This is a genomic window from Bacillus sp. FMQ74, from assembly GCF_001875785.1.
In the GTDB taxonomy this organism is placed as follows: Bacteria; Bacillota; Bacilli; order Bacillales; family Bacillaceae; genus Bacillus; species Bacillus stercoris.
On record NZ_MOEO01000015.1, the window covers coordinates 1 to 57,671 of the forward strand.

The following is a 57,671-nucleotide window of genomic DNA, read 5'->3' on the forward strand; positions in this document are numbered from 1 at the left end:
GTTATTATGTGTGAAATATTGTTTATAGAAATGTAAGGAAAGGTATGGCGTTAAATGGATAAAGTATACAAAAAACGACCGTTATATAAAAGAAGTTGGTTTCAAACGTTTTTGGCATTTTTAGTTACGCAGCTTTATTTTAATTTTGTAGAATTAACGGGATGGGGTCCTAAGTATAGAGAAATGAATGGATTCCCAGCAAACATAGCTGAACTAGATTTCTTTCAAACATATCTTTCATTCTATGATAATCCATGGTTTAATATTATTACGGTTTTCTTGGGGATTTTCACTATTATACAAATAATCACAGGGATAACAAAGGATATTCGAAATTAAAGCAATAACTTCTGATGCCTTATTAATGATGAAAGAAATGAACACTTTCTTATTAATCTTATGAGTGAAGACTGCGACACTTAGTCAGCAGTCTATTTTATTGGTTCTGGATCGGGATTACCGTTCTCATCCTCTTTACTCCATGTGGTTCACAAGTAGTAGCAAGCGGTAGGTTAAGGCTTTTTCATTCTCTTGAGTACTCAGATATACCACCCCCAACTCAATTTACTTAATCAAGTTATCTCTTGAAATTAGTTTTTCCACAAATGATATTGAGATACGGATATGGTGTAGCGTTAAATATCCTATCTCGATAACAGGACAATTATTTTGCTTTTGTAATAGGGAGAACTCATATGATATTCTATTTAGGTTGGAATACTTTTTATCCAAAAAGTTCAAAAGTAAGGCCACTAAGAAAGATGAAGGTCAGCGCTAGTATTAATAAACCACAATATAGATATAAAAAATAGGTGTAGATAATCATCACACTTTTTTCTCTTTCGAACCGATTAAAAGGTTCAGGAGTTGACTGAATTGATCGGAAATGAACTATATGGGGATAATTATAGCGAAACTCCATTACGTTAACTCAATTAAGGTGTTCTATCTTATCTATTCTATTTCAGTTTGCTGTTTCACTTTTTATCGTGTGAAAAGTGAAATGTTCAAAATTTACTATAGTTTGATAAGAAATGCTTTCGCATGCTATAAGTGTAAAAAGAAGCATGGCCAGTTTTTAATTTTGGGACAAAGGTGCAGCAGTATCCCATAATGAAAGGATTTGAATGTATGATGACAGAAAATTTCTGGCGTGAATTACCACGGCCATTTTTTGTATTGGCACCAATGGAAGATGTGACAGATGTTGTTTTCCGGCATGTAGTAAGTGAAGCAGGCAGACCGGATGTGTTTTTTACAGAGTTCACAAACTCAGAGAGCTATTGCCACCCGGATGGGAAGGATAGCGTGCGCGGCCGTTTGACTTTTACAGAGGATGAACAGCCAATTGTGGCCCATATATGGGGAGATAAGCCTGAAAACTTCCGTAAAATGAGTATTGGCATGGCAGAGTTAGGATTTAAAGGACTAGATATCAATATGGGCTGCCCTGTGCCTAATGTTGCGGGGAATGGAAAGGGAAGCGGCCTTATTTGCCGTCCTGCAGTTGCGGCAGAATTAATACAAGCTGCAAAAGCAGGTGGATTGCCTGTAAGCGTGAAGACAAGACTTGGATACACGGATGTGGATGAATGGCGCGAGTGGCTAACACACATTTTGAAACAGGATATTGCCAATCTTTCTATTCATTTGCGTACAAGAGCGGAAATGAGCAAAGTGGATGCGCATTGGGAACTCATCCCAGAGATTAAGAAACTTCGTGATGAGGTGGCAGCTGATACACTGTTGACGATCAATGGTGATATTCCTGACCGTCAAACTGGCTTAAGACTTGCTGAACAATACGGCGTCGATGGAATTATGATAGGGCGTGGTGTTTTTACAAATCCATTTGCCTTTGAAAAGGAGCCGAAAGAGCATAGCAGCAAGGAATTGCTTAATCTCTTAAGGCTGCATCTGGATCTCCATGATAAGTATTCGGCATTAGAAGCGCGTCCGTACAAACCTCTTCCTCGCTTTTTCAAGATTTATCTCCGCGGATTCCGAGGGGCAAGTGAATTAAGAAATCAATGCATGAACACAAAGTCAACAGATGAAGTGCGTGCATTGCTCGACGACTTTGAGAGAAAGTATCTTGATGGAGTAGAGTAACAGCAGTGCTTGATTCAAAAAAGCCTAACAAAATAAAGGGATTTTCACACCATTCTTGACTAAAATAAACCTGGATGTTCGGTAAAATAAACAATTCCGATTTCCAGGTCTTTTTTGTACGCAGCTTTTACTCAGCCTGTCTTTTCTCTAATTTATTGTAAGAAAATAATGGTATATTTAGTGGAGATATCTTATAAAGGGGGAGAGGAAAATGAAACGACTATGCATCATCCCCTGCGGCAAGAAAAAAATCTGGGACGTCCAGCCCGATGCCGGGCCGGTAAGGGCAGAGGACGCTTATCTCAGCCCGTTTCATCAAGCGTGCGAGCGGTATGCGAAAGCATTTTTCGATGAGTGGGTGATTTTGTCTGCGAAGCACGGGTTCCTCCGCCCTGATGATCTCGTTTCGGGAAATTACGATGTCACTTTTGGCACCGGTCATCCGGAAATCATGACAGCGGACGAGCTGAGCCGCCAATTTCACGAAAAAGGCTTTTCTGATATCGAAGAGCTAGTCATGCTTGGCGGAAAAAAATATCGAAACGTTCTAAACGCCGTCATCGGAGAACACCAGCATATCAGCTGGCCGCTGTCATCATACAAAGGCATAGGCTACATGCTTCGGGCACTGAACCGGGCTGTTGAAGAAAAGCATGAACTGTAGCACGTACATATGAAGAAAAGAGTGGGAACATGAAAAAACTTGTGTGCCAGCGGGTTATCAAAAACAGATGCCGCAAAGATGGCGGTATCGGATATGTCAAATATTCAATTGATTTTCTTTCAAAAGCAGCTATTCAATCGAACGATGCAGAGGAACTAGGAAGTTAAAATCATTTCCAAGGAAATAAATACGTCGATCATTGTCAAAGGCCGGGTGATATCCGGTCTTTTTTTGTATGCTGTAGAACGAGACAAATGGATCAGTTTGAGACAAAACGAGACACCCGTCTCAAACTGTCTCCAGTGTAAAAATGAAAAGGTTGATTTTACGGGCTTCAAATACTGGCACACTTCTTGCTTTTATAATCGTGAACCCTAAATAGAAGGAGGCGCACAAAATGGAATTGTTAAAACGAGAAGGCTTGTCATTAACTGAGGAAAAAGCGCTGTGGATGTACCAAAAGATGCTGGAAATCAGAGGCTTTGAAGACAAAGTGCATGAACTGTTCGCCCAGGGAGTGCTTCCCGGATTCGTTCATTTATATGCCGGTGAGGAAGCCGTGGCTGTAGGGGTGTGCGCTCATTTACATGATGGCGACAGCATTACAAGCACACACAGGGGACATGGACATTGTATCGCCAAAGGCTGTGATCTGGATGGCATGATGGCGGAAATTTTCGGGAAAGCGACCGGATTGTGCAAAGGCAAGGGCGGTTCTATGCACATTGCGGATCTTGATAAAGGCATGTTAGGGGCAAATGGAATCGTCGGAGGCGGATTTACGCTCGCATGCGGATCAGCGCTCACGGCTAAATATAAACAGACTAAAAATGTAAGCGTTTGCTTTTTTGGAGACGGGGCAAATAACCAAGGCACCTTCCACGAAGGGCTGAATCTAGCGGCTGTATGGAACCTTCCTGTCGTATTTGTTGCTGAAAACAACGGCTATGGTGAAGCTACCCCATTTGAGTACGCATCAGCCTGTGATTCAATCGCCGATCGGGCGGCTGCTTATAACATGCCGGGGGTTACAGTTGACGGGAAAGATATTTTAGCAGTTTACCAGGCAGCCGAGGAAGCGATAGATAGAGCAAGAAACGGCGGAGGCCCGTCTTTAATTGAATGTATGACCTACAGAAACTACGGACATTTCGAAGGGGATGCCCAGACCTATAAAACGAAGGATGAAAGAGTTGAGCACCTTGAAGAAAAAGATGCCATTCAAGGCTTTAAAAACTACCTTTTAAAAGAAACAGATGCTAATAAGCTGTCAGACATTGAACAGCGTGTCAGTGAATCGATTGAAAAAGCCGTCTCGTTCAGCGAAGACAGCCCATATCCAAAAGATTCGGAGCTGCTGACAGATGTGTACGTGTCATATGAAAAAGGAGGAATGTAAGAGATGGCGAGAGTCATAAGCATGTCAGACGCGATCAATGAAGCAATGAAGCTTGCGATGAGAAGAGATGAAAATGTGCTTTTGATCGGTGAGGATGTCGCCGGGGGAGCGGCTGTCGATCATTTGCAGGATGATGAAGCATGGGGCGGTGTATTAGGGGTCACAAAGGGGCTCGTACAGGAATTCGGGCGCACAAGAGTGCTGGACACACCGATTTCTGAAGCGGGCTACATGGGTGCGGCTATGGCTGCGGCATCAACCGGGCTGAGACCGATTGCGGAATTAATGTTTAATGACTTTATCGGCACATGCTTTGACCAGGTGATCAACCAAGGGGCGAAATTCCGCTATATGTTCGGCGGTAAAGCGCAAGTGCCGATTACCGTCCGCACCACATACGGGGCAGGATTTCGGGCCGCTGCCCAGCATTCACAAGCGCTGTATGGCCTTTTCACCAGCATCCCGGGGCTGAAGACGGTTGTTCCATCCAGTCCGTATGATGCCAAAGGTTTGCTGCTTGCAGCAATAGAAGACAATGATCCGGTGTTCTTCTTTGAAGACAAGACGTCCTACAACATGAAGGGCGAGGTGCCGGAAGATTATTATACAATTCCGCTCGGAAAGGCGGACATCAAACGCGAAGGCAATGATGTCACGTTATTTGCAGTCGGCAAGCAGGTCAATATCGCGCTTGAAGCAGCTGCACAGCTTTCAGAGAGAGGAATCGAAGCTGAGGTGCTTGATCCCCGCAGTCTGTCCCCTCTGGATGAGGATGCGATTTTCACATCGTTGGAAAAAACAAACCGGCTGATCATCATTGATGAAGCCAATCCGAGATGCAGCATTGCCACGGATATTGCAGCGATTGTCGCAGACAAGGGTTTTGATTTGCTTGATGCGCCGATTAAACGGATTACAGCACCGCATACACCAGTGCCGTTTTCACCGGTGCTTGAAGATCAATATTTACCGACACCAGATAAAATTGTCAGCGTCACGCTTGAATTGCTTGGCGAGCCGGCAATGAATTAAAGGGGGGACACAAATGGCGGTAAAAGTAGTGATGCCAAAATTGGGAATGGCGATGAAGCAAGGGGAAGTATCGATATGGAATAAAAAAGTAGGCGACCCGGTTGAAAAGGGAGAAAGCATTGCCAGCATTCAATCGGAGAAAATTGAAATGGAAATCGAGGCGCCTGAAAAAGGTACGCTGATCGACATCAAAGTGAAAGAGGGAGAAGAGGTTCCGCCCGGCACTGCAATCTGCTACATCGGGGACGCTAATGAATCAGTGCAGGAAGAGGCAAGCGCGCCTGCTGCTGAAGACAGCGAGCCGCAAGCCGTCCAGCCCATCAAACAAGAAAGCAAACCCGCAGCCTCCAAAAAAGATCGATTGAAAATATCTCCAGTTGCTAAAAAAATAGCGGAAAAAGCGGGGTTAGACCTGAAACAGCTGAAAGGTACTGGACCAGGCGGAAGAATCGTGAAGGATGACGTAACGAAGGCGCTGGCTGAACAGAAAAAAGCTCAGGCAAAACCTGTTTCTGATCAGAAAGCGCAGGAAACCCCGGTGACAGGCATGAGAAAAGTCATCGCTGCCCGAATGCAGGAAAGCTTAGCAAACAGCGCGCAGCTGACGATTACGATGAAGGCTGATATCACTAAGCTTGCCACTCTTCAAAAACAGCTTTCACCAGCTGCGGAAGAACGGTACGGCACAAAACTGACAATCACTCATTTTGTCTCAAGAGCCGCCGTTCTCGCTCTGCAAGCTCACCCTGTGCTGAACAGCTTATATCAAAACGAGCGCATCATCACACATCCTCATGTGCACCTTGGTATGGCTGTAGCCTTGGAAAATGGCTTAGTGGTGCCTGTCATCCGCCATGCTGAAAAGCAATCGCTGATTGAACTAGCTCAATCCATCTCAGAAAATGCCAAAAAAGCACGCGAGGGACGTGCGGGAAGCGACGAGCTGCAAGGCTCAACCTTCTCCATTACAAATCTTGGCGCTTTTGACGTTGAGCATTTCACACCGATATTAAATCCGCCGGAAACAGGCATTCTTGGCATCGGAGCAAGCTATGACACACCGGTGTACCAAGGGGAAGAGATCGTCAGAAGCACGATCCTGCCGCTCAGCCTGACATTTGATCACAGAGCGTGTGACGGCGCCCCTGCCGCTGCATTCCTGAAGGCGATTAAAACATATTTGGAAGAACCCGCGGCATTAATTTTATAGAAAAAGCAGGTGATTATGACATGACACTAGCCATTATCGGCGGCGGACCTGCAGGCTATGCGGCGGCGGTCTCCGCGGCTCAGCAGGGCAGAAACGTGCTGCTCATTGACAAAGGCCAGCTTGGGGGAACCTGTCTGAATGAAGGCTGCATTCCCACGAAGTCTTTGCTAGAAAGCGCAAACGTTCTTGACAAAATCAAGCATGCCGGCAGCTTTGGAATCGAACTCCCCGCAGGTGCGATATCAGTCGATTGGAGTAAAATGCAAAACCGAAAACAGCAGGTTGTCAGACAGCTTGTTCAAGGCGTTCAGTACCTAATGAAGAAAAATCAAATACAGGTTGTAAAGGGAACAGCCTCCTTTCTTTCTGAAAGAAAGCTCTTGATCGAAGGACAAAACGGAAAAGAAATCAGAGAGGCGGACCAAGTATTGATTGCCTCAGGATCAGAGCCGATCGAGCTGCCGTTCGCTCCTTTTGACGGCGAATGGATCATCGACAGCAAAGACGCGCTTTCTCTTTCCGAGATTCCGTCTTCACTTGTCATTGTCGGCGGCGGTGTCATCGGGTGTGAGTATGCAGGGCTGTTTGCCAGATTGGGATCGAAGGTGACCATCATTGAAACAGCGGGACAGGTGGTCCCTGCTGAAGATGAAGATATCGCCCGTCTCTTTCAAGAAAAGCTCGAGGAAGACGGTGTTGAAGTGCATATCTCATCCAGATTAGAGCGGGTGGATCAAACAGCGAAAACGGCAATATGGAAAAGCGGTCAGCGTGAGTTTAAAACGAAGGCCGATTATATACTGGTGGCGATCGGCAGAAAACCCCGTCTTGACGGATTACAGCTGGAGCAGGCAGGAGTTGATTTTTCTCCAAAAGGCATTCCGGTGAATGGGCACATGCAGACGAACGTGCCTCATATTTACGCGTGCGGAGATGCAATAGGAGGCATTCAGCTGGCGCATGCCGCATTCCATGAGGGCATCATCGCTGCTTCTCATGCTTCTGGAAGGGATGTCAAAATCAATGAGAAACATGTGCCGCGCTGCATCTACACGTCCCCGGAAATCGCGTGTATCGGAATGACAGAACGACAGGCAAGAAGCGTATACGGGGATGTGAAGATTGGCGAATTTCCTTTCTCCGCAAACGGAAAGGCGCTCATTAAACAGCAAGCGGAAGGAAAGGTCAAAATCATAGCTGAACCGGAATTCGGCGAAATCGTAGGTGTTTCGATGATTGGTCCGGATGTAACCGAGCTCATCGGCCAGGCGGCAGCGATCATGAATGGTGAGATGACGGCAGATATGGCGGAGCATTTTATCGCCGCCCATCCGACTTTATCGGAAACATTGCACGAGGCGCTGCTAAGCACGATCGGGCTTGCGGTTCATGCATAATAAAGGTAAAAGCAGGCGAATGGATATAAAGCGCCTGCTTTTTTATTGTTGAAAGCGCTTTATTTTTCCCCTACAATAGATGAAAACGGCGTGTAAGGGAGGAGCGATCAAGGAAATGAATTCGGTCCCAAACGATTTGCAAACCTGGAAACGTTTTGTGAAAGACGGTGTGCTTGACGAAGCCCGAATAAGAAAACGGATCGCCGAGTCATGGCATCGCTGCAAAAAAGCTGAGGTCAATCCTTATTTAGAAAAAGGCCCGAGGGTTTTACAGCAAACGGAGCTGGATCAGCAGTCAATAAAGCATTCATTCTTCCTGACGACCGCAAAGCCTTACCTCGAAAAACTGCTGCCTGCCATAAAAGAAATGGAAATGATGGCGCTGTTAATTGATTCAGATGGTGTTGTACTGGCATTGGACGGCCATCCCCGCGCGCTCTATGAAGCCAAACGCATCAATTTCGTCGAAGGGGCATGCTGGACAGAAACGGCTGTCGGAACAAATGCGATTGGCACGGCGCTCCACATCAGTGAGCCTGTTGCAATACAAGGATCAGAGCATTATTCTATCGCTTCCCATCTTTGGAACTGTTCAGCCGCTCCGATTCACCATGAGGATGGCAGCCTTGCGGGTGTAATTGACATATCATGCCCGACGGCAGGCGCGCATCCTCATATGCTTGGTATTGCCACGGCGATTGCCTATGCCGCTGAACGGGAACTCGCAGCTAAAAGCCGTGAGAAAGAGCTGGAGCTGATCAGCCGTTTTGGGGAGAGAGCTGCATCCAGTGTGCCAATGGTGCTCTGTAATACCAAGCAGCACATCATCAGTGCGAGCATACCGATTCGAACCTCAATGCCGGATTGGCAGGGCCGGCACCTGTATGAGTTGAAGGAACGTGGCTATTCAATCGAAAAAGCTGTCACCGTAGGAGATGGCGGCACTTGTTTTTATCTTTCGGAACAAAAGAAAAAGAAGGCGTTTCGATTTAATGGAGTGATCGGGCAAAGCGGCCGATCGCAAGCGATGCTGATGAACCTTGAACGAGCAGCTGCGACGGATGCAACGGTCTGTTTGTCGGGTGAAACGGGTACGGGGAAGGAGGTCGCGGCTCGCGCGCTTCATGAGAACAGTGAGAGACGGCACGGTCCGTTTGTTGCTGTTAATTGCGGAGCGATTCCGTCTGATTTGATTGAAAGCGAACTCTTCGGCTATGCAGAGGGCGCTTTTACGGGAGCAAAGCGAAATGGCTATAAAGGCGCCTTTCAAAAAGCCAATCAAGGCACCTTATTTTTAGATGAGATCGGAGAAATCTCCCACTCGATGCAGGTTGCGCTTTTACGCGTGCTTCAGGAACGCAAGATTACACCAATCGGCGGGGCGAAAGAAATTCCGGTTGATATCAGAGTCATTGCCGCCACACATTGTGATTTGCGCGAGCTTGCCGAAAGCGGAAAAATCAGAGAGGACTTGTTTTACCGCCTTCATGTCTATCCAATTGAACTTCCTCCATTGCGCGATCGCCCCGAGGATATTCCGGACCTCTTCGAGTACTACAAACAGAAGAATCATTGGCCAGGCGAACTTCCTTCTGATTTTTGTGATGTGCTGAAGCATTGGAAGTGGCCGGGAAATATCCGTGAGCTATTTAATGTGTTTGAACGTCTTTCCATCAGATTTCCGGACGGCCGGCTTGGAGATGAGCCGCTATCAGCTTTGCTGGAAGCCGCTGGACTGCCGATCAGCACTGCAGAAAAACAGCCCGCTGCTGCCGGCGTGCTCAAACTTCGTGAGCAAATTCAAAAGGATATGATGATCAAAGCGCTTGAATCCGCAAAAGGAAACGTCTCTCAAGCCGCCAAAATCAGCGGTATCCCGCGAAGCACTTTCTACAAACGCCTGAAGAAATTCAACTTGTCCGCTGAATCATAAAGCATACTTCCTTCAGGAAATGGAAACATTACGTATTGAAGGAGGGTGTTACGATGAATATCCAAAGGGCGAAAGAAATTGTAGAATCTCCCGATATGAAAAAAGTAACGTACAACGGTGTTCCTATTTACATTCAGCACGTGAATGAAGAAAATGGAACAGCAAGAATTTATCCGCTTGACGAACCGCAGCAGGAGCATGAAGTGCAGCTGACAAGCTTAAAAGAGGATTAAACAAAAATGGCCCGCTTCATAAGCAGGCCATTTTGTTATCCGCGCGGCGCAAATAAAATGACACATACACCGATGAGACAAATGCATGCGCCGATCCAATCATACAGATCAGGTGTTTTCCGGTCAATAAGCCATCCCCACAGGACCGCAAGCACGATGAATACCCCGCCATAAGCGGCATATACACGACCGAAGGAAGGAAAGGACTGGAATGTCGGAAGAATGCCGTAGACAATCAAGATCAATGCTCCGGTGATCCCATAGCCGACTGGCTTTGCCTCTCTCAGCCACAGCCAAACCAAATACCCGCCGCCAATTTCGGCAAGCCCCGCCGCGAGAAATAAAAGAATGGTAATCAGCATCACGCGCACTCCTCAAGTTGCTTTTCTCTTTCATTATAAAGGAGGAGAGCTGTTAAAGTTTTGGATGATTCTCAAATTCCTTTAAATACGCGCTGCGCTGAATCTCCGTAAATTGGCTGATCCAGTTGCTTTTCGCCTCTTCATTCAGATGAGGGAGGATATAGCGTTCCACCGCTTCAAAAAACAATGGATTCGCGATAATGTTCCAAGTAGGGATGCGAACGATTTTGCCGTCTGTTTTCTCGATGATAATATCCTCAAAAAAGATCCCTTTTAAACTGTATTGATGGCGTCCCATATACAGCCGCTTCACCTCGGAAAACAGCACGCTGCGTTTTCTCGAAAAGATCTCGCCACTAGGTCCGGTCTTTATGCTGAAAATGACATTTCCCCGGCTTGTGAACGCAGGAAAAGCCATAAAGAATGTGATCAATCCATAAATTATCGCCAGTAATCCGCCGCCCAAATAAAGCAGGGCATATTTAGATTCAAATGTGAGAGCTTCAGACACCAGCCAGACTCCCACAATAAAGGCGCCCCCTGTAGCGAGGAACAGCCAAGCCCTTAGAAACATCATGCTTTTTACTTCAACCATGTGTGCTGCCCCTAAAGCTTCGGATGATTCTCAAATTCCTTCAAATACGCACTGCGTTGGATGTCTGTAAACTGGCCGATCCAATTGCTTGTTGCCTCTTCATTCAGATGGGGGAGGATATAGCGTTCAACCGCTTCGAAAAACAACGGATTCGGAATGATGTTCCAAGTGGGAATGCGAATGGTCTTCTGATCAACGGTTTGGATCAATATATCTTCCTGGAAAATTCCTTTTAGACTAAATTTATGGCGGCTCATCTCAATTTTCTTGATATCAGTAAACGTAACAGACACTTTGTCAGTGAACACTTCTCCATCTTTTCCTGTCTTGATGCGGAAAATGGTATTTCCCCGCGGGGTGAAAGCCGGAAAGAAGATGATAAATAAATATAAACAAAACAAGGTGAACAGAAAGCCGGCAGGAATGGCTAATAGGTAATATTTCGTTTGAAACGTAATACCCATATAAAAGAGCCACAAACATGCTAATCCCATACCGGCAGATCCGACAAAAGCCCATATTCTCAGGAACATTTTGCTTTTGACTTCAATGATTTCTTGGTTTTTCAATGCTTTTCTCCTTTTGTTAATTCAATTCTTATCATTTTGAAATGATTTGATTTACAACATCCTTATGAGCAGGGAGGATAGAAAATTCATTCTGGGTGATGCCTGTGACAAGCCAAGTATGGTGGGCTCCCGGCAGGACAAATGCCATGTCAGCCACTTCAGGAGTGTTATCTTTGCCATATGCCAGACGCATAAGTGTATCCATTTTCCCTTTCCGCAAAGCCAGGTCATTTACAAATCGGGTAACGTCCTCTTGGTGGTCATGTTTTTCAAGGAACTCTTTTAGATATGAAGGGTTGTCTGAAGCGCCCTCCAAGAGCTTTTCAAATTCATTTGATGTCAATGTCACAATCGATTCTCTTTTATCCTCTGTATCTATTATATGTAAAAACTCATCTGTCTTAGCAAGTAACCCTTCACTTGATTCCATTTTTGTAATGCGATGGACTTGTTCATCAAAAAGGAGTTCGTGAGAGTAGGTGCCGAATTTTGATACATGGCAGGACACATTCTGTTCGGCGCCTTGCCCGTTAAATTTAGAAAGCTTCACTGTATAGTCAGCGTCGTTTAATACATGGATAAACGGACAGTACTCGTCCTTTAACCGATATTGATGGTTCCGATATTCCGCTGCATCCTTAGCTAAGAGTGAGCGGCACGCAGCTTCAAATAAGGAGCCGAGCTGTTCATCTTCTATTTCGGGAAAATAAGCTTGTTTTAAGGCCATTCCCTGTTCAAAAAACCCTTCGCTGTAAAAACAAAACAAGAGTTCTTCTATGCTGATTGTAAACTGCTTCATTGTTTATTCTCCTATCCAAATGAAAATTTCCCTTTAAGGAAATGGGTTGCGCCGTGTATAAGTGAATCCGCTGTTTTCTTTGCTTTTTCTATTCCTTTTTTCGCGCTGTCTATCCCTTTATGTATCGATTTATTCGCCGCATCTATGCCGTCATTCACTGATTTGACGACTTTGCCGGCTGATTCCAGCCCTTTTTTGGCTGTATCAACGACAGCATGGATCGGTTCTTTAAGCTTTAAGGCTGCTTTTTCGGCAAAACCGGCTGTATATTTGGCGATTTGTTCTCCGACGACTCCGCCAATGTATGAACCTGCTGCCCCAAGAAGGACAGTACCCACAGGTCCTGCAAAGCTTCCGATTGCACCGCCGATGACAGCACCAGCTGTCGCACCGCCCGCAATAAAAATGGTGTTATTCACAGCATTTCCGACAGCCTTGGCGTTTTCACGCTTGAGAACTTCAGGTTTGTCCTGGTATTTCGCATAATTTTCAGCAATTTTCACGCCTGCTCCGAATGTTTCGGTCGCACCGGTAATCAGTGTGGCGGTAATGGCATTTCCTTTGGCGAATTTTAAGCCCGTTTTTCCCACATCCTTTAAAGTGGAGCGTACGCCGGCTTCATTAAGAAATCCTTTTGTGTAGCTTCTGACGCTGTTTGAAAAATCCACTGTGTCCTGAGGGAAGTATTTTGTAAACTTTTTATGTACCAAATCTGAAAATGGCCGGTTTGTCTTTTTTAACAAATATTTAGGGTTCAAAAGCACTCTGGCCGCTTTTTGATAACGGGAGCTGTCAACGGCCCTGGAAATATCCAATAGAAGTTTTGAGTGCTGGGCGGTATGCAAGCCGCTTGGCTGTTTCACAAATTTCGTAAGCCCTAATCCGTAATATTTTCCCTGCGTCAGCATAAGGGCGGTTAAGCTTGTCATCGTACCGTATTTGTCGTAGGCATTGTAGAGCTTTCGCAAAATATCATCTTGTTCCACAAATTTATCGCCCGTTTTTCTGATGAAAATCTCATTGTCACTCAGCTTGCTGACGAGCGCTTTTCCTGAGCTCCACGCATCGCCTACTCCGGAAAAACAGCTGCTGTAGCGGGGATCGCATTGCAAAATCATCTGCCCCAGCTCCACATGCAGATCCTTATATTTGTTTTCCATATCAGTTAATTCAGTGACTACATCATTTGCAAGCTGTTCTAGCTTATCCGGATCAACTGCAATGTTTCCTGACACACCGTTCACCTCCCGAGTTTATGTCTTTCCTCTCTTGCTTTACGTTCCAGTTCTTCCATTCTGGCAATTTCAGCTTTTCGTTCTTCTATTTTGACAGCGGCTGCCTTCAGCTCTTGGCTTGTTTCAAGCAGCTCTTGTTCAAATTGGTCGTAGGCGGCTTTCGTTTCCTCGAAATCCTGGTCAAACGAATCTCTTGCTTTTCCCTGCCAAGCATCTCCCATTGCAGATAACCGGGATTCAAGCAGCATTTTGGAGCTTCTGACCTCTTCTGCGGCCGCGCTGTACTTGTTTGCCAGCTCAATGACTTTATATGAGTCCAACTTTTGTCCCCTGCCTTTTCTAAATTCACGCACAATTGGATGATTTATATAAATGATTATAAATAATTCGGCATGTATCCGAATCGTACAAAAGAACCTTTTCATAAGAACTGGAAGGGCGTATATTCACTTAAAATTCACAGTTGATGAGACTTTAAGATTACAAAAAAGGAAAAAAAACCAAATCTCACAGGCGGAAGGTGAATGAGAAATTTCCCGCTCTATGGGAAAAAACACTAAAATTGATCAAATGATCTAAGTGCGCCAAACGTGTTACGGGACGGGCTCTTCCATGGTATAAATGAAAATGTAAACGTTATCAAGGAGGTCGTCATATGAAGAAAAAATCATTCTCAATCGTAATAGCGGGCGGAGGAAGCACTTTCACTCCAGGGATCGTACTCATGCTCTTGGACCATTTGGAGGAGTTTCCGATCAGAAAGCTGAAGCTGTATGATAATGATAAGGAGAGACAGGATCGCATTGCAGGCGCCTGTGACGTTTTTATCAGAGAAAAAGCGCCGGATATTGAATTTGCAGCGACGACTGACCCGGAAGAAGCTTTTACAGATGTTGATTTTGTTATGGCGCACATCCGGGTAGGGAAATACGCGATGCGCGCGCTGGATGAACAAATTCCATTGAAGTACGGAGTTGTCGGCCAGGAGACATGCGGGCCGGGCGGGATCGCATACGGAATGCGTTCGATCGGCGGTGTGCTTGAAATATTAGATTACATGGAAAAATACTCGCCAGATGCGTGGATGCTCAATTATTCCAACCCGGCGGCGATTGTAGCTGAAGCAACGAGACGCCTTAGACCGAATTCTAAAATTCTCAATATCTGTGATATGCCGGTTGGAATCGAAGACCGGATGGCGCAAATTCTTGGCTTGTCCTCAAGAAAAGAGATGAAGGTCCGCTATTACGGATTAAATCATTTCGGCTGGTGGACATCGATTCAGGATCAAGAGGGCAACGATTTAATGCCGAAGCTGAAGGAGCATGTATCTCAATACGGTTATATTCCAAAAACAGAGGCTGAAGCTGTGGAGGCAAGCTGGAATGACACGTTCGCCAAAGCGCGTGATGTGCAGGCCGCTGATCCTGACACACTGCCAAATACGTATTTGCAATATTATTTGTTCCCAGATGATATGGTGAAAAAATCAAATCCAAATCATACGCGGGCGAATGAAGTCATGGAAGGGCGCGAAGCTTTTATTTTCAGCCAATGTGACATGATCACACGTGAGCAGTCCTCGGAAAACAGCGAAATCAAAATCGATGACCACGCATCGTATATCGTTGATCTTGCCCGGGCGATTGCTTACAACACGGGTGAAAGAATGCTGCTGATTGTTGAAAATAATGGTGCAATTGCGAACTTTGACCCGACTGCGATGGTTGAGGTGCCATGCATCGTCGGCTCAAATGGGCCAGAACCGATTACCGTCGGCACCATTCCGCAATTCCAGAAAGGGCTCATGGAACAGCAGGTATCCGTTGAGAAGCTGACAGTTGAAGCGTGGGCGGAGAAATCGTTCCAAAAGCTGTGGCAGGCGCTGATCCTGTCAAAAACAGTGCCGAACGCGCGTGTGGCAAGACTCATTCTCGAGGATTTAATGGAGGCCAACAAAGACTTCTGGCCTGAGCTTGACCAAAGCCCGACCCGCATATCATAACTGAAATTCCCCCATTTTCGAATCTGTAATTGTATATAATAGAAAGAAAATGGGGGGATCTGATATGCAGATCGAAGAACTGATCAATCAGCACTACAGCAAATTGAATGACAACGATTTTCATATTTTAAAATATATATTGAACCATAAGCACACATGCTATCACCTTGGAATCGACGCGCTGGCCAAAGCTTGCAGTGTATCGCGTTCCTCAATTTTACGGCTTGCCCAAAAGCTCGGTTTCAGTGGCTACAGTGAATTTCGCGTCTTTTTAAAGTGGGAAGATCAGCCGGAAGAAGGCGAGAGTATGAGTTTTGAAAAGCTGCTTGATGATATTGAAGCAAATTTGAAGTTCTTACGGACAAAGGACATGACGGACATGTGCCAGCTGATTGATGAAGCGGACCGCATTTTCGTCTACGGTTCTGGAAATGCGCAAAAGATATGCGCCCGCGACCTGCAAAGAATGTTTATTCCGCGCCATCGCTATCTCATTTTGATTGAAGACACGAATGAATTTAATTTGATGCGCGAGGATTTTAAAGTGAACGATCTGTTTATCATCATTTCTCTTTCCGGAGAAACACCGGAGCTGATTCCTCAAGCAAGAATGCTTTCTGCAAAGGGTATTCCCTTTATTTCCATTACAAATTTAAAAAACAATGTCCTCGCCCAGCTGACTCCGCATAATCTTTATGCGACAAGCAAACCTGTGACATTAAGCGATAAAACGGAAATTGTCGCTTTTGCACCGTTTTTTCTCGTTGGCGAAGCATTGTTCCGCGCATATGTTGATTACAAAGAGGCAGAAAAAAATGACAATGAGTAGCAGGGGGTTCTGGTATGATGCAAAAAATTCAGCGCTTTGGAAGTGCGATGTTTGTGCCTGTTTTATTATTCGCGTTCGCCGGCATTATCGTCGGCATCAGCACGCTCTTTAAAAATAAAACCCTCATGGGCCCGCTCGCCGATCCTGACGGTTTTTGGTATCAATGCTGGTATATCATTGAGCAGGGCGGCTGGACTGTCTTTAACCAAATGCCGCTCTTATTCGCCATCGGCATCCCGGTTGCTTTGGCGAAGAAAGCTCAGGCACGCGCCTGTTTGGAAGCGCTTACTGTTTACCTGACATTCAATTATTTTGTCAGCTCGATATTGACGGTATGGGGAGGAGCATTTGGCGTCGACATGAACCAAGAGGTCGGCGGAACGAGCGGGTTAACGATGATTGCGGGCATTAAAACGCTCGATACCAACATTATCGGGGCCATCTTTATTTCTTCGATTGTCGTCTTTTTGCATAACCGCTATTTTGATAAAAAACTGCCCGATTTTCTTGGCATCTTTCAAGGCTCAACATATATCGTGATGATTTCCTTCTTTATTATGATCCCGATTGCCTTGGCTGTGTCTTATATATGGCCGATGGTTCAATCTGGAATCGGCTCGCTTCAAAGCTTTCTGGTTGCTTCCGGGGCGGTGGGCGTTTGGATATACACGTTTTTGGAACGGATTTTAATTCCGACCGGCCTTCATCACTTTATTTACACGCCGTTTATTTATGGCCCTGCTGTGGAGGAAGGCGGGATCGTCACGTATTGGGCACAGCATCTCGGCGAATATTCGCAAAGCGCCAAACCGCTGAAGGAGCTCTTTCCGCAAGGCGGATTCGCGCTTCACGGCAACTCGAAAATCTTCGGTATCCCGGGTATCGCCCTGGCTTTTTATGTGACAGCCAAAAAGGAAAAGAAAAAACTCGTCGCAGGGCTGCTGATTCCTGTCACACTGACAGCGATTGTCGCGGGGATTACAGAGCCGATTGAGTTTACTTTCTTATTCATTTCACCATTCTTATTTGCGGTTCACGCCGTGCTTGCCGCCACAATGTCGACAGTTATGTATATGGCCGGTGTTGTCGGAAACATGGGGGGCGGACTGATCGAAGCGGTGACCTTGAACTGGATTCCGCTCTTTAGCAGCCACGGTATGACATATGTATATCAAATTTTGATTGGACTCTCGTTTACAGCTATTTATTTTTTCGTCTTCAGATTTTTAATCCTCAAATTCAATATCGCTACACCAGGACGGGAAAAGGATGAACAGCAGGAAACAAAGCTGTATTCGAAAAAGGAATACAGAGAACGAAAAAACAAGGATGAAACGGCCTCCGCTGCTGAAACGGCGGATGACACCGCTTTTCTATATATTGAAGCGCTGGGCGGAAAAGACAACATCACTGAAGTCACAAACTGCGCCACCCGCCTCAGAGTCAGTGTCAAGGACGAAACAAAGGTTGAGCCCGACAGCGTATTCCGCGCACTTGGCGCACACGGCGTCGTCAGGAACGGGAAGGCGTTTCAGGTGATTATCGGATTAAGCGTGCCGCAGATGCGGGAGCGTGTGGAAAAAATATTGAATCAATAAAGACAGCCCTCCTTTTTGGGAGGGTTTTCGTTTGCCGTCAAAAAGACCGCCATAGTAAAGTAAAGAAAGAGACAATCGAGTAAAAAGGGGTTTGGAGGCTTTTACATGCAAAAAGCTTTGTCGTTTTTAAAACCATATTCAATGCTGGCGGGAATTGCGCTGATTCTTATGTTGACGGAGCTTGCAGTTGAACTGCTGCAGCCTTTATTGATTGCAAAAATCATCGACGATGGGATATTGAAGCAAGATCTGCGGCATGTATGGATATGGGGCGCGGTCATGATCGGACTGACCGTGTTATCCTTTGCGGCGGGGATGCTGAATTCCTTTTATGCCGCCCATGTCAGCCAAAGCTTTTCCTATGATACGAGAAAAGGGCTTTTTCAAAAAATCCAGTCCTTCTCCTATTCCACATTTGGACAGTTTTCGTCCTCTTCTTATATCACAAGGCTGACAAACGACGTCACACAGGTTCAAAATATGATTTTTATGAGTTTGCGGTTTATGCTGCGGGCTCCCTTAATGATTGCAGGCGGCATTGTGCTGTCGCTTGCCGTTAATGTGAAGCTCGGCTTTTTTCTGCTTGTGACCATTCCGATCCTGATCTTGTTTTTGCTATGGGTATTAAGGAAAGGCGGGGCACTGTTCCGCTCAGTGCAGAAAAGGCTGGATCAAGTGAACATCATCATGCAGGAAAATTTAATCGCAATCAAGCTGATCAAAGCGTTGCTTCGCGGCAGCCACGAAGTCAAACGATTTATCAAAGCCAACACAAGGCTGATGGAAAAAACGGTTTCGGCCTTTCAGCTTGTGGAATTCACGATGCCTGTACTAATGCTTTTGATGAATCTCTGCATCCTTTTGATTTTGTGGGCGGGGTCCTACAGTATCACGAGCGGAAGCACTCAGGTCGGCGATGTTGTTGCGATTATTAACTACGCCACACGAATTACGGGCGCGCTTTCGATGTTTCCGTTTTTGATTATGATTTTCACCAGGGCGAAGGCTTCAGGGGATAGAATCGGCGAGGTGCTTGAAACAGAAGGAGATGAGCGGGAGGAAGGCATCATATCTGATCGTTTGTCAGGACGGATTGAGTTTCAGCACGTATCCTTTCACTATCCTGAAATGGACAGAGAAGCGCTCAGGAATGTCTCATTTTCCGCAAAACCAAGAGAAACGATCGCGATTCTCGGTGCGACGGGCTCGGGCAAGTCCACGCTTTTTCAGCTCATTCCGCGGCTTTATCAGCCGGATTCAGGCCGCATTTACATAGATGAAAAGCCGGTTCAAGATTTTCCGGCTGAAGGGCTGCGCAGGCAAATTGGATATGTACCGCAGGAGGTTCTCTTGTTTTCCGGCACAATCAAGGAAAATATAGCTTGGGGCAAAGAAAATGCTTCACTAGATGAAATAATGGATGCGGCCAAACACGCGCAAATTCATGAAACGATTTTGAAGCTCCCAAATGGATATGACACTGTTTTGGGGCAAAGAGGTGTCAACCTGTCCGGCGGCCAAAAGCAGCGGATTTCCATTGCGCGGGCGCTGATTCGAAAACCGGCTATCCTTCTTTTAGATGACAGCACAAGCGCGCTTGACCTGCAAACGGAGGCGAAGCTGCTTGAAGCAATCAGCACATACCATTGCACAACTTTGATCATTACACAAAAAATGACCACGGCGATGAAAGCTGATCAGATTTTGCTGCTTGAGGACGGCGAACTGATTGAAAAAGGCACTCACAGTGAGCTGCTTTCTGAATCTCAGTTATACAAGCGCATTTACGAGTCACAATTCGGAAGGGAGGGGAGCGAGTCATGCTAAAAGACATCCGCAAGCCTTTCCAATATCCCAAACTGCCAATTGACAAAAAAGAAGGCGCGAAAAAGCGGGCGAAAGCAAAGGATACAAAGGGCACACTGAGACGAATCTGGTCATACTTGGCTGAAAGAAAAGGACTGCTCATACTTGTCATGCTGATGGTTGTCATCAGCGCGATATTCGGGCTCCTTGGCCCCTTTGTGATCGGAAAGGCCATCGACCATTTTATCGTCGGGAAAACGGTCAGCGGCTTGATTCCCGTTTTGCTTCTTCTGCTCGCTATCTATATCATTCAGTCCCTGTCGCTTTGGTTTCAAAACTATTGGATGATTACGATCTCGCAGGGCACGGTTTTCAGAATGAGAAGCGAATTGTTCACCCATCTGCATGAGCTGCCGATTCCATTTTTTGATAAACAGCGGCACGGCGAGCTGATGAGCCGGGTGACGAATGACATCGAAAATGTCAGTTCTACCTTAAACACGTCAGTCATTCAAATTTTATCAAGCGTGATCACCTTTGTCGGGACGATTGCGGTGATGCTGTACATGAGCCCGCTCCTTACATTGATTACGCTGACCATTATTCCGGTGATGGCAGCGAGCCTGAAATGGATCACCAACCGAACGGGAAAGCTGTTTAAAGAACAGCAGAAAAACCTTGGTGATCTGAATGGGTATATTGAGGAATCTGTTTCAGGCGCAAAGGTCATTAAAGCCTATTCGCGTGAGAAGCAGATTACTGCTGAATTTCTTGAAAAAAACGCTGCACTCAAGACGTCGGGCTTTTGGGCGCAGACGATTTCCGGGTTTATCCCGAAAGTTATGAACTCTTTGAATAACTTAAGCTTTACAATGATTGCGGCAATCGGCGGTCTGTTCGCGCTGAAAGGCTGGATCTCGATCGGCTCCATCGTCGTCTTTGCCGAGTATTCAAGACAATTTACACGTCCCTTAAACGATCTGGCCAACCAGTTTAATACGATGCTGTCCGCAATCGCCGGCGCTGAACGGGTGTTTGACGTGCTTAATGAAAAAGAAGAGCGCGAGGATGAAAAGAACGCTGTGCATCAGCCCATCCAAACAGGAAGCATTGAATTCCGGGATGTGTCCTTCGGTTACGATAAAGGGCAGCAGACACTGAAGCATTTACAGTTTACCGTGCCTGCCGGGCAGTCCATCGCGTTTGTCGGGCCGACGGGGGCGGGGAAGACAACAGTTACTAACCTTCTCGCCCGTTTTTACGAGCCTGACGAAGGAAAAATTTTAATCGACGGTACAGATATTAAAACCCTTACTAGAGCAAGCCTGAGAAAAAACATGGGGTTTGTTCTTCAGGATTCTTTCTTATTTCAGGGAACGATCAGAGAAAATATTCGCTACGGCAGGCTTGATGCTTCTGATCAGGAAGTCGAAGCCGCTGCAAAAACAGCGAATGCCCATAGTTTTATTGAAAGGCTGCCAAAAGGCTACGACACCGTGCTGACGCAAAACGGTTCGGGCATCAGTCAAGGACAGAAGCAGTTGATTTCTATAGCGCGGGCGGTGCTTGCCGATCCGGTTCTTCTCATTTTGGATGAAGCGACAAGCAACATTGATACCGTAACAGAAGTCAACATTCAAGAAGCGCTCGCCCGTTTAATGGAAGGAAGAACAAGCGTCATCATCGCCCACAGGCTGAACACCATTCAAAGAGCGGACCAGATTGTGGTGCTAAAAGACGGTGAAATGATTGAAAAAGGCAGCCATGATAATCTGATCCGGCAAAAAGGATTTTACAGCAACTTATATGAAAGCCAATTTGAGAAATAGACCTTTGTCCTGCACAGAGGTCTTTTTTGTTACAGTTTTATAGTACTTTTATGTCATTTTCGTAAAATGTAATGAAATTACTTGACGTAAACAAGTTATGTATATATACTAGCTTACATTAAGTAAGTGATAACATTTATCAAGGAGGATCAAATGAATAAATCATTTGAAATTGGCACATTACTTTTAAGGATTATTACAGGTATTATCTTTTTTGTTCACGGTTTGTCTAAGTTTCAGGGAATGGAGGGCACCATCCAATTTTTCGGCAGCATAGGCCTTCCAAGCTTTATGGCGTATGTCATTGCAGCAATTGAACTCATTGGCGGAGTGCTTGTCTTCTTCGGATTGGCTACACGTATTGTCGGTGTACTATTCGCGTTTACACTGATCGGCGCCATCATCACAGTTAAGCTGAAAGCGCCATTCATGGGCAATGCAGAATTTGATTACCTTCTGCTTTTGACATCCATTCACCTGGCGCTTACGGGAAGCCGATTCCTGGCGCTGGACCCATTAGTGTTTAAAGGAAAAAAGAACGCAAACGTATCAGCATAAGAAAAGAGGCATACAGCATGACCAGCATTCATGAGGATACACACATTGGCTATGCCAAACTCACAATTCGAAGCCTGGAGCGTTCGCTTCAGTTCTACTGTAACGTCATCGGTTTTCAAGTCTTAAAAAAGACGGACCGCCAAGCTGAATTAACGGCTGACGGGAAACGCGTCCTGCTTATTCTTGAAGAAAATCCGAGCGCTGTCGTCTTGCCTGAACGGTCTGTGACAGGCCTTTATCACTTTGCGATTCTTCTTCCAGATAGGAAGGAACTTGGGATCGCGCTCGCCCGCCTGATTGAACACGGCATTGCTATCGGGCATGGGGACCATGCTGTCAGCGAAGCGCTCTACCTGTCTGATCCCGATGGCAACGGCATTGAAATGTACGCTGACCGTCCCCGCAGCACGTGGCAGCGTGACCGGGAAGGGAACTACGTCATGACGACAACCGCTGTTGATATTGAGGGCCTTTTGGAAGAGGCAGGAGATGAGCGGAAAACAGCGCTTCCCAACGATACAATCATCGGACACATTCATCTGCATGTCAGTGGTTTGAAAGAAGCAAAGGCGTTTTATACAGATGTACTGGGCTTTGACATTGTCGGGAACTATGCGGGCATGTCCGCCCTCTTCGTTTCAGCCGGGGGGTACCACCATCATATCGGCTTAAACATTTGGGCGGGAAGAAATGCGCCGCCTAAACCGACAAATGCCAGCGGACTAGACTATTACACTGTTGTCCTGCCCCACCAAGAGGAGCTGGATTTAGTGGCAAACCGAGTCAAACATGCCGGATATTCGATTGAAGAGTCTGAAAACAGCTTCCGCGTGAAAGATCCTGTTTCCGGGGCCCATATTCTATTTGTAATTTGACTGCAATCCCCTTGCCGAAAAAACGGCAGGGGGATTTTTTATTTTTGTCCGCCTTGTTATGATGAGAGAACCACCAACTTGTTAGGAGGCGTTTACATGGAACTCGATCACCTTGTGACAGGCAAAATCGCTTTAAATCAGTATGTGCATCGCTTAGAGCAAAAGGATGTTTCATTTTACGTCCATTATTGGGGAGCAATGACGAACCACTATAACACACTGCTTCATAAGCATTCCTTTTATGAAATTTGTTACGTGGTAAGAGGTGAAGGATATTACCTTGAAGGCGATCGTACATACCCGCTTCGGGAACAGACGATTTTTTTGTCAAAGCCGGATCATTTGCACCAAATCAAAAGTGAAACAGGACTGTTCATTTTTTATGTCGCTTTTGAGCTGAGTGAGGATCAATCAAGCGCTGAATGGATCAAAGTGATGGAAGAAGTGAAACAAAGCCCCCTTGTCACAGTGCAAATAAAAGATGGCGAACCTCTGGGCATTCTTTGGAAAACGTTAATGCTGCAAGCAGCTCAGCCAGTCAATGCTTTTGACAAAGAGATCTTATCCCAATTGTCGCACGCATTGATCCTGTCATTAATCCAAACCTTTCTCCCGTCCGCCCGCCGCCCGAAAAACAAGCTGCTCATTCAAAGCTCATCTGCTTTGCTGACGGAGGTCAAACTGCACATTAAAGACAATCTGTCACAGCCGTTAAAGCTGACGGATGTCGCCGGTCATTTTCATATCTCAGGTAGGCACTTATCACGTTTATTTGCAGCAGAACTGGGTGTCAGCTACTCCCAGTTTGTCCAAAATGAAAAAATCAATAAAGCCGCCGCGCTGCTGAAGTCAACGAATCTATCGATAAAGGAAATAGCAGAAGAAATAGGATTCTCTGTACATTATTTTACACGCGTATTTTCTGCCAAAATCGGCAGCTCTCCAGGGCTTTTCCGTTCCCTTTATAAAGACTCAAAAGTGACCGCATTTCAAATCAATAAGCCTTTTCAAGAAATCGAACAGGCCGAGCCGCACGAATAAGATGTCCTGAAATGACAAAATAATGTCTCCATATGATAAAGACGCGAGAAATCTCGTTGTCTTATAATTTTTTAAGTAAGCGGTTTCTGTTTGAAAGCCGGCTTTTCTTAACATTTCTGTCCAATAGTACATGATCGAATTGACACCGGTAATTTGCTGTATGATGGCAGATTCCGATCCTAATGAATAGACTGCGCCTGATCTACAGCTCTTGAAAATCTTTAAAAATATGTGCCTGAGACGAAAGGGCGGTCACTTGAACAGCTTTAGCATTCATTTCGCCAATATGGCCGGCAAGTTGATCAGGACATGCCGAATCAATCGACTCACTTATCGTAATCTGCAAATATGAGGAGGAATCTATCAATGAAGCTATCTTATGTAACAGACAGCCTAGGGCATTTGCCTTTTGAAGACATGCTCGATTTTGCCGCAAAGCTTGGGATCGATACACTTGAAATGACAACTGGGGGCTGGTCGACGGCACCTCACTTAAATCTTGATGAACTGCTGCAAAGCAGTGAAAAAAGAAAAGAATTTTCACAAGCGCTGGAAAAGCGGAACATGACACTTTGCGCATTAAACTGCTCGGGGAACCCTTTAGATCCGGGTGAATTGGGCAAATCGCACAGAGACATAACTGACAAAACAATGGAGCTGGCTGGATTATTAGGCGTCAAAAAAGTGATCATGATGAGCGGTTTGCCAGCCGGCGGCCCAGACGACAAAGTGCCGAACTGGATCACATACACAGTAAGCTGGCCTCCCGTTTTAAAAGATATCCTCAACTATCAATGGGAAGACGTTGCGATTCCATATTGGAAGAAGCTTGTCAAAAAAGCGGAAGCCAGCGGCGTTGAAAAAATTGCGCTTGAAAATTTCAGCTCTCAATTAGTCTATAATCCTGAGACTCTCTTTCGGCTCAGAAACGCGGTCGGTCCGATGATCGGTTTGAATCTGGACCCGAGCCATTTATTATGGATGGGCGCAGACCCGATCATTGCGGCAAGGGAGCTTGGAGAAGCCATTCACCATGTTCACGGAAAAGATGTCAGAATTGAAAGATATTTAGCTGCGGTGAACGGGCTGTTAGAAACAAAAGAAGTGACAGAGCCTGCAAACCGGTCATGGAATTACGTAGCTGTCGGCTGCGGGCAGGATTTACAGTGGTGGAAGGAATTTTTTTCAGTCGTAAAAATGATGGGGTATGACGGAGAGGTTTCCTTAGAAATGGAGGACCTGACGATGTCACCGGAAGCGGGCATCCGAACATCGGTAGAAGCTTTAAAACAAACCATCAGCCAATAGGAGGTTTTCATGATGCTAAATGGAGAAAGAATTATCTCCAAGCCGCTGCGCTGGGCAATGGTAGGCGGCGGACGGCTTAGCCAGGTTGGGTATAAACATCGTACTGGAGCGCTGAGAGACAATACCGCTTTTCAACTAACCGCAGGCGCCTTTGATATTGATGCCGAAAGAGGAAAAGACTTCGGAATGAACCTTGGAGTAGATGCTGAACGCTGTTACCCCGACTTTCAAACCATGTTTGCCGAGGAAGCGAAAAAAGCGGATGGCATAGAGGTTGTATCGATTGCCACGCCGAACGGCACTCATTATGAGATCTGTAAGGCGGCGCTTGAAGCAGACCTGCATGTCATCTGTGAAAAACCGCTGTTCTTCACGTCAGAAGAGGGCTATGAAATCAAAGCGCTTGCAGAGAAAAAAGGAAAAATCGTCGGCGTGACGTACGGTTTTTCCGGCAATCAAATGCTCCTTCAAATGCGTGCGATGATTGAGCAAGGGAAGATCGGTGATATTCGCGTGGTTGACTTGCAGTACACACACGGTTTTTGTGCAACAGATGAAGGTGAAAGGATAAGCGCTGCACAGAAATGGCGTGTCGACCCTGCGATGGCCGGGCCAAGCTTTGTACTGGGCGATTTATCTACCCACACGTATTATATGTCGCAGCTCATTATGCCGGAGATGAAAATCAAAGAACTGCTGTGTGACCGCCAAAGCTTCGTCGGCAGCCGCGCGCCGCTAGAGGATAACGCCCATGTGCTGATGCATTATGAAAATGGAGCGGTCGGAACGATGTGGATATCATCAATCAATGCCGGATGTATGGATGGCCATAGAATCCGGATTGTCGGCTCAAAAGCAAGCATTGAGTGGTGGGACAGCATGCCAAATGAACTGACGTATGAAGTGCAGGGAGAGCCGAGCCAGACACTCGTTCGCGGTATGCCGTATTTAGATGATGTTTGCAGCGCCGATGAACGACTGGGCGCCTTACACAGCGAAGGGCTGTCCGAAGCATGGGCCAATATTTATCTTAAATTTGCCATTGCGATAGACGCCAAAAACCGTGAAGATGAAGAAATTTTGAACAACTTGGTGTATCCTGACATTGATGCAGGGATCGAGGGCATTCGCTGGATTGAGAACTGCGTGCGCTCGGCAAACCAAGGGTCAGTTTGGGTTGAATTTAAATAAATGAGGGGATGCACCGCATATGACATAAAGTTCATATGCGGTTTTTATTTTCCAGAAACTCCTGTCAAAAATGCCCTGAGGCAGGTATGATAAGAAAGGAATTGGGTATCGGGAGTGATGGGCGTGAAGGTTCTTTTATTTACTAGGATTTTTACTTTAATGGTAAGCTGTTCGGTTTATTTTTTCCTTGTGAAGGACGACAGCTGGTTTGAGTATTTGTTCATCGCTGGCGGTGCAAGTATATTCTTAGCAAATCATCTCTTATTAAGAGTCGAGAAATATGCGATTATTTTTTGTCTGATTGATATTGCAGTTGGCTTTTCGTTCGGTTTCATGTTTCCGGGTACAGGTTTATATATTACTTTGCTCAGCCCGGTTGCAGTTACCTTTTTTCTGAAGGGGTTTGACCGAAAAACTGTATGGTCCGTTCTTTGTTTTTGTTTTATGATGTGGCTGATTGTTCTATTACGCACATATCATATGCTTGGCGGTGAATACGTTATGGATCATTGCATCAGCATGACATTCGTTGTCTTCTGCGGTGTTGTCGGCAAATTAATCCGCAAGCTGACGGAGGCGCAGGATACGGCAAAACAGCAGTTTCAGGAACTGACGGAGTCCCATCTGGCGCTGTCTGCCGCACATCAGGAGCTCCATTTATATGCGAAGCAGGTTGAAGAGCTGACTGCCATTCATGAGCGGAACAGAATGGCAAGGGAAATCCATGATACAGTAGGACACAAAATGACGGCGCTCCTCGTCCAGCTGCAGCTTTTGCGTGAATGGCAAAAAAGAGACAGCCAAAAAACGGAAGAGACAGTCGGGGTATGTGAAACGCTTGCCCGTGAAGCGCTTGATGATGTCCGCTTATCAGTGCGCACCCTGCAAACGGAAAACGATCCTTCATTAATCGAAACGCTGAAACAGCTGACAAAAGATTTTTACAAAAACGCGGGAGTCACAACCGAATTTGCGGTCAGCGGCGATCCTGCGATGATCCCGCTGTCTCTTCATCCGACTCTGATCAGAACGGTGCAGGAAGCGCTGACCAATGCCAAACGGCACGGCGGCGCCACAGCCTGTTCGATACAGCTTGCCTGCACAACAGACAGCATAAGCCTTGTCATTAAGGATGACGGCAAAGGAAATCCCGAGGCAACACTTGGTTTTGGTCTCTTGAATATGAAAAAGCGGGCATCGGAACATGGCGGAATGATCCGTTTTGAAAGCGAACGGGATCAAGGATTTACTGTAATTGCAGAATTTTCACTTGCCAATAAAAAATGGAGCTTCGGGCCCGCGCAGCAAAAGGAGAATTTATCATGATTAAGATCATCATTACTGACGATCAGGATATCGTCAGAGAAGGATTGGCATCCCTGCTTCAGCTCAGAGAAGAGCTTGATGTGATCGCAACAGCGCGAAACGGGCAGGAAGCCTTCGAAAAGGCGAAAGAACTTGAGCCGGATATTGTGTTAATGGACATCCGTATGCCGGTCTCCAACGGAGTTGAAGGGACAAAATTGATCACAAGCTCATTACCTGGCGTAAAGGTTTTAATGCTGACGACCTTCAAGGATTCAGAGCTGATTGCTGAAGCGCTTGAAGAAGGAGCGAGCGGATACCTATTGAAGGATATGTCGGCAGATACGATTGTAAAAGCGGTCATGACTGTTCAATCTGGCGGAATGGTGCTTCCTCCAGAACTAACTGCTCAAATGCTGAATGAATGGAAGCGTGAAAAACAGCTGAAAGGAATAAACGAGAAAGAAAAACCTAAGGAGCTGTTTGATCTGACCGAGCGCGAAATGGAAGTTCTGGCTCAGCTGGGGTACGGGCTGAACAACAAAGAAATTGCCGAAAAGCTATTCATTACAGAAGGCACAGTGAAAAATCACGTTTCTAACATTATCAGCAAACTGTCTGTCAGAGACAGAACCCAAGCCGCCATCTATTCAGTCAGATATGGTGTTTCTGACTTTTGACATATGACGTTCAGCATACGCATTTCTCTGAAAAGGCCTTTTACAGGCCTTTTTTTCATGCCTTACATTCTATCCGGCGCTACATGCCGCACGCCTTTCTTTTTTCTACAATGACAATGGGATTAAAAAAGGAGTGAAGCGACGTGCTGCAAGCAGAAAACATCAAAAAGGCATATGGAAAAAAAACAATTGTGAAAGGCATTTCATTTTCCCTCCAAAAGGGGGAGTCATTCGGGCTGCTCGGGCCAAACGGTGCGGGAAAATCCACAACCATCTCGATGATTTCCGGCCTTGTGCCGCATGACAGCGGGAACATCACGGTGGGCGGCTATGTCATTGGAAAAGAAACAGCCAAAGCGAAACATAAAATCGGCGTTGTCCCGCAGGAAATTGCATTATATCCGACGCTGACGGCTCATGAGAATCTTATGTTTTGGGGGAAAATGTACGGACTTACGCACGGTGAGGCCAAAAAAAGATCGGCAGAGGTCCTTGAATATGTCGGTCTGACTGAGCGGGCTAAAGATAAGATTGAAACGTTCTCCGGGGGGATGAAACGAAGAATCAACATCGGTGCGGCTTTAATGCATAAGCCTGAGCTGCTGATTATGGATGAACCGACTGTCGGTATTGACCCTCAGTCAAGAAATCACATTCTAGAAACGGTGAAACAGCTCAACGAATCGGGCATGACGGTGATCTATACGAGTCATTACATGGAAGAGGTTGAGTTTTTATGCGATCGGATCGGAATTATTGATCAGGGGGAAATGATTGCGATCGGTACAAAAACTGATTTGTGCAGCCGTCTTGGAGGCGATACCATCATTCAGCTCACGGTCAGCGGGATCAATGAAGCGTTTCTTTTGGCGATCCGTTCCCTGGCTCATGTGAATGATGTAACAGTACATGAATCAGAGCTCAAAATTGACATTGCTGCGGCTCATCATGAGAAAGTCGTCACCAGCCTGCTTGCTGAAGCCGCTGCTCATCATATAAACCTGCTGTCCCTTCAGGTGCAGGAACCGAATCTGGAGCGCCTGTTTCTGAATCTGACCGGCCGCACCTTGCGGGATTAAGGGGGGACGGCTATGAAAAAAAGCATATGGATCGCATGGAAAGATGTCAAAATCAGAATCACAGACAGAAAAGGGTTTATGACGCTGATCCTAATGCCGCTGATCCTAACCTGTATTTTAGGAGCGGCGCTCGGATCAGTTGTTGACGGAGGCAGCGGGATTGATGAGATCAAAGTCGGCTACGTCCAACCAGATCAGTCAGATGCAGCGAACATGTTTACGAAAGATGTGCTCAAAAAAATAAAGTCGGTAAAGGCCACAAAAGCCATCAGCGAAGACAAGATGAAGAAACTGCTTGATGAACAGAAAATCGATGTAGGCATTGTCATTCCGAAACATTGGGAATCCGGCAAAACCTCAGCTGTTGTTTATGCCGCTCCTGACCAAACATTAAAAAGTTCCATCATCGAAACAGCTGCCAGCTCTTTTATAGACCAATATAAAGCGGTAACAGAAGCCGCATCAGTCTCAATGGACTACATCAGCAAAACCTCAGCTGTACAGCAAGGAAAACTTGACCCTGCACAGTTTGCAGAAAAGCTGACAAAGACGCTTAAAAGAGAAACGGGTGACAAGCTTACTATTGCGGAAAAATCTGTCGGCAGCAAAGCAGTTACCAGTTTTCAATACTACTCGGCGGCAATGCTTTGCATGTTTATGCTGTTTCATATGACAGTCGGGGCGAAATCATTTTTACAGGAAAAGGATACAGAGACGCTTGCCAGAATGCTGATGACGCCCGCGCAAAAATCCGTCATTCTCTTCGGAAAATGGCTTGGGACGTATCTGTTTGCCATCATACAATTTTTCATTTTTCTGATCGTCACAATTAATGTTTTTGGTGTGGACTGGGGCGGTAATCTGCTGTTTGTGAGTGTACTCGGGCTTTCTTACGCCGCTGCTGTATCCGGCATTTCAATGCTGCTTGCGTCGTGCATCAGCGATATGAAATCTGCAGATGCGATAGGCGGCTTCGGCATTCAATTGCTTGCGGTTCTTGGCGGGTCCATGCTGCCGCTGTACCAATTTCCGGACGTCTTGCAGTCTGTATCCAAAGCTGTGCCGAATCGCTGGGCGCTTGACGGCTTTCTTTCTTTAATGGAAGGGGGAGGCTGGGCTGACCTTCAAAAGCCTGTGCTTCTTTTTGCGGGGATTGGGCTTTGCTCACTTGTAATTGGTATCAGACGGCTTCATACAAGATAAGGAGGTACACCAGGGTGAAAAAAATCATAGCCATTTGCGGCATTGAGCTTTCTCTCATTTTTAAGAAGCCGCAGAACTATTTAATCATGTTTGCTGCCCCGCTTTTGCTTACCTTTGTCTTTGGGAGTATGCTCAGCGGAAACGATGATAAAGTGCGGCTTGCAATTGTTGATAAGGACGACACGATTCTCTCACAGCATTATATTCGGCAGCTGAAGACGCACGATAATATGTATACATTCGAAAACGAGTCTGAAAACAAAGCGTCAGAAAAGCTGAAACAAAAGAAAATTGTCGGGATCATCGTCATTTCCCGTTCGTTCCAGACACAGCTGGAAAAAGGCAAACATCCTGAGCTGATTTTCCGTCACGGCCCCGAGCTGTCGGAAGCGCCGATGGTCAAACAATATGCAGAAAGCACATTGGCAACGCTCAATATTCAGGTTACCGCGGCGAAAACGGCAGCTCAGACAGCGGGAGAGAGCTGGAAGGCGGCGTATAAAACCGTTTTCGCCAAAGAACATTCAAATTCAGCTCCGGCTGTAAAACGACAGACGCTCAGCGATAAAAAAGAGGGTGCAGAAGCGAGTGATACAGCTTCTAGAGCAGCAGGCTTTTCCATCCTGTTTGTCATGCTTACCATGATGGGAGCGGCTGGAACCATTTTAGAAGCAAGAAAAAACGGCGTCTGGTCCAGATTGCTTACAGCCTCTGTCAGCCGAGTGGAAATCGGTGCTGGGTATGTGCTGTCCTTCTTTGTCATTGGCTGGATTCAATTTGGCATATTGCTTCTCGCAACCCATTGGCTGTTTGGCATCAACTGGGGGAATCCGGCTGCGGTTATGGTGTTGGTGTCGCTTTTTCTGCTGACTGTTGTCGGCATAGGATTGATGATTGCGGCCAATGTCAGAACGCCAGAACAGCAGCTTGCGTTTGGCAACTTGTTCGTCATTGCAACGTGTATGGTGAGCGGGATGTATTGGCCGATCGACATTGAACCGAAATTTATGCAATCCATCGCTGAATTTCTTCCGCAAAAGTGGGCGATGAGCGGGCTGACGGAGATTATCGCTAACGGTGCCCGCGTCACAGATATTCTCGGGATCTGCGGCATCTTGCTTGCTTTTGCAGCAATCACTTTCGCAGTGGGGCTTAAGGCGCTCCGGGCCTAAAAAACATCTGCTTAACGGCAGATGTTTTTTTGCATGTAGGTAAACCCACGCATGACGTAAAGGCCGCTCCCGGTTAATCCTTATCGATCATAGCTAAAATCGATTTCAGCCAAGAAACGTAATTTTTCTCCCGCTCCAGCGCTTTCGTCAGCACAAGATAGTGGCCGAAGTCCGGTGAAGAAAATGACATTGGCTCTGCTGAAGCCATAAGCTTTTCATAGCTTCCCTGCAAGTCAGAAAGCTTGGCCTGGCGTTTTTGCAGCTGGTCTGTGAACAAATCAGAAGCCTCCTGCCGTGACAGACAAGAAATGAAGTAAGCCTTCAGCATAAATTCATCCTTCACCGTCTCGGGGATCGGCTGATGGCGGATCAGCCAGTCATGCAGCTCCTGCTTTCCGCTGTCTGTCAGGGTGTACATCTTTTTCTCCAGCTTTGTGCCTTGAATCGTTGTCCGGAACGTGATAAACCCTTCATCCGTCAGCTTTTTGAGCTCAGGATAAATCTGGCTGTGCTTGGCGCTCCAAAATTGGCCAAGCTCCTCTTTAAAATAACTCGTAATGTCGTATCCACTCAATTCGCCTTTTCGCAAAAGCCCTAATATGGCGTATTTTAATACTCTCATGCTATCCTCCGTGTCTATGGCTGTTTCGCAAAACAGATGAGCCGTTGCTCAACTGTGGTCTAACTGCCTATTCCCCTTATTATAGAAAAGGGAGGAAGGGAACACAACCGGGCCACTTTGGAAATGAAAATAAAAAGTATGTCAGAAGTACCCGATTCATCTCCAACGATGATATAAAAGAGATTTACAATTAATTTTCAGAAAAATATATTGTTTTTTTATGTATAATAGGAAATTGGTTGTATAAGCATTTTAAGGGGGAATCAACGTGAAAAAAGTACTTATCGCCTTGATGATGTGTTTATCTCTGACTCTATCTGTTTTAGCCGCTCCGCCGTCCAGCGCAAAAGCAGAGTCAGTACATAATCCTGTCGTTCTTGTTCATGGAATAAGCGGGGCATCATACAACTTTTTCGCTATTAAAAACTACTTAATGTCTCAAGGCTGGCAAAGCAACAAACTGTACGCAATTGATTTTTATGATAAAACAGGAAACAACCTGAATAACAGCCCGCAGCTTGCTTCATACGTTGACCGTGTTTTAAAAGAGACGGGGGCAAAAAAAGTAGATATTGTGGCTCATAGTATGGGAGGCGCCAATACGCTGTACTATATTAAATATTTAGGCGGGGGCAATAAGATTCAAAATGTCGTAACGCTTGGAGGGGCTAATGGTTTAGTGTCTTCAACGGCACTGCCGGGTACAGATCCTAACCAAAAGATCCTCTATACATCTATTTACAGTCTAAATGATGAAATTGTAATCAATAGCTTGTCTCGGTTACAAGGAGCGAGAAACATCCAGCTTTATGGCATCGGCCATATTGGCTTGCTCTCTAATAGCCAAGTGAACGGCTATATTAAAGAAGGGCTGAATGGCGGAGGCCTTAATACAAATTAATATCTCCATAAAACAACCTGCTGTCTCCGTTTCAGCGGGTTTTTTCGTCTGGGAAAGCCATAGGGTCTTATGACCTTAGTCTATCATGCATACGTCAATATATGACATCAGGCACTTTTTCAAATAGAACAGACATGTTAAGGTACAACCATCGATTTCTATTAAATTGAAATAAAAGGAGCGCTGTTATGCAAATTAAAGAAATTTTTATGATCCGCTGCATTTCGTGCTTAAGTGTCGTCCTGCTCCATATCATTTCAATGGTCCTGATGCTTCAGGCAGAAGCTCTTGCAGATATTTCTCACACTGTTGATTCTTTCCGTACTCTCCTGATGTTCAGCACGCCCGCTTTTATTTTCATCTCTGAATTTTTACTTGCCCGTTCTTATCCTGACGGGGTGCCGGACGGTTTTTTAAAGAAGCGGGGAAAAGTGATTTTTGTTCCTTTTTTATTTATCGCGGCCATTGATGCCCTGCTGATGACCAGTGCGATGGGGGGAGAGATAACCTTTCTCGCGTTTGTGCAAAAGTACCTGGCGAACGTATTCTTAGGAAACTTTATCGGATATTTCATTCTCGTCATCTTTCAATTTTACATTCTGCATATGATGTTTCATCAGTATTTGAAAAAAGCATCGCCGAGATGGGTGCTGTCTATCTCATTTGTGGTGACAGCCGCTTATTTAAGCTATTTCTCCGCAGTCAGCCCGGCTCCTGCTTCTGAAGAGGGCGGGTCATTTCCGTTTTTCTGGGTTCCGTTCGCAGGCTGGCTTTTCTACTTTTGTCTAGCCTACTATTGCGGAAAAGAGTACAAGCGTTTCTTAGCGCTGCTGAACCAATACCGCTGGGTCGTATACGGTTGCGCAATTGCTTCTGGTGCGCTGGTTGTCACTGTTTCTTATGTCGGCAAAATCGGCATGATCAGTTCGAAGCGGCCTGATATCATGCTGTATTCAACAAGCATGATTTTCCTGTGCTTTCACTTGTTTTCTAAAATGAAGCATGTGCCGAAAATCATGATGTTTATCAGCAACTATTCCTTTTCGATTTATCTGCTCCATGCCTATTTTATGATTATAGGCTACGTGTTGCTTTTGAATATGCCCGAAATTCCCGCCGTACCGGCTGTTCTCCTGTTGTTTGCCGTGTGCACAGCCGGCCCGATTCTGACCTCATGGGCGCTGAATAAGTTCAAATACGGGTATTTATTTGTGGGGAAGGTTTATCAGCCAAAACAGAAGAAGGGAATAGTCGAAGTGCGTGATCACGCAGGGTAAAAAAACAAGCGGCAGGGGGGCTCCTGCCGCTTGTTGTATGTGTTTTTCATGTAGAACTGTTTTAAATCATACAGCGTACACAATCTTTTTCTTGTAAAATAAAGGAGAAGAGTGAAAAGAAGGGGGAACATGCATGACAACAGACAACTTAAGCTATCCAATAGGAGAATACAAGCCGAGGGAATCCATATCGAAGGAGCAAAGAGATGAATGGATTCAAGCCCTTGAAAAAGTGCCTGCCCAACTGAAGCAAGCCGTAGAAGGCATGACGGACAGCCAGCTTGACACACCGTACCGGGACGGTGGATGGACCGTTCGGCAAGTGGTTCATCATCTGGCTGACAGTCATATGAACAGCTATATTCGTTTTAAATTGAGCTTGACAGAAGAGACACCGGCTATCCGTCCGTATGATGAAAAAGCATGGTCGGAGTTAAAAGACTCGAAAACGGCAGATCCGAGCGGTTCACTCGCCCTTTTGCAGGAGCTTCACGGAAGATGGACGGCTCTGCTCCGCACTCTGACGGATCAGCAATTTAAGCGCGGGTTTTATCACCCTGATACAAAGGAGGTCATTACCCTGGAGAACGCGCTCGGCCTGTATGTCTGGCACTCACATCACCATATCGCTCATATTACAGAGCTTTCCAAACGGATGGGGTGGTCTTAACGCTTTTGCCGGCGGAAAGCCGGAATACTGATAGCGGCAATCACCAGCAGTGAGATCACAGCAGCCGCTGCATATAAATGGTCATAGCCGCTGGCGACACTCGCATGAATGGCGTCGCTTATCGCGGCTTTGACTTCAGGAACGGGAATGCGTTCAACTTGTTCTTGTAGAGTAGAAACATCAGAACTGTCGATCTCCGGAATCATCTGCATCGCCTTTTCTGAATGTCCGCTGTCCGATAAGCGGCTGCTGATCTCATCACCTATTTGGTCAAACCCGGCTGTGATAAAACCTGCGTAAAGAGTAGGCGCCAAGGTCAGTCCAATTTGTCTTACTAATGAAAGTGTGCCAAGCGCTGTGCCTTTATTTGTTTTAGCCGCTTCTGACACAAGGACGTTCAGCGGAGCGCCTAACAGAAACCCAAAACCGATCCCAGCCACCACACTTGCGATCACAAACTCCCATTTTTCCGTCACCCAGAGCGGAAATAAAGCAAACCCCGCCCATGAAATGATTCCCGAAAGAATAACGGTTTTTACAGGACCTTTTTTGTCGGTAAGCGCTCCGCCAAGCCAAGCGCCGATTCCGGAAGCCAACGCAAGCGGCGTCATCCAATAGCCTGCTTTTGCGGCAGGGACTCCTAAATACTGCTCGACATATGACGGAATAAAAATGACTGCCGCCAAGAGTCCCCCGGATAACAAACCGATGATAAGCGTGCGCTGAAACATAGGGTTTCGCAGCAGAGAATACGCCAAAATGGGATCGCCTCCGCGTATTTCAACTCTCTTTTCATATGTGATAAGAGCTGCAAAACAAAGAAAGCCAAAAATAATACATCCATAAACCCCCGGATTTCCCAAGCTGTTTAAGAGATTTGCCCCGTCAAGATTCGTCATGCCGTACATCACGGCTAAAATCGACAGGGACAGAAGGAAGATACCGGCCGCATCGAGACGCTTAGCCTCAGGCGCTTTTGTTTCCGCGATAAAACATGCGCCGAAAACAACCAATAGCACGGCAATCGGCAAATTAATCAAAAACAGCCAATGCCAAGACCCGGTCCAATCAAGCAGAAAGCTTCCGATATTTGGACCGAGCACAGCGGCCATCCCGTTCATTGCGCCAAGCAGCCCAAGCGCCTTTCCCTGTTTTTCCTTTGGAAGGGTAGCGAGAATGTGCGAGCTGCCGATGATGAAAATCCCCCCGCCGCCAAGCGCCTGAATCAGCCGCGATATCAGAAAAATAGGGAAGCTTTGGCTCAAAGCAACAAGCAAAGAACCAAGTCCGAACAGGCAAACCTCAATGAGAAAGAGTTTTTTTCTGCCGTAGCGGTCGGAAAGCTTTCCGACGATTGGCACACTGACGCTAAGACCGAGCGTATAAAGGGTAATGCCCCATGATCCCCAGGAAGGGGAAACGGAAAACGACTCGTTTATCGTTGTTAAAGCAGCTGAAATAATTCCGTTATCCAGCGCAGCCATAAACACACCAATCGTAAACAGGCTGATCGCCCACTTTTGGCTTTTCTGCTCTGTTAATGCTTCAGACATATTCATCAACCCCTTTTTAATTCACTCAAAATATATTATTCATTTCAAATGAACTAAATGTCAAATAAAAAAAGCCTGCTCCCGCAGTTTGCGGATGACAGACTTACAGATTTATTCTTTTTTCGCTTTCTCTAATGCTCTTGAAAGGATAGACAGCCCTTCGGAAACAGCCTGCTTTTCTTCAGGGGACAGCAGCTCTAATGAACGCTTCAATTTCAGGTGGCCTTTTTCATACAAACCCCGGAAAATATTTTTCGCATTCTCTGTCAACTGAACAACCACTGAGCGGCGGTCCTCTTCAGAATGTGAGCGTTTGACAAATCCTGATTTTTCAAGCCGGTCAAGCAGCCCGGTTGTATTGGACAGGGAAGCCCCCATTTTTTCAGCAATGTCACTCACTTTCAGTGTTCCATGGTTGTTCAATAGCATCAGCACTTTCATTTGCGGCATGCTCATATCCAGCTTCATCCATTCGGACACATCACCGAGCCCGGCGGAAGTTAAGACTTTCATATAGAGCACCCATATTTCCCGCTCCTCCGATGAAAGAATGTTTTCGTTTAGTACCGTTGTATCGTGTAAATTATATTCCATTTCATCACTTCCTCATCATTCACTCCTCTTATCATATTACTCGATTTCTACTCCTGAAAGAAAGTGAGCAGAAACTGCATGCGGGACTTTGTCCGAGAAATAACGGTAGTGTATAATGAGTTGGAGATTATTGGGGGAGAGGATCGAACTAGAATATGATTGGAGAGACCATTGCTGATTAAAAAGAATGCTTTATCAATATTAAAAATCGTTTTTCCTATTGCTGTTTTGCTATTTGTTATCTATCAATCGAAAAAAGAACTGACAAATCTGTCATTCAAACGTACGCTCATGGTCATCAACGGGCTGGAACGAACGGACTTATTCATGCTTGTGTTGATCGGCTTGCTGGCTGTTGCGGCCATGTCGCTGTATGATTACGTCCTGAAACACTCACTGCGCCTATCGATCACAAACGGAAAAGTATTCAGGGTTTCCTGGATCGCCAATTCATTTAATAATGTGCTGGGATTCGGTGGTTTAGCCGGAGTCGGGTTAAGAATGATGTTCTATAAGGAGCATACGAAAGACCATAAGGCTCTCGTGAAAGGAATCGCCTGGCTCACGTCATCTATGCTGCTCGGATTATCTGTTTTCAGCATTTTCGTCGCTGCACGAGTGCTGCCAGTGGATGAAGTGATTCATGAAAAGCCTTGGCTGTGGGCGGTCGTTATCGGTTTTGCGCTGATTTTACCGCTATCCTTGGCAGTGTCCAAAATAAACGACCGCAAAGCTGGGGACGAAGAGAATGCGGATAAAGTGAAAAATCCGATTTTCGCATATATTGGAGCTTCAGTTGTTGAATGGCTCATGGCCGGGATCGTCATCTATTTTGCTTTGTTCGCTATGGGCATTCATGCTGATATCAGGTATGTGTTCGGAGTGTTCGTCATTGCAGCGATCGGCGGGATGATCAGCCTCGTGCCGGGCGGCTTTGGCTCGTTTGACCTTTTGTTTTTGCTGGGGATGGAGCAGCTTGGCTATCATCAGGAGGCCATCGTTACTTCTATTGTGTTGTACAGACTCGCCTATTCATTTATCCCATTCATTTTGGGACTATTCTTTGCTGCAGGCGATCTGACGGAAAATACAATGAAACGGCTCGAAACGAACCCGCGCATCGCACCGGCAATTGAGACGACAAACGTTCTGCTTGTTGTTCAGCGTGCGGTATTAGTGAGAATTTTGCAAGGCTCGCTTTCGCTTATTGTGTTCGTAGCAGGCCTGATTATCCTGGCCTCAGTTTCCTTGCCGATTGACAGGCTGACGGTTATACCGCACATTCCGCGCCCGGCTCTTTTGCTGTTTAACGGTCTGTCTTTAAGCTCAGCGCTCATTCTGCTGATATTGCCGATCGAGCTTTATAAACGGACAAAACGCTCCTATACGATGGCCATTACAGCGCTTGTCGGCGGGTTTGTGTTCAGCTTTTTAAAAGGACTTAACATCAGTGCGATATTCATACTGCCGATGATTATCGTATTGCTTGTGCTATTGAAAAAACAATTTATCCGCGAACAGGCATCTTATACACTTGGACAATTGATTTTCGCTGTAGCGCTGTTTACTGTGGCACTCTTTAACTACAATCTGATTGCGGGCTTTATTTGGGACCGGATGAAGAAGGTGCTGCGTCATGAATATTTCGTCCACAGCACCTCTCATATTACACATGCAACCATCATGGCGATCATCATTGTGCCGCTGTTCTTCTTTATATTTACAGTGGTCTATCATAAGAGAACGCGACCGATCGGAGAGAAAGCTGACCCTGAGCGTCTTGCTGCGTTTCTCAATGAAAAAGGCGGCAACGCGCTGAGCCATCTCGGCTTTCTTGGAGATAAGCGGTTTTATTTTTCAAGTGACGGGAATGCACTGCTTCTGTTTGGGAAAATCGCCAGAAGGCTGGTCGTGCTCGGCGACCCGTCTGGCCAAAGAGAATCATTCCCGCTCGTGCTGGAAGAGTTTCTGAACGAAGCGCATCAGAAGGGATTTAGTGTTTTGTTCTATCAAATTGAACGAGAGGACATGGCGCTGTATCACGATTTTGGCTACAACTTCTTTAAATTGGGCGAGGAAGCATATGTAGATTTAAATACGTTTACCCTGACTGGGAAGAAAAAAGCCGGCCTTCGCGCAATCAATAACCGCTTTGAGCGGGAGGAGTATACTTTCCATGTGGACCATCCCCCATTTTCTGATGCGTTTCTGGAGGAGCTGAAACAAATCTCAGACGAATGGCTAGGTTCGAAAAAAGAGAAGGGATTCTCGCTCGGATTTTTTGATCCTGCCTATTTACAGAAAGCGCCGATCGCCTATATGAAAAATGCAGAGGGAGAGATCGTTGCATTCGCAAATGTCATGCCGATGTACCAGGAAGGAGAGATATCGGTTGATCTGATGCGCTATCGCGGCGACGCTCCAAATGGCATTATGGACGCATTGTTCATCCGTATGTTTTTATGGGCAAAGGAAGAGGGCTGCACGTCATTTAATATGGGAATGGCACCCTTGGCCAATGTCGGCACTGCCTTTACATCCTTCTGGTCAGAAAGGTTTGCCGCTGTCATTTTTAATAATGTCAGATACATGTACAGCTTCAGCGGCCTAAGGGCCTTCAAAGAAAAATACAAACCGGAGTGGCGCGGGAAATACCTGGCGTATCGGAAAAACAGATCTCTTTCTGTCACCATGTTCCTCGTTACACGTCTGATTGGCAAAAGCAAAAAAGACTCCGTCTAACAAGACGGAGTCTTTTTTATTTCGTTTTTAAGAAGTAGGTTTCAATATCATCAAGCAGATAGTTTGCGGCTTTAATTCCGCCTGCGGTTGTCCATACGACGTCATCGACTTCATGTGCGTTACCAGACTTCACGGCCTTTAGGTTTTTCCATAGTGAACTGCTTGTCCACTGATTGGCCCATTTTTCATTTTCCTTTGCATTATCGGCTTTATATGTGAAATAAAACAGCACATCGGCATCCATATCAGGAATGGACTCTTTACTGTCTGTTGAGAACGTAAATTGGTCCTTTTGTTTCTTGAACAGTTCTACTTGTTTTTCAGGGCGTTTGAAGCCAAGCTGGTCTAAAATAATTCCTGAGAATGAATCAGTATAATAGATTCTTGATTCACCGGATAAAAAGCGTACGACAGAAACTGTTTTGTTGGTCTGGCCGCCAAGCTTTTCTTTCAAATCGGCCACGCGTTTATCAAAATCGGCAATGACTTTCTTGCCTTTATCCACCTTGTTCACCGCGTTGGCATATAAAGTCAGGTTATCCTTCCAATTCCCGGCCAAGGATTCAGCAAAAACGGTCGGCGCAATCGCACTTAGCTGATCATATATTTTTTCCTGGCGCACTTTGTTTCCAATAATCAAATCAGGCTTTAATTCTGCGATGGCTTCCACATTCGGTTCCGTTTCAAGGCCGACGTTTTGAACACCTTTCATGTCATCTTCCAGATAGTCATACCACGGGTCGCCCTTCCATGACTTAACGGCGCCAACCGGTTTGATGCCAAGCGCTAAGAGTGCCTCTGTGCCTTCATTTGTTAAAACAACAATCCGTTTTGGGTTTGCGGGAATGTTGTCTGATGTCCCCATTGCATGTTTAACCGATCTGGTTTTGCTGTTTGACTCCTCGTTGTTGCTTGAACTTTCTGAACTATTACAGGCAGAAAGTACGACAAGGGTCATTAAAAATACGAATAGCATGCTGATATGCTTTTTCATCTTTTTCCTCCCGATATTGAAATTCATTATCATTTAGATCATAATAAGCAGTGTTGGGGGTGTCAATCCCTAATTGAGGATTATTCTCAAAAACAAACAATACATAGTAAATAACTGGGAGAATGAGATCATGATCTGCAAAAAGGCATCTTCAAAATGGATTATGTTATTATGTCTGATTTTCATTTTACTGGCAGCTGTCTGCGCAAGTGTTGTGTACGGCTATACAGGTACGTCATGGGGACAGGTCTATCAAGCGTTTCATTCCTTCAACGGAACAAATGAGCATGTCATCATCAAGGACGTCAGGCTTCCGCGTGCTTTGGTTGCCACAGTCGTCGGCGCCTCGCTTGCAGCCGCGGGCGCTCTCATGCAGGCGCTCACAAAAAATCCGCTTGCGTCACCGGGAATTTTCGGAATTAACGCCGGTGCCGGCTTTTTTATTGTTGCCGGATCGTTTTTTCTGCATATTCAATCACCTCAGGCACTAGTATGGAGCTCGTTTCTCGGGGCAGCATTTACCGCTGTGATCGTCTATGCAGCAGGCTCGCTTGGGAGGGAAGGGCTGACACCAATCAAATTGACGCTGGCGGGTGCTGCCATGGCAGCCATGTTTTCTTCTCTGACGCAAGGCTTGCTGTCTGTCAATGAACTTGAGCTTGCCCAGGTGCTTTTTTGGCTGACTGGCTCTGTGCAGGGCAGGAGTCTGGATCTGCTGATGACGATGTTTCCATATGCAGCGGCAGCGCTGGTAATCTGCTTTTTTCTCGGCCAAAAAATTAATCTCCTCGTGATGGGAGAAGATGTGGCAAAAGGACTCGGCCAAAAAACGGGCCTGCTGAAATTCGTGATGGCGCTTTGTGTTGTCTTGCTAGCAGGATCTGCTGTCGCCATTGCCGGGCCGATTTCCTTTATCGGCATCATTATTCCGCATTTTGCCCGATTCGTCGTCGGTAATGATTATCGCTGGGTTCTGCCGTTTTCCGCTGTTTTGGGTGCCATTTTGCTTGTTTCCGCGGACATCGGTGCGCGATATATCATTATGCCTCAGGAAGTTCCTGTCGGGGTCATGACCGCCATCATCGGAATGCCTGTGTTTGTGTACATCGCAAGAAGGGGGGCGAAGCTATGAAACTTCGTTTTGGCGTTACTGCGGCTGAAAAGAAAGGATGGATCGTCTTTTTGGTTTTACTGGGATTAACAGCTGCTGTCCTCATGATAAGCGCCGGTCTTGGACAAAGGTTTATTCCTCCCTGGGATGTAGCAAAAACATTCTTTGGTGCAGGTTCCAAGCTGGATGAACTGATGATCATGTCGTTTCGCATGCCAAGAATTTTGACGGCTTTATGCGCCGGCGTCTGTTTGGCGGCGGCAGGCGCAATATTGCAGGGGCTCGTCAGAAACCCTCTCGCATCTCCGGATATTATCGGAATAACGGGAGGAGCGGCGGTAGCTGTCGTACTTTTAATGATGTTCTTCTCAGACCGCAGCAGTTCACTGACGATCAGTCTGTCATGGCTTCCAGCGGCCGCATTTATCGGCGCCTCGGCTGTCGGGCTCATCGTCTATTTACTGGCATATAAAAATGGTGCCTCCACATTTCGGCTGGTGCTTATCGGAATCGGATTTTCTATGTCGGCGCAGGCGATGACTACCCTGCTGATGATCAAAGGTCCGATTTACCGGGCATCACAAGCCAATGTATATATTACTGGGTCAGTTTATGGGTCAAACTGGCAGCATGTAAAAATAGCTATTATCTTATCTGTCATTCTCTTATTTATTTGTTTTGTCGCGCTAAAAAATATGAATATACAGGTGCTGGGTGAAGATATTGCGGCGGGTGCAGGAAGCGCTGTGCAGCGAAATCGTTTTTTCTTGCTCCTTTTGAGTACGGCTCTTACAGGTTGTGCAGTTTCAGTTGCCGGCACAATCGGTTTTGTCGGGCTGATGGCGCCCCATATTGCAAGACGGCTTGTCGGCTCATCTTATGGCGCGCTGCTCCCAGCGTCGGCACTTATTGGAGCTCTGCTCGTTTTAACAGCTGATATCGTCGGCAGAACCTTATTTGCTCCGGTGGAAGTGCCGGCCGGCGTCTTTACAGCGGCTATCGGCGCCCCTTATTTTATTTATTTGCTCTATAAAACAAGAAACTCTTGATCGTTAAACCCATTTTCTTAAAAAAGAAAATGGGTTTTTTGATAATGACTGAAGATTCGTAATTATTTTTGCTATACTGACAGAGACATTGATAAAGAAAGGGCGGCAGATGAATGAAAGAAGCAGAGGTATTAAAATATGAAGCATTTACAAGCAGTCCCGGCAAAGGAAACCCCGCAGGCGTCGTATTGCAGGGAGACGATTTTACTGAAAACGAGATGCAGATCATTGCCGAGCGCGCCGGGTATTCAGAAACCTCCTTTATCCGAAAAAGCGAGTCGGCCGATCTTGAACTCCGTTACTTTACTCCTGGACATGAAATGAATTTGTGCGGCCATGCTACAGTTGCTTCTCTTTACGCATTATGTGAGAAAGGAATGCTGGGGAGCGGTAAAACGTACAGCATCCAAACGAAGGCCGGTATCCTGCCTGTGAAGATTTCTGAAAAAGATGGCCGCATTCATATTACGCTTGAACAGGCCTCCCCGCAATTCAAACCATTTACAGGCGATCGGGAAAAACTTGCGGACGCACTGGGAATCACCGAAGAAGATTTTCATAAAGACCTTCCGATTGTGTTTGGCAGCACTGGCATATGGACAGCCATCGTACCGCTTAAATCATTAGAGGCCTCCAAAAAGATGGTGCCAGATAACAAACAATTTCCGGAAGTGTTAGTTGATCTGCCAAAAGCTTCAGTCCATCCGTTTACCTTTGAAACCGTTCATCCCGACAGCGACCTGCACGGACGCCACTTTTCATCCCCGTATTCGGGAACAATTGAAGACCCAGTGACCGGCACAGCATCTGGCGTGATGGGGGCTTATATGAAATATTATGGAAATACCGAGCAGCATAAATTTATCATTGAACAAGGGCAGGAAATCGGAAAGGATGGAAAAGTCGAAATCGAAATGAACGAAGCGGGCGGCCATGTGAAAGTGAATATGACAGGAACGGCCGTTTACTCAGAAACCCGTATTCTTAAAATCTAATACGGATGATGGTTTACAACAAGATGCACTTTCCGTTATTATTATGAAATGATAATCATTTTCAATTACTTAGGAAGGTGAGACGGTATGCCTCAAACCGAACAAATACATCAGCACTCAGAACTGCGGGACATCATACGCAGCAGAAGATCAATTCGAAAGTTTAAACAAGATCCAGTACCTGCTGAAGTCATTCTTGACATGCTTGAAACGGCAAAATATGCGCCAAATCACAGAGTGACAGAGCCATGGAGATTTATTTACGTTTCCAGTGAGACAGGTAAAGCGAACCTCATCAATACATTTGCAGCGTTCTCTAAGAAATCCAAGCCGGATATGACAGAGGAAAAGCTTCAAAATTTCAAAAACACACTTGGGCGCGTTCCGGGTTTTCTGCTCGTCGTGTTTCAGGAAGATGAAAACGAAAGAGCGCGAGACGACGATTTTGCGGCAACAAGCTCATTGATTCAAAACCTTCAGCTTCTTGCTTGGGAAAAAGGCATCGGCATGGTTTGGAAAAGCGGAAAAATCCTATACGACAAAGAAGTCCATCAGGCCTTTGGTTTACAGGATAATGAACGATTCGCCGCCATCATACAAACGGGTTATCCTGACGAGTCGCCGGAAGTGAAAAAACGCACACCAATCCGTGAACGGTTCACTGAACTGTAAAAAACCCCTTGTCTCAAACGGAGACAAGGGTTTTTTATTAACGAGATTTCTTTTTCGCTCTGTTGTCGGCTGCTTTCGCACGCTCTTGCGCTTCGCGGTCATTTGCATCAGCAAGCTCGGTTGAATATTCTTCGTAAACGCCATCAGTTTCCCTTTTTAATGCATCGGGAACTTGTGGAAGCTTTTGTTTGTTTTTATCACGGTTTTTGTGGATATGATTTCTGCCCATATCAAATTCCCCCTAAAAAGTGATATCAAACAAAGATAGTATTTGGTTTTAAGGGGCTATGTATTCCTACTTCCGCTTAGCAGCTTTTTCCGCTTTTTTAAATTCGCCTGAATAAAGAACTTCCTGCATTTTTTTCAGGTTGGCGCCTTGCTGGTGCTTCTCCCTCTTTTTTTCCATAAAAAGGACCTCCTTCAACCATGTTATACTTAAGGTTGACGCTTCCTGCTGTTTTTATACAGTTTTTCGGTCCGTTATCAGCTGTAAGAGTGCGAAAGCAAGATCCGAATATGTAAAACGAAATCCAAAGGTGACCGCTTTTTTAGGAAGAGCGCGCTGTCCTTTTACAATCAAAAGACTCATTTCACCCAATGCTTTTGATAAAAAGAATTCTGGGACGGGGAGCCAGTGCGGGCGGTGCTTCACCCGTGCAATCGTTTTGCCGAATTGTTTCATTTCCACAGGATTGGGCGCGGTGACATTCATTGGGCCAGAGATGCGGGCGTTTTCCACAGCATATCGGATCATCTGGGCCGCGTCTTCGACATGAATCCATGACAGCCACTGTCTGCCGGTTCCGATCGTTCCGCCGGCCAGTAACTTATAGGGGAGAACCATAAGCGGTAGAGCGCCTTTTTCTCCAAGCATCACGCCAAATCTCGCATAAACCGTCCTGATGCCCATCGCCTCAATACTCTGTCCTTCCTTTTCCCATAGGTGTGCAGTATGGCTGAGAAAATCCTCATCTGACGTTACAGAATCCTCTGTGAAAGTTTTCTCAAGGCTTGTGCCGTAAATACCCACAGCACTGGCTTGGATCAATGTCTTCGGCTTCTCCTTCTGTTTACGAATAAGCCGCTGCACTTCACGCGTCGCATTGATACGGCTGGAGAGAATGTGCTGCTTCGATTTTTCTGTCCAGCGGCCAAAAATCGATTTTCCCGCAAGATTTATCCATACATCAATATGAGGAAGTTCCTGCTCCGGGGCGGCTCCTTCCGTCAGCCATTGGACATATGTCATATTTTTTTGTTCAGTTTCCCGTGCGTTTCTTGATAAAATATAAACATGGTGTCCCTGGCGGGTAAGAACGCCTGTCAGATGCTGGCCGAGAAAACCGGTTCCGCCCGTCATTGCGATATTCATGAACATCTCTCCTCATCGTTCTAATAAATATACTTTACCTCATTTTAATAAAAGAAAACGCGTTTCAGGCCTGAGAAGGGAGATTAAGATGCCGTTTATTACAAAAATATCAACGCAAAAAAAGAATACGGAACGCTTCAATATTTTTCTGGATGATAAATACGCCTTCAGCGTGGACGCAGATGTGCTCGTGAAATTTGAGCTCAAGAAGGGAAAAGAACTTGATGATCTTGACATCATTGAGATTCAATACGGCGATGAAGTGAAGAAAGGCTTCAACCGCGCGCTTGAATTTTTATCCTATCGAATGCGGTCAACGAAAGAGGTCGAGGACCACTTGAAGAAAAAAGAAACCTCGCCACCCGTCATTGCGGAAGTCATCCATAAGCTCAACGATTACAAGTACTTAAACGACCAGGAATTTGCCGCAGCCTATGTCAGCACCCACAAAAAAACGAACGGAAAAGGCCCTGATGTTTTGTTCAGAGAGCTGAGAGCGAAGGGAATTGATGACGATACAATTAAGGAGGCGCTAAGTTCCTTTTCCTTTGAAGATCAGACAAGAGAAGCGGTCAAGCATGTTGAAAAGCTTCTCAAAAAAGATAAAAAGCTTTCGACAAAAGAACTCAAACAGCGCGCCCAGATGCAGCTTCAGCGCAAGGGTTTCTCATTTGATGTTATCAGTGCTGCGCTAGAGCAGATTGAATATGAAAATGATGAAGACACAGAGAAAGAAGCGCTGCGCATTCAAGCAGAAAAGGCGTTTAGAAAATACCGCTACGACGGCTCCTATGAAAGCGCCATGAAGGTCAAACAATTTTTATTCCGAAAAGGATTCTCACTCGATTTAATCGAGCAATTTTTGCACGAAGAGGAGTAGCTGAAAAAATGGAGAAACGATACAGTCAAATGACACCGCATGAACTCAATACCGAAATCGCATTACTTTCTGAAAAAGCAAGAAAAGCCGAACAGCATGGAATTATAAACGAACTGGCAGTGCTCGAACGGAAAATTACGATGGCAAAAGCATATTTGCTGAACCCGGAAGATTACTCACCGGGAGAAACGTATCGTGTTGAAGGCACTGAGGACGAGTTTACCATCAGTTATTTAAATGGCGTTTTCGCATGGGGATACAGAACCTCTTCTCCTAAGCAAGAGGAAGCGCTGCCAATCTCAGTTTTGAAAGAAAAAGAATAAATTGTAACAGGGAGGCTGATCATCAGCCTCTTTTTTTGTGCAGCACATTTACACGAAGTCTTAAAGAAAAAATCATTGAATTCACTTCAAAAATCTTTTAGTATGGAACTCGTTGTTTTTTAATATCAAAGGAGGCGATGACGTTGAGTATCAAAAACCCATCTGTAAAATTTATTATATTTGTTCTTATGATTTGTACATTTTCAATCGGCTATACAGAATACGCGGTGATGGGTATTTTGACGTCGATTGCCAATGACTTTCATATACAGGTTTCATCTGCAGGGCTTCTTGTCACGGCTTACGCGGCAAGCGTCTGTTTGACAGGACCGCTCGTCACCATCATTTCCGTCAAGCTCCCGAGAAAGCCTGTGCTTCTTGGGCTGATGGCGATTTTTATCCTTTCAAACCTGATGAGCGCACTGGCACCGAATTTTGCGGTGCTGGCCGTCTCAAGAATTTTATCTGCGTCCATTCACGGCGCTTTCTTCGCGATTGCCATGGTCTTCGCCAGTGAAATGGTTCCGCCTGAAAAGCGCGCTGCAGCCGCTGCTTCAATGAACGGCGGACTGACAGTAGCTCTAATGCTTGGTGTTCCATTCGGGTCTTATCTCGGAGATGTCCTGAATTGGAGAGCGGTGTTTTCCATCATTACGGCACTTGGTGTCATCGGATTTTTAGGCCTTATGGCTGCCGTGCCAAACAGAAAACCAAAAGTGATCCCCATGCTTATGAATGAGTGGGGGGTTTTTAAACACAAACAAGTGCTGTTTTCCTTCGCGATTACCATTTTGGGTTATTCCGGTGTCTTTATCGCCTACACCTTTATCGAACCGATCTTGAGACATTCAGCCGGATTCAGCACGGTTGGCATTACAGGCGCTCTCTTTGCGTATGGTTTGGGAGGCGTTGCAGGGAATTTCTTTGCGGGAAAAGTACCGCTACCTCTGCTGACTCGGACGATGATCGGGGTAATGATCGGTTTAATTGGTGTTCTGGCTGTATTTCCGTACATCGCCATTTACCCGGCTGCAGCCATTGTGGCCACGTTCCTATTCGGGGCATGCGCATTCGGTACGCCGCCTCTGCTGCAAACAAAGGTCATTTCCTCATCTGAGGGTGGCACAACCATTGCCGCAGCTGTCAGCGTATCAGCATTTAACCTTGCCAATGCCCTTGGTGCATGGATCGGCGGAATGATTTTAAGCGGAACTGGCTCTTATTCCTGGCTGTTTGCAGGCGGCGCGCTTATGACCGCATGCGGACTTGTGCTTTCTACCTTCGCACACTTATCAGAAAAGAAGAGCGTCTACGAATATCAAGTCAATAAAGGGTAAAAACAGCTGCAGTGTATGCAGCTGTTCTTCTTTACCGTTTGCCAGAGGCTCTCATTCTTTCTTGAGGATGCTGATTGATGGATCCGTCAGCACGCTTTGAAGCATAGTCGTCCTTTGCTCTCGGTTCACCCTGAAATTTGTTTTCGTTTTCGTAAGGAAATCCTTTTTCTTTATTCCGGACCATGTCATATCCCCCTAGGTTCGAGATCAAAAAGTTGCGTCTTTCCAGATGAAGACGTAAGGTTAGTATATGGAGAACACCACGTAATAAAGCGTTATTTTTTTCCTGAAGAAAGGAGACTGCACACATGAATATGTACATTGAGAAACTGACGAATCTGCTTCTGGAAAAGAACGATATGATCAGCTATATACAGGCGAAAACATGGGTGGAATTGCTATGGAGCGATTTTGAAGCAACCTATGCAAAAGCCGGACACGCCTATCAGGGTGAAAAAATGACTGAAAAAATCGTCACACAATGGATCGAAAACTATGGAGGCCAGCTCCACCTTTTTCAAAGCTCCCGTAACGACGTGAATGATTACTTACATCAAAGCAGAGGCCTTTTGCATTAAAAACCTGCCGTTAACGACCGGCAGGTTTTTTCATTTTTTTACATAAAACATGTTTCGCCGGCCTGTCAATCAGGGAATACCACTTATATCTTGTCAAATGCGAGGAGGAGCTTTAAATGAAAAAGAAACAAGTAATGCTCGCTTTAACAGCTGCCATAGGAATGGGCTTGACAGCACTTCACTCCGCTCCCGCAGCAAAAGCTGCGCCCCTTCACGACATATCTGTCAGCATGCCATCATCCGATACTTACATCATAAAAGCGGGAAAACTGAATGTCCGGACTGAGCCAAATCATGAAGGTGAAATTCTCGGCACTGTATCATCAGAACAAAAGGTAACAGTCGATGGGTTCGTAAATGCCGATTGGGCTCAAATTCATTTCAAAGGAAAGAAAGCATATATTTCAACCCACTTTTTAATGAAAACCGCAAGCCAAGCGAAAACAACGAAACAGACAGCCTTCTATACACCGACGCCCGAAAACGGAAAAACTAAGCAGCTCTCATCCGGAACAGAGGTGACAATACTCGGGTGGGGATTTAGTGAAAACGGAGGATTTGACTTCACTTGGGCGTTCGTGGATTATGGCGGTATTATAGGCTATATTCACACAAAGGATTTACAAATGCGATAAAAGGCAGGCTGAGGCTTGTCTTTTTGTCTATGCGTGAAACATTTCTTCTTTCTGCACGTAACAATGAGAAAGGAGATGATAATATGGCTGGTTTAGTCAGCGGAGGGCTTATGATCATTGCGGGCATACTGATCAAACAGTTTCCTCCCAAATCCATCAACAGTGTGTACGGATATAGAACAAGACGCTCAATGTCAGATCAAAGATTATGGAATGAAGCGAACCGTTACAGTACAACATTAATGATCCTGTCAGGATTGGTTATTGCGGGAATGGGATGGCTGCTGGGATCAAGCTTGATCATTCTTCAGCTAATCCTGCTGATTGCCGCTTGTGTCATCATATTTATGCTAACGGAAAAAAGACTGAAAACCATGACGCACAGTCAAGGAGGAGATAGAAGTGGACGGAGTTAAATGCCAGTTTGTCAATACAAACGGAATCACGCTCCATGTGGCAAGCGCAGGACCGGAAGACGGCCCGTTACTTGTCATGCTTCATGGATTTCCTGAGTTTTGGTACGGCTGGAAAAATCAAATCAAACCGCTTGCTGATGCGGGTTACCGGGTCATTGCTCCTGATCAGCGGGGCTACAATCTCAGTGACAAACCGGAAGGAATTGATTCGTACCGGATTGATACATTAAGAGATGATATCATCGGACTTATTACGCAATTCACTGATGAAAAAGCAATTATCATTGGGCATGACTGGGGAGGGGCTGTCGCCTGGCATTTGGCTTCCACACGCCCGGAATATCTTGAAAAGCTGATCGCGATCAACATCCCGCACCCGCACGTCATGAAAACCGTAACACCGCTTTATCCGCCGCAGTGGCTAAAAAGCTCGTATATTGCATTCTTTCAGCTGCCAGACATACCGGAGGCATCACTAAGGGAAAATGATTATGAAACATTAGACAAAGCGATTGGATTATCGACCCGTCCCGAGATTTTTTCGTCCGATGATGTCAGCAGGTACAAAGAAGCGTGGAAACAGCCGGGTGCACTGACAGCTATGCTGAACTGGTACAGAGCCCTCAGAAAAGGAAGTCTTGCAGAGAAACCGCCTTACGAAACAGCACCTTACCGGATGATCTGGGGAATGGAAGACCGCTTTTTGAGCAGAAAGCTTGCGAAAGAGACGGTAAAGCAATGCCCGAATGGTCATCTCATCTTTGTAGATGAAGCTTCTCATTGGATTAACCACGAAAAACCAGCCATCGTCAATCAGCTGATTTTGGAATATCTGAAGAACCAATAAGTTTGAACTTCTCTTCATTCGTCTGTCATAATGGCAGACTTTTTCTGTGCGTTTTTTTCATAGTCTGTTTTAAACATGACAAAATAACATTAAAAATCATGAATGTCACTATAAAATTGTAACAAAAAACAGGTTTAAACGACTTTAAAAAAAGGAATAGCCTTACTGAAGATTTGTGTAAAACTCCCCTAAGGCAATACTTAAAAAGAATAATAAAAAGAAGGTGCCTTAATGAAGCAAGGATTAATCTCGATTATTATCCCGTCTTACAATGAAGGGTATAATGTCAAACTCATTCATGAATCTTTAAAAAAGGAATTTAAAAACATTCATTATGACTATGAAATATTCTTCATAAACGACGGAAGTGTTGATGACACGCTTCAGCAGATCAAAGACTTGGCAGTGACGTGCAGCCGGGTAAAATATATATCTTTTTCTCGAAACTTTGGAAAAGAAGCCGCGATTTTGGCGGGCTTTGAGCATGTTCAGGGCGAGGCGGTAATTGTAATGGATGCCGATCTGCAGCATCCGACATATTTGCTGAAGGAATTTATCAAAGGCTACGAAGAAGGGTATGACCAGGTCATTGCCCAAAGGAACAGAAAAGGGGACGGCTTTGTCCGCTCATTCTTATCATCAATGTATTACAAGTTCATTAATAAAGCGGTGGAAGTCGATTTGCGTGATGGTGTGGGTGACTTCAGATTGTTAAGCCGCCAAGCTGTGAATGCTCTTTTGAAGCTGAGCGAAGGAAACCGCTTCTCAAAAGGCCTTTTTTGCTGGATCGGCTTTGATCAGAAAATTGTGTTTTATGAAAATGTCGAACGAAAAAACGGCACATCCAAATGGTCGTTCAGCAGTCTGTTTAATTACGGCATGGACGGCGTCGTTTCATTTAATCATAAGCCGCTGAGATTATGTTTTTACACCGGCATTTTCATCTTGCTGCTTTCCATCGTTTATATCATTGCCACATTCGTTAAAATTCTGACTAACGGTATTTCTGTGCCTGGGTATTTTACAATTATCTCAGCTGTGTTATTTCTCGGCGGAGTACAGCTGTTAAGCCTTGGGATCATAGGCGAATATATTGGCCGAATTTATTATGAAACAAAAAAACGGCCTCATTATTTGATCAAAGAAGCGAATATCCCAAACAAAGACCTGCCTGAAACGAACGAATTAAAAAGCGTGCGGCGTCTGACAAAAATGCACTGAAATCACCAAGCGTCATTGGCAGTGCTTTTTTTGCGTGTCTATCATCTTAAAAGCAAGACTGGAGAATTTATATGAAAAGAAAACATGTCATGATCTATGCGGCCAGTCTGCTGGTGTCCGCTGTGGCACACGCCTTTTTTGTGAAAGAATGGGCAGAAGGCAGGTATATGACAGGTCCGGGTGACGGGCTTGCGCAAATGATCGTATTTAAAAAATTATTATTTGACCAATATACACACGGGAATTTTTTCTACAATTATTCATTCGGACTTGGCGGCGGCACATTCAGTCAGCTCGGCTATTATTTTTCTGCTTCTTTTCTATTTCTTGCTGTGTCCGCCGTTGTCTGGCTGCTTCAAGCCCTTCAGTTTATCGGAGAAGCGGATACGCTTTTTTGGGCAGAGTCAGCTGTTTTTATCAGTATTTTCAAATTGAGCTTGATCATCTTTACATCCGCTGCTGTTTTTCACTATCTTCTCAAGCACAGGGCGGCATCGTTTACGGGGGGCGTGTTATACGGCGTCTCGATTATTTATTTCCGTCACGAAGCGTATTGGGAATTTTTTACCGATACAATGGTTTGGCTTCCGCTGCTTGTGCTCGGCACAGAAAAAATCATTAGAGAGCGGCGTCCGGGATGGTTTATTGTTGCGTGTTCGCTGACGTTCATCAACAATTTTTACTTTGCATACATAAACCTTATATTCGTCGGAATCTATGTGCTGTTCAGATGGCTGATCAGACTGGAACAGGATGAAGTGAAAAGATGGATTCAATGCAGATTATTTCTGGTTTCGGGCCTCATTTCTTTTGGCATCAGTGCGGCGGTGTTTGTGCCGGTGGTATACGGTTATTTAAACAACCTGCGCCCTCCATACAGCCAGAAAATTGAGTGGCTCAATTTCGATGATAATATCTTATTTTCGAGCCGGATCATCATTGTGCCGGCCGCTTTTCTGCTGTTTTTGTTTATGATGTCTTTTTACAAAAACCGTGTGTTTCGTCTTTTTGCCGGATTGAGCCTGCTGTTTATTCTTTTTCATTTCAGTCCGTATGCGGCAAGCGTCTTTAACGGCTTTTCCGCCCCGCAAAACCGGTTTGAATATGTTTTGGCCTTTACCATTGCGGGAGCAGCGGCGGCTGGTTTGTCACAGCTGTCTGAACTGAAACGAAAAGAACTGCTCCCGGCCATAGCTGTCGTCCTGCTTCTTTACTTGTATCATATCCAAAGGTATAAGCTCGATATATGGAAGCCTGCGAATGAAAGCATTCTCTTACTCTTACTCATGACAATCGCAGCCTTGTTTGCTGCAGCTTTTGCGAAAAAACAGGCAAAAGCGGCTGTGTACGGTATCATCATTCTTTCTTCGCTGTTTGTCGCCAACTTCTATCAAAAATACGCACTCTCAGAAGGCGGCGATCTGGAAAGTGTGACAAGAGAATATCTTACAAGTGAGGAATACAGAGGGCAAGAGTCATCTGAGCTCATCAGACGTTTACAAAAGGAAGACAATGATCCGCTCATGAGAATCGACTGGATGAACGGTGTCCGCAATAATACGCCAATCATTTACGGATTTAATGGCTTCAGCGCATATTCCAGCATTTTAAATAAAGATCTGCTGGCCTTCTATTGGAATGATTTAAGCATCGATATGGGCAGGGAAAGCGTCAGCCGTTATGCGTCATTGGGAGACAGGGCGAATTTATACAGCCTGCTTTACGGCAAATATTATATGACCGAAAAAACAAACGCAGCCAGCGTCCCGTACGGCTTCAAAAAGCAATTAGAAACAGAGCATTATGCGGTTTATGAGAATCAGTACATGCTTCCATTCATCAAAACAGCGGATGCCATATACAGCGAAAGTGAGCTGGACCAATTGCCCGCTCTTGCGAAAGAACAGGCGATGCTGAAAGGAATCATATTAAAAGATCCATCTGGAAAAACCGAGCAGACACCAAAACCGGCCAATTTGATCACCAAGTCGGACATCACCGTAAAACAAGCCCAGTATCAAAACGGGCTGCTCACCATAACTGGAGAAAACGGAGGAGAACTGATCATCACCCCGAAACAGCCATCATCCACTCCGGGAGACTACTATGTCAGCTTTTATTTGAAAAGCAAAGCAAAAGACAAAGGATTTACGTTAAAGGTAAATGATTATGTCACAACAAGGAAATCGAACAAATCGATATATAAAACCGGAGTAAATAATATAACGGTAAGAGTGCCTAAATCAGGCCATATCTCAATCCATCTTCCGAAAGGGACCTATGAGCTGAGAAATATAGCGCTCTATGAAGAAAATTATGAAACGCTGAAAAACGCTGTATTGCAACATAAAACAGAGAAAGCAGACAAACTGAGTTGGAACAAAAATCAACTGACTTTTGCATATCATCTGTCAAAAGACCAGTACATCATGCTTCCGGTCCCATATGAAAAAGGCTGGGAGCTGAAGATCAACGGAAACACACAAAAGATCGAAAAAGCGGATTATGCTTTTATAGGCTTCAAGGCGCAAAAGGGAGACAATCACATTGAGCTGACTTACTATCCGCCATACTTCAATATATCGGCGATCATATCTCTTGTCAGTCTGCTGCTTGCTGTTTTATATATAAGACGTAAAAAGCCCGGCTCTATATAGAGCCGAGCTTTAATTTTTTCTGTAGTTTTTCTTCGCTGAATATCCATCCCGTATAGGACGAACGAATCGTGAGATCATGGCCGATATGAACAATTGCGACAAACGGATAATGGCCTTTGCTCCGATAACGCAGGTCGATAAATCTCACCTCATAATGATCTTTAAACGTATCCACTTCCCACCGGTAAACCGGAGAAAAGGACAGAAACGCCGCGATGTTATCATCCTGCTTTGCCGCATGCATTACATCGGTTTCAGGAACAGGCACCCGATTAAATGTATCCAGAATCACTACATGTCCTTCCATGCTTCTTCCTACATAGAAAGCATGTGCTGTAGTCACTGCGATTCGCCATTGCCTGAATTTCATCGTTGGAGAAATAATAATGCTTTCGATCTCATCATGAATCATCTCATGAAGCTTCCGTTTAATTCTCAGCTGCATGATCAGGCGCACCAAATAATAGCCTGCCAATATGATATATAAGCTGAGAAACGTGATGCCGGGATTGCCGCCAGCATACCAAATCGCAATAGCTGCCAGATGGCTGATAAAAATAAACGGATCAAACGTATTAATCAGCCCAAGCGCAACCCATTTTTTCGAAAACGGACGAATGGCTTGTGTCCCATAGGCGTTGAATATATCAACAAAGACATGCAGAACGACTGCCAGCAGCGTCCACAGCCACAGGTGCAGAAAATTGGCCTGAGGATAAAATAAATACAGAATCGCCGGGATGATGACAGACCAAAACAAAACGGCGGGAATTGAATGGGTAAATCCTCTGTGATTCCTTATATAAACAGCATTGTTTTTAAGCTTTAACACAGTATCAATATCCGGAGCCTGAGAGCCCGCAAGCGTTGCGATCATAACAGCGTGAGCCATTGCCGGATCTGATGCGACAACGGGATCAAGCGTCGCAATACCGCCCAGTGCGATGCCCATAACGACATGTGTGCCCGTATCCATAGGTGACCTCCTTGCAGGATGATCCTGCACATTCACTTTGTAAGAAATTCCCCATTTTCATATACCCAATTTTAAAACTGATTCAATCGTTCTCATATGTTTCCGCTTTTTCTTTACTACTATTTAATGTAACATATTATCGTACTGTGCCCTTAGTGTACAACAAAAAACAGTCTAAAGAAAAGCGGGGCGCGAAAGACTGGGGAGAAACACATATGAACGTACTTGAAGACAAATTAAAACAAAAAGACATACAGCAATTTCGTGATGATTTAATCTCATGGTTTGAACGGGAGCAGCGCGTTCTGCCGTGGAGAGAGGACCAAGATCCGTATAAAGTGTGGGTATCTGAAGTGATGCTGCAGCAAACGAGAGTAGAGACTGTGATTCCTTACTATCTGCGGTTTGTGGAACAATTCCCGACAGTGGAAGCGCTCGCTGATGCAGATGAAGAAAAGGTGCTGAAAGCATGGGAAGGGCTCGGCTATTATTCGCGAGTCAGAAACCTGCAAAGCGCGGTAAAAGAAGTAAAGCAGGAATACGGCGGCATTGTCCCTCCAGACGAGAAAGAGTTTGGCGGGTTAAAAGGCGTCGGCCCTTATACAAAGGGAGCGGTGCTAAGTATAGCCTACAATAAACCAATTCCCGCGGTTGACGGAAATGTGATGCGTGTCATGTCCAGAATTCTTTCTATTTGGGATGATATCGCCAAACCAAAAACAAGAACAATCTTTGAAGACGCTATACGAGCTTTTATTTCCAAAGAAAAACCTTCGGAATTTAATCAAGGCTTGATGGAGCTTGGAGCCTTGATCTGTACGCCAAAATCACCTTCATGCCTGCTATGCCCGGTTCAGCAGCATTGCTCAGCATTTGAAGAAGGCACTGAACGGGAGCTTCCGGTCAAAAGCAAAAAGAAAAAGCCCGGGATTAAAACAATGGCCGCGATCGTACTGACCGATGAAGACGGACAAGTGTATATCCACAAACGGCCGTCTAAAGGTTTGCTCGCCAACCTGTGGGAATTCCCTAATCTTGAAACCCAAAAAGGGATCAAAACTGAGCGTGAACAGCTCATTGCATTTTTAGAAAACGAATATGGGATACAAGCTGATATCAGTGATCTGCAAGGTGTAGTCGAGCACGTATTCACCCACCTGGTATGGAATATTTCTGTGTTTTTCGGTAAAGTAAAACAAGTGTCGGATACCGCCGAGCTGAAAAAAGTAA

The 57,671-nt window shown here is 45.5% G+C and carries 57 protein-coding genes and 2 pseudogenes (1 of these 59 running past the window's edge); 43 read left to right on the forward strand and 16 right to left on the reverse strand.

The genetic code is table 11. From position 1 onward, the window contains the following. Nucleotides 1–54: 54 nt before the first annotated feature. From BLL41_RS19835 to BLL41_RS19875, 10 genes and pseudogenes are all read left to right on the forward strand, one after another. Nucleotides 55–339: a YfzA family protein gene (locus BLL41_RS19835; protein WP_071579165.1), complete on the forward strand. Its 285-nt coding sequence runs from the start codon at nucleotides 55–57 to the stop codon at nucleotides 337–339. 795 nt (nucleotides 340–1,134) lie between these two features. Then, a complete protein-coding gene (locus tag BLL41_RS19840; protein WP_071579220.1) occupies nucleotides 1,135–2,112 on the forward strand; it encodes a tRNA dihydrouridine synthase in 978 nt (325 codons plus the stop codon). 211 nt (nucleotides 2,113–2,323) lie between these two features. Next, on the forward strand, nucleotides 2,324–2,776 hold the full coding sequence (locus tag BLL41_RS19845) for a DUF6884 domain-containing protein (RefSeq protein ID WP_071579166.1): 453 nt from the start codon (nucleotides 2,324–2,326) through the stop codon (nucleotides 2,774–2,776). 77 nt (nucleotides 2,777–2,853) lie between these two features. Next, a pseudogene (locus BLL41_RS22850) lies at nucleotides 2,854–2,943 on the forward strand (hypothetical protein); the annotation flags it as partial. A gap of 230 nt (nucleotides 2,944–3,173) precedes the next feature. Beyond that, nucleotides 3,174–4,175 (forward strand): acetoin:2,6-dichlorophenolindophenol oxidoreductase subunit alpha, encoded by a 1,002-nt coding sequence (gene acoA / locus BLL41_RS19850; protein WP_071579167.1) that lies wholly within the window; start codon nucleotides 3,174–3,176, stop codon nucleotides 4,173–4,175. A gap of 3 nt (nucleotides 4,176–4,178) precedes the next feature. After that, a complete protein-coding gene (gene acoB, locus BLL41_RS19855; RefSeq protein WP_071579168.1) occupies nucleotides 4,179–5,207 on the forward strand; it encodes an acetoin:2,6-dichlorophenolindophenol oxidoreductase subunit beta in 1,029 nt (342 codons plus the stop codon). 13 nt (nucleotides 5,208–5,220) lie between these two features. Next, a complete protein-coding gene (gene acoC / locus BLL41_RS19860) occupies nucleotides 5,221–6,417 on the forward strand; it encodes an acetoin dehydrogenase complex dihydrolipoyllysine-residue acetyltransferase (protein ID WP_071579169.1) in 1,197 nt (398 codons plus the stop codon). Between the two features lie 20 nt (nucleotides 6,418–6,437). After that, nucleotides 6,438–7,814, forward strand: a complete 1,377-nt coding sequence (gene acoL / locus BLL41_RS19865; RefSeq protein ID WP_071579170.1) for an acetoin dehydrogenase complex dihydrolipoyl dehydrogenase — start codon at nucleotides 6,438–6,440, stop codon at nucleotides 7,812–7,814. 115 nt (nucleotides 7,815–7,929) lie between these two features. Next, entirely contained in the window at nucleotides 7,930–9,747 is a 1,818-nt protein-coding gene (acoR, locus tag BLL41_RS19870) for an acetoin dehydrogenase operon transcriptional activator AcoR (protein WP_071579171.1), read from the forward strand. 53 nt (nucleotides 9,748–9,800) lie between these two features. Further along, nucleotides 9,801–9,980 (forward strand): small acid-soluble spore protein H, encoded by a 180-nt coding sequence (locus BLL41_RS19875; protein ID WP_071579172.1) that lies wholly within the window; start codon nucleotides 9,801–9,803, stop codon nucleotides 9,978–9,980. 35 nt (nucleotides 9,981–10,015) lie between these two features. On the opposite strand, the gene BLL41_RS19880 is transcribed toward BLL41_RS19875, so the two are convergent. The 6 genes from BLL41_RS19880 to BLL41_RS19905 are packed head-to-tail and all read right to left on the reverse strand — an operon-like array spanning nucleotide 10,016 to nucleotide 13,860. Continuing rightward, the gene (locus tag BLL41_RS19880; RefSeq protein WP_083428085.1) at nucleotides 10,016–10,345 is read right to left on the reverse strand and encodes a YnfA family protein; all 330 of its coding nucleotides are present in this window, start codon (nucleotides 10,343–10,345) and stop codon (nucleotides 10,016–10,018) included. Nucleotides 10,346–10,394: 49 nt separating this feature from the next. Then, a complete protein-coding gene (locus tag BLL41_RS19885; protein WP_071579174.1) occupies nucleotides 10,395–10,937 on the reverse strand; it encodes a YfjD family protein in 543 nt (180 codons plus the stop codon). Nucleotides 10,938–10,948: 11 nt separating this feature from the next. Beyond that, on the reverse strand, nucleotides 10,949–11,506 hold the full coding sequence (locus BLL41_RS19890; RefSeq protein ID WP_071579175.1) for a YfjD family protein: 558 nt from the start codon (nucleotides 11,504–11,506) through the stop codon (nucleotides 10,949–10,951). A 31-nt stretch (nucleotides 11,507–11,537) separates the two neighbouring features. After that, on the reverse strand, nucleotides 11,538–12,305 hold the full coding sequence (locus BLL41_RS19895) for a hypothetical protein (RefSeq protein WP_071579176.1): 768 nt from the start codon (nucleotides 12,303–12,305) through the stop codon (nucleotides 11,538–11,540). A gap of 11 nt (nucleotides 12,306–12,316) precedes the next feature. Continuing rightward, nucleotides 12,317–13,540 carry a hypothetical protein gene (locus BLL41_RS19900; RefSeq protein ID WP_071579177.1) on the reverse strand — a complete coding sequence of 408 codons (1,224 nt, stop codon included), beginning with the start codon at nucleotides 13,538–13,540 and terminating at the stop codon, nucleotides 12,317–12,319. A gap of 5 nt (nucleotides 13,541–13,545) precedes the next feature. After that, nucleotides 13,546–13,860, reverse strand: coding sequence for a WXG100 family type VII secretion target (locus tag BLL41_RS19905; RefSeq protein WP_042978114.1), 315 nt, complete (start codon nucleotides 13,858–13,860; stop codon nucleotides 13,546–13,548). Between the two features lie 335 nt (nucleotides 13,861–14,195). Between BLL41_RS19905 and glvA the strand changes: the two genes are divergently transcribed. From glvA to BLL41_RS19945, 8 genes are all read left to right on the forward strand, one after another. Next, the gene (gene glvA / locus BLL41_RS19910; protein ID WP_041851167.1) at nucleotides 14,196–15,545 is read left to right on the forward strand and encodes a maltose-6'-phosphate glucosidase; all 1,350 of its coding nucleotides are present in this window, start codon (nucleotides 14,196–14,198) and stop codon (nucleotides 15,543–15,545) included. 64 nt (nucleotides 15,546–15,609) lie between these two features. Then, complete coding sequence (glvR, locus tag BLL41_RS19915; RefSeq protein WP_071579178.1) at nucleotides 15,610–16,374, forward strand: MurR/RpiR family transcriptional regulator GlvR; 765 nt, start codon at nucleotides 15,610–15,612, stop codon at nucleotides 16,372–16,374. Between the two features lie 14 nt (nucleotides 16,375–16,388). Next, nucleotides 16,389–17,972 (forward strand): PTS maltose transporter subunit IIBC, encoded by a 1,584-nt coding sequence (gene malP / locus BLL41_RS19920; RefSeq protein WP_071579179.1) that lies wholly within the window; start codon nucleotides 16,389–16,391, stop codon nucleotides 17,970–17,972. 105 nt (nucleotides 17,973–18,077) lie between these two features. Next, on the forward strand, nucleotides 18,078–19,799 hold the full coding sequence (locus BLL41_RS19925) for an ABC transporter ATP-binding protein (protein ID WP_071579180.1): 1,722 nt from the start codon (nucleotides 18,078–18,080) through the stop codon (nucleotides 19,797–19,799). Then, nucleotides 19,793–21,607, forward strand: coding sequence for an ABC transporter ATP-binding protein (locus tag BLL41_RS19930; RefSeq protein WP_071579181.1), 1,815 nt, complete (start codon nucleotides 19,793–19,795; stop codon nucleotides 21,605–21,607). Before BLL41_RS19925 ends, BLL41_RS19930 begins: the two co-directional genes overlap by 7 nt. 153 nt (nucleotides 21,608–21,760) lie before the next feature. Then, entirely contained in the window at nucleotides 21,761–22,165 is a 405-nt protein-coding gene (gene catD, locus BLL41_RS19935) for a DoxX family oxidoreductase CatD (protein WP_071579182.1), read from the forward strand. 17 nt (nucleotides 22,166–22,182) lie between these two features. Beyond that, nucleotides 22,183–23,040 (forward strand): catechol 2,3-dioxygenase, encoded by an 858-nt coding sequence (catE, locus tag BLL41_RS19940; protein ID WP_071579183.1) that lies wholly within the window; start codon nucleotides 22,183–22,185, stop codon nucleotides 23,038–23,040. A gap of 96 nt (nucleotides 23,041–23,136) precedes the next feature. Then, the gene (locus BLL41_RS19945) at nucleotides 23,137–24,081 is read left to right on the forward strand and encodes an AraC family transcriptional regulator (RefSeq protein WP_071579184.1); all 945 of its coding nucleotides are present in this window, start codon (nucleotides 23,137–23,139) and stop codon (nucleotides 24,079–24,081) included. A 66-nt stretch (nucleotides 24,082–24,147) separates the two neighbouring features. On the opposite strand, the pseudogene BLL41_RS23175 reads toward BLL41_RS19945, so the two are convergent. Further along, nucleotides 24,148–24,307 (reverse strand): annotated as a pseudogene (locus BLL41_RS23175) (MFS transporter); the annotation flags it as partial. Nucleotides 24,308–24,447: 140 nt separating this feature from the next. Here BLL41_RS23175 and BLL41_RS19950 point away from each other — a divergent pair. The 7 genes from BLL41_RS19950 (at nucleotide 24,448) to lnrN (ending at nucleotide 32,019) form a co-directional block, all read left to right on the forward strand. Further along, the gene (locus BLL41_RS19950; protein WP_071579185.1) at nucleotides 24,448–25,389 is read left to right on the forward strand and encodes a sugar phosphate isomerase/epimerase family protein; all 942 of its coding nucleotides are present in this window, start codon (nucleotides 24,448–24,450) and stop codon (nucleotides 25,387–25,389) included. Nucleotides 25,390–25,398: 9 nt separating this feature from the next. Beyond that, nucleotides 25,399–26,580, forward strand: a complete 1,182-nt coding sequence (locus tag BLL41_RS19955; protein WP_083428086.1) for a Gfo/Idh/MocA family protein — start codon at nucleotides 25,399–25,401, stop codon at nucleotides 26,578–26,580. A gap of 123 nt (nucleotides 26,581–26,703) precedes the next feature. Continuing rightward, nucleotides 26,704–27,906 carry a sensor histidine kinase gene (locus BLL41_RS19960; protein WP_083428087.1) on the forward strand — a complete coding sequence of 401 codons (1,203 nt, stop codon included), beginning with the start codon at nucleotides 26,704–26,706 and terminating at the stop codon, nucleotides 27,904–27,906. Beyond that, on the forward strand, nucleotides 27,903–28,565 hold the full coding sequence (lnrK, locus tag BLL41_RS19965) for a two-component system response regulator LnrK (RefSeq protein ID WP_071579188.1): 663 nt from the start codon (nucleotides 27,903–27,905) through the stop codon (nucleotides 28,563–28,565). The genes BLL41_RS19960 and lnrK overlap by 4 nt, the downstream gene beginning before the upstream one ends. A gap of 143 nt (nucleotides 28,566–28,708) precedes the next feature. Beyond that, nucleotides 28,709–29,644 (forward strand): linearmycin resistance ATP-binding protein LnrL, encoded by a 936-nt coding sequence (gene lnrL / locus BLL41_RS19970; protein ID WP_071579189.1) that lies wholly within the window; start codon nucleotides 28,709–28,711, stop codon nucleotides 29,642–29,644. A gap of 12 nt (nucleotides 29,645–29,656) precedes the next feature. Further along, nucleotides 29,657–30,847 (forward strand): linearmycin resistance permease LnrM, encoded by a 1,191-nt coding sequence (gene lnrM, locus BLL41_RS19975; RefSeq protein ID WP_071579190.1) that lies wholly within the window; start codon nucleotides 29,657–29,659, stop codon nucleotides 30,845–30,847. A 14-nt stretch (nucleotides 30,848–30,861) separates the two neighbouring features. Further along, nucleotides 30,862–32,019, forward strand: coding sequence for a linearmycin resistance permease LnrN (gene lnrN / locus BLL41_RS19980; protein ID WP_071579191.1), 1,158 nt, complete (start codon nucleotides 30,862–30,864; stop codon nucleotides 32,017–32,019). A 73-nt stretch (nucleotides 32,020–32,092) separates the two neighbouring features. Here the strand turns inward: lnrN and padR are convergent, their stop codons facing one another. After that, nucleotides 32,093–32,641, reverse strand: coding sequence for a transcriptional regulator PadR (gene padR / locus BLL41_RS19985; protein ID WP_071579192.1), 549 nt, complete (start codon nucleotides 32,639–32,641; stop codon nucleotides 32,093–32,095). Between the two features lie 268 nt (nucleotides 32,642–32,909). Here padR and estB point away from each other — a divergent pair, with 268 nt between their 5' ends. From estB to bstA, 3 genes are all read left to right on the forward strand, one after another. Further along, on the forward strand, nucleotides 32,910–33,542 hold the full coding sequence (gene estB / locus BLL41_RS19990; RefSeq protein WP_071579193.1) for an esterase EstB: 633 nt from the start codon (nucleotides 32,910–32,912) through the stop codon (nucleotides 33,540–33,542). Nucleotides 33,543–33,730: 188 nt separating this feature from the next. Continuing rightward, nucleotides 33,731–34,819, forward strand: a complete 1,089-nt coding sequence (locus tag BLL41_RS19995; protein WP_071579194.1) for an acyltransferase family protein — start codon at nucleotides 33,731–33,733, stop codon at nucleotides 34,817–34,819. 133 nt (nucleotides 34,820–34,952) lie between these two features. Continuing rightward, nucleotides 34,953–35,489: a bacillithiol transferase BstA gene (gene bstA, locus BLL41_RS20000; RefSeq protein ID WP_071579195.1), complete on the forward strand. Its 537-nt coding sequence runs from the start codon at nucleotides 34,953–34,955 to the stop codon at nucleotides 35,487–35,489. On the opposite strand, the gene BLL41_RS20005 is transcribed toward bstA, so the two are convergent. Further along, nucleotides 35,486–37,042, reverse strand: a complete 1,557-nt coding sequence (locus BLL41_RS20005) for an MFS transporter (RefSeq protein ID WP_071579196.1) — start codon at nucleotides 37,040–37,042, stop codon at nucleotides 35,486–35,488. The two genes, bstA and BLL41_RS20005, sit on opposite strands and share 4 nt — an antisense overlap. A gap of 111 nt (nucleotides 37,043–37,153) precedes the next feature. Next, entirely contained in the window at nucleotides 37,154–37,636 is a 483-nt protein-coding gene (locus tag BLL41_RS20010; protein WP_014663255.1) for a MarR family transcriptional regulator, read from the reverse strand. 171 nt (nucleotides 37,637–37,807) lie between these two features. Between BLL41_RS20010 and mprF the strand changes: the two genes are divergently transcribed. Continuing rightward, nucleotides 37,808–40,378 (forward strand): bifunctional lysylphosphatidylglycerol flippase/synthetase MprF, encoded by a 2,571-nt coding sequence (gene mprF, locus BLL41_RS20015; protein WP_071579197.1) that lies wholly within the window; start codon nucleotides 37,808–37,810, stop codon nucleotides 40,376–40,378. 16 nt (nucleotides 40,379–40,394) lie between these two features. Here the strand turns inward: mprF and BLL41_RS20020 are convergent, their stop codons facing one another. Further along, nucleotides 40,395–41,372 (reverse strand): ABC transporter substrate-binding protein, encoded by a 978-nt coding sequence (locus BLL41_RS20020; protein ID WP_071579198.1) that lies wholly within the window; start codon nucleotides 41,370–41,372, stop codon nucleotides 40,395–40,397. Between the two features lie 130 nt (nucleotides 41,373–41,502). Here BLL41_RS20020 and BLL41_RS20025 point away from each other — a divergent pair, with 130 nt between their 5' ends. From BLL41_RS20025 to BLL41_RS20040, 4 genes are all read left to right on the forward strand, one after another. Continuing rightward, a complete protein-coding gene (locus BLL41_RS20025) occupies nucleotides 41,503–42,504 on the forward strand; it encodes a FecCD family ABC transporter permease (protein WP_071579199.1) in 1,002 nt (333 codons plus the stop codon). Continuing rightward, nucleotides 42,501–43,532 carry a FecCD family ABC transporter permease gene (locus BLL41_RS20030; RefSeq protein ID WP_071579200.1) on the forward strand — a complete coding sequence of 344 codons (1,032 nt, stop codon included), beginning with the start codon at nucleotides 42,501–42,503 and terminating at the stop codon, nucleotides 43,530–43,532. Before BLL41_RS20025 ends, BLL41_RS20030 begins: the two co-directional genes overlap by 4 nt. Before the next feature lie 113 nt (nucleotides 43,533–43,645). Beyond that, entirely contained in the window at nucleotides 43,646–44,527 is an 882-nt protein-coding gene (locus BLL41_RS20035) for a PhzF family phenazine biosynthesis isomerase (protein WP_071579201.1), read from the forward strand. A gap of 87 nt (nucleotides 44,528–44,614) precedes the next feature. Next, a complete protein-coding gene (locus BLL41_RS20040; protein WP_071579202.1) occupies nucleotides 44,615–45,199 on the forward strand; it encodes a nitroreductase family protein in 585 nt (194 codons plus the stop codon). Between the two features lie 37 nt (nucleotides 45,200–45,236). Here the strand turns inward: BLL41_RS20040 and BLL41_RS20045 are convergent, their stop codons facing one another. From BLL41_RS20045 to BLL41_RS20055, 3 genes are all read right to left on the reverse strand, one after another. Further along, a complete protein-coding gene (locus tag BLL41_RS20045; RefSeq protein ID WP_071579203.1) occupies nucleotides 45,237–45,428 on the reverse strand; it encodes a YfhD family protein in 192 nt (63 codons plus the stop codon). Between the two features lie 66 nt (nucleotides 45,429–45,494). After that, a complete protein-coding gene (locus tag BLL41_RS20050; RefSeq protein WP_003223230.1) occupies nucleotides 45,495–45,605 on the reverse strand; it encodes a YfhE family protein in 111 nt (36 codons plus the stop codon). A 54-nt stretch (nucleotides 45,606–45,659) separates the two neighbouring features. After that, nucleotides 45,660–46,571: a TIGR01777 family oxidoreductase gene (locus BLL41_RS20055; RefSeq protein WP_071579204.1), complete on the reverse strand. Its 912-nt coding sequence runs from the start codon at nucleotides 46,569–46,571 to the stop codon at nucleotides 45,660–45,662. Nucleotides 46,572–46,659: 88 nt separating this feature from the next. On the opposite strand from BLL41_RS20055, the gene recX reads away from it, so the two are divergent. From recX to BLL41_RS20075, 3 genes are all read left to right on the forward strand, one after another. Beyond that, a complete protein-coding gene (gene recX, locus BLL41_RS20060) occupies nucleotides 46,660–47,451 on the forward strand; it encodes a recombination regulator RecX (protein WP_071579205.1) in 792 nt (263 codons plus the stop codon). Nucleotides 47,452–47,459: 8 nt separating this feature from the next. Next, a complete protein-coding gene (locus BLL41_RS20065) occupies nucleotides 47,460–47,774 on the forward strand; it encodes a YfhH family protein (protein WP_071579206.1) in 315 nt (104 codons plus the stop codon). Nucleotides 47,775–47,917: 143 nt separating this feature from the next. Continuing rightward, nucleotides 47,918–49,111: an MFS transporter gene (locus BLL41_RS20075; RefSeq protein ID WP_083428088.1), complete on the forward strand. Its 1,194-nt coding sequence runs from the start codon at nucleotides 47,918–47,920 to the stop codon at nucleotides 49,109–49,111. A gap of 31 nt (nucleotides 49,112–49,142) precedes the next feature. Here the strand turns inward: BLL41_RS20075 and BLL41_RS20080 are convergent, their stop codons facing one another. Further along, a complete protein-coding gene (locus tag BLL41_RS20080) occupies nucleotides 49,143–49,295 on the reverse strand; it encodes a small, acid-soluble spore protein K (protein WP_003223241.1) in 153 nt (50 codons plus the stop codon). Nucleotides 49,296–49,419: 124 nt separating this feature from the next. Between BLL41_RS20080 and BLL41_RS20085 the strand changes: the two genes are divergently transcribed. The 6 genes from BLL41_RS20085 (at nucleotide 49,420) to BLL41_RS20110 (ending at nucleotide 55,465) form a co-directional block, all read left to right on the forward strand. Further along, complete coding sequence (locus BLL41_RS20085; protein WP_014663267.1) at nucleotides 49,420–49,689, forward strand: YfhJ family protein; 270 nt, start codon at nucleotides 49,420–49,422, stop codon at nucleotides 49,687–49,689. Between the two features lie 116 nt (nucleotides 49,690–49,805). After that, nucleotides 49,806–50,324 (forward strand): SH3 domain-containing protein, encoded by a 519-nt coding sequence (locus BLL41_RS20090; protein WP_071579208.1) that lies wholly within the window; start codon nucleotides 49,806–49,808, stop codon nucleotides 50,322–50,324. An 83-nt stretch (nucleotides 50,325–50,407) separates the two neighbouring features. Continuing rightward, the gene (locus BLL41_RS20095; RefSeq protein WP_071579209.1) at nucleotides 50,408–50,740 is read left to right on the forward strand and encodes an SdpI family protein; all 333 of its coding nucleotides are present in this window, start codon (nucleotides 50,408–50,410) and stop codon (nucleotides 50,738–50,740) included. Continuing rightward, nucleotides 50,727–51,587, forward strand: coding sequence for an alpha/beta fold hydrolase (locus BLL41_RS20100; protein ID WP_071579210.1), 861 nt, complete (start codon nucleotides 50,727–50,729; stop codon nucleotides 51,585–51,587). The genes BLL41_RS20095 and BLL41_RS20100 overlap by 14 nt, the downstream gene beginning before the upstream one ends. Nucleotides 51,588–51,818: 231 nt before the next feature. Further along, nucleotides 51,819–52,808 (forward strand): glycosyltransferase family 2 protein, encoded by a 990-nt coding sequence (locus tag BLL41_RS20105; protein ID WP_071579211.1) that lies wholly within the window; start codon nucleotides 51,819–51,821, stop codon nucleotides 52,806–52,808. Between the two features lie 71 nt (nucleotides 52,809–52,879). Beyond that, nucleotides 52,880–55,465 carry a YfhO family protein gene (locus BLL41_RS20110; protein WP_071579212.1) on the forward strand — a complete coding sequence of 862 codons (2,586 nt, stop codon included), beginning with the start codon at nucleotides 52,880–52,882 and terminating at the stop codon, nucleotides 55,463–55,465. On the opposite strand, the gene BLL41_RS20115 is transcribed toward BLL41_RS20110, so the two are convergent. Then, complete coding sequence (locus tag BLL41_RS20115; RefSeq protein ID WP_071579213.1) at nucleotides 55,458–56,441, reverse strand: metal-dependent hydrolase; 984 nt, start codon at nucleotides 56,439–56,441, stop codon at nucleotides 55,458–55,460. The genes BLL41_RS20110 and BLL41_RS20115 overlap by 8 nt on opposite strands. 215 nt (nucleotides 56,442–56,656) lie before the next feature. On the opposite strand from BLL41_RS20115, the gene mutY reads away from it, so the two are divergent. Beyond that, nucleotides 56,657–57,671: the 5' portion of an A/G-specific adenine glycosylase gene (mutY, locus tag BLL41_RS20120; RefSeq protein ID WP_071579214.1), read on the forward strand. The gene runs 95 nt beyond the window's last position; the window shows 1,015 of its 1,110 coding nt (coding positions 1–1,015); its start codon is at nucleotides 56,657–56,659; its stop codon lies beyond the right edge, outside the window.

Bases quoted from the DNA above. Each gene is read 5' to 3' on its own strand.
- BLL41_RS20110 (WP_071579212.1), top strand. From the start codon at position 52,880: ATGAAAAGAAAACATGTCATGATCTATGCGGCCAGTCTGCTGGTGTCC.
- bstA (WP_071579195.1), top strand. From the start codon at position 34,953: ATGACAACAGACAACTTAAGCTATCCAATAGGAGAATACAAGCCGAGG.
- BLL41_RS20010 (WP_014663255.1), bottom strand. From the start codon at position 37,636: ATGGAATATAATTTACACGATACAACGGTACTAAACGAAAACATTCTT.
- BLL41_RS20020 (WP_071579198.1), bottom strand. From the start codon at position 41,372: ATGAAAAAGCATATCAGCATGCTATTCGTATTTTTAATGACCCTTGTC.
- BLL41_RS20065 (WP_071579206.1), top strand. From the start codon at position 47,460: ATGGAGAAACGATACAGTCAAATGACACCGCATGAACTCAATACCGAA.
- BLL41_RS19925 (WP_071579180.1), top strand. From the start codon at position 18,078: ATGCAAAAAGCTTTGTCGTTTTTAAAACCATATTCAATGCTGGCGGGA.
- glvR (WP_071579178.1), top strand. From the start codon at position 15,610: ATGCAGATCGAAGAACTGATCAATCAGCACTACAGCAAATTGAATGAC.
- acoL (WP_071579170.1), top strand. From the start codon at position 6,438: ATGACACTAGCCATTATCGGCGGCGGACCTGCAGGCTATGCGGCGGCG.
- BLL41_RS20115 (WP_071579213.1), bottom strand. From the start codon at position 56,441: ATGGATACGGGCACACATGTCGTTATGGGCATCGCACTGGGCGGTATT.
- lnrK (WP_071579188.1), top strand. From the start codon at position 27,903: ATGATTAAGATCATCATTACTGACGATCAGGATATCGTCAGAGAAGGA.
- BLL41_RS19895 (WP_071579176.1), bottom strand. From the start codon at position 12,305: ATGAAGCAGTTTACAATCAGCATAGAAGAACTCTTGTTTTGTTTTTAC.
- BLL41_RS19875 (WP_071579172.1), top strand. From the start codon at position 9,801: ATGAATATCCAAAGGGCGAAAGAAATTGTAGAATCTCCCGATATGAAA.
- catE (WP_071579183.1), top strand. From the start codon at position 22,183: ATGACCAGCATTCATGAGGATACACACATTGGCTATGCCAAACTCACA.
- BLL41_RS19950 (WP_071579185.1), top strand. From the start codon at position 24,448: ATGAAGCTATCTTATGTAACAGACAGCCTAGGGCATTTGCCTTTTGAA.
- acoR (WP_071579171.1), top strand. From the start codon at position 7,930: ATGAATTCGGTCCCAAACGATTTGCAAACCTGGAAACGTTTTGTGAAA.
- BLL41_RS19835 (WP_071579165.1), top strand. From the start codon at position 55: ATGGATAAAGTATACAAAAAACGACCGTTATATAAAAGAAGTTGGTTT.
- acoC (WP_071579169.1), top strand. From the start codon at position 5,221: ATGGCGGTAAAAGTAGTGATGCCAAAATTGGGAATGGCGATGAAGCAA.
- BLL41_RS19930 (WP_071579181.1), top strand. From the start codon at position 19,793: ATGCTAAAAGACATCCGCAAGCCTTTCCAATATCCCAAACTGCCAATT.
- BLL41_RS20035 (WP_071579201.1), top strand. From the start codon at position 43,646: ATGAAAGAAGCAGAGGTATTAAAATATGAAGCATTTACAAGCAGTCCC.
- catD (WP_071579182.1), top strand. From the start codon at position 21,761: ATGAATAAATCATTTGAAATTGGCACATTACTTTTAAGGATTATTACA.
- BLL41_RS19845 (WP_071579166.1), top strand. From the start codon at position 2,324: ATGAAACGACTATGCATCATCCCCTGCGGCAAGAAAAAAATCTGGGAC.
- BLL41_RS20050 (WP_003223230.1), bottom strand. From the start codon at position 45,605: ATGGAAAAAAAGAGGGAGAAGCACCAGCAAGGCGCCAACCTGAAAAAA.
- BLL41_RS20005 (WP_071579196.1), bottom strand. From the start codon at position 37,042: ATGTCTGAAGCATTAACAGAGCAGAAAAGCCAAAAGTGGGCGATCAGC.
- acoB (WP_071579168.1), top strand. From the start codon at position 4,179: ATGGCGAGAGTCATAAGCATGTCAGACGCGATCAATGAAGCAATGAAG.
- BLL41_RS20095 (WP_071579209.1), top strand. From the start codon at position 50,408: ATGGCTGGTTTAGTCAGCGGAGGGCTTATGATCATTGCGGGCATACTG.
- BLL41_RS20055 (WP_071579204.1), bottom strand. From the start codon at position 46,571: ATGAATATCGCAATGACGGGCGGAACCGGTTTTCTCGGCCAGCATCTG.
- glvA (WP_041851167.1), top strand. From the start codon at position 14,196: ATGAAGAAAAAATCATTCTCAATCGTAATAGCGGGCGGAGGAAGCACT.
- padR (WP_071579192.1), bottom strand. From the start codon at position 32,641: ATGAGAGTATTAAAATACGCCATATTAGGGCTTTTGCGAAAAGGCGAA.
- BLL41_RS19945 (WP_071579184.1), top strand. From the start codon at position 23,137: ATGGAACTCGATCACCTTGTGACAGGCAAAATCGCTTTAAATCAGTAT.
- lnrM (WP_071579190.1), top strand. From the start codon at position 29,657: ATGAAAAAAAGCATATGGATCGCATGGAAAGATGTCAAAATCAGAATC.
- BLL41_RS19955 (WP_083428086.1), top strand. From the start codon at position 25,399: ATGATGCTAAATGGAGAAAGAATTATCTCCAAGCCGCTGCGCTGGGCA.
- BLL41_RS20045 (WP_071579203.1), bottom strand. From the start codon at position 45,428: ATGGGCAGAAATCATATCCACAAAAACCGTGATAAAAACAAACAAAAG.
- BLL41_RS20105 (WP_071579211.1), top strand. From the start codon at position 51,819: ATGAAGCAAGGATTAATCTCGATTATTATCCCGTCTTACAATGAAGGG.
- BLL41_RS20085 (WP_014663267.1), top strand. From the start codon at position 49,420: ATGAATATGTACATTGAGAAACTGACGAATCTGCTTCTGGAAAAGAAC.
- BLL41_RS20025 (WP_071579199.1), top strand. From the start codon at position 41,503: ATGATCTGCAAAAAGGCATCTTCAAAATGGATTATGTTATTATGTCTG.
- BLL41_RS20080 (WP_003223241.1), bottom strand. From the start codon at position 49,295: ATGGTCCGGAATAAAGAAAAAGGATTTCCTTACGAAAACGAAAACAAA.
- BLL41_RS20090 (WP_071579208.1), top strand. From the start codon at position 49,806: ATGAAAAAGAAACAAGTAATGCTCGCTTTAACAGCTGCCATAGGAATG.
- recX (WP_071579205.1), top strand. From the start codon at position 46,660: ATGCCGTTTATTACAAAAATATCAACGCAAAAAAAGAATACGGAACGC.
- BLL41_RS20030 (WP_071579200.1), top strand. From the start codon at position 42,501: ATGAAACTTCGTTTTGGCGTTACTGCGGCTGAAAAGAAAGGATGGATC.
- BLL41_RS20040 (WP_071579202.1), top strand. From the start codon at position 44,615: ATGCCTCAAACCGAACAAATACATCAGCACTCAGAACTGCGGGACATC.
- BLL41_RS19885 (WP_071579174.1), bottom strand. From the start codon at position 10,937: ATGGTTGAAGTAAAAAGCATGATGTTTCTAAGGGCTTGGCTGTTCCTC.
- acoA (WP_071579167.1), top strand. From the start codon at position 3,174: ATGGAATTGTTAAAACGAGAAGGCTTGTCATTAACTGAGGAAAAAGCG.
- malP (WP_071579179.1), top strand. From the start codon at position 16,389: ATGATGCAAAAAATTCAGCGCTTTGGAAGTGCGATGTTTGTGCCTGTT.
- BLL41_RS19995 (WP_071579194.1), top strand. From the start codon at position 33,731: ATGCAAATTAAAGAAATTTTTATGATCCGCTGCATTTCGTGCTTAAGT.
- BLL41_RS19840 (WP_071579220.1), top strand. From the start codon at position 1,135: ATGACAGAAAATTTCTGGCGTGAATTACCACGGCCATTTTTTGTATTG.